At 62.6% G+C, this 56,180-nt stretch carries 48 protein-coding genes and 2 pseudogenes (1 of these 50 running past the window's edge); 22 read left to right on the top strand and 28 right to left on the bottom strand.

Going from position 1 to position 56,180, the window contains the following annotated elements; all coding sequences use genetic code 11:
- The 4 genes from AC2LD7_RS14985 to AC2LD7_RS14970 all read right to left on the bottom strand — a co-directional run.
- Positions 1 to 62, bottom strand: the 5' end (the start) of a protein-coding gene (locus tag AC2LD7_RS14985) for an N-acetyltransferase family protein (RefSeq protein WP_484598527.1). 448 nt of this gene lie to the left of the window's left edge; the window shows 62 of its 510 coding nt (coding positions 1-62); it begins with the start codon at positions 60 to 62; its stop codon lies off the left edge, out of view.
- 65 nt (positions 63 to 127) lie between these two features.
- Positions 128 to 430: an urease subunit gamma gene (gene ureA, locus AC2LD7_RS14980; protein WP_038656573.1), complete on the bottom strand. Its 303-nt coding sequence runs from the start codon at positions 428 to 430 to the stop codon at positions 128 to 130.
- A gap of 138 nt (positions 431 to 568) precedes the next feature.
- A complete protein-coding gene (locus tag AC2LD7_RS14975; RefSeq protein WP_484598526.1) occupies positions 569 to 1,402 on the bottom strand; it encodes an urease accessory protein UreD in 834 nt (277 codons plus the stop codon).
- 326 nt (positions 1,403 to 1,728) lie between these two features.
- Positions 1,729 to 3,972, bottom strand: coding sequence for a DUF6351 family protein (locus tag AC2LD7_RS14970; RefSeq protein WP_484598525.1), 2,244 nt, complete (start codon positions 3,970 to 3,972; stop codon positions 1,729 to 1,731).
- A gap of 428 nt (positions 3,973 to 4,400) precedes the next feature.
- Here AC2LD7_RS14970 and AC2LD7_RS14965 point away from each other — a divergent pair, with 428 nt between their 5' ends.
- The 5 genes from AC2LD7_RS14965 to AC2LD7_RS14945 are packed head-to-tail and all read left to right on the top strand — an operon-like array spanning position 4,401 to position 8,919.
- A complete protein-coding gene (locus AC2LD7_RS14965) occupies positions 4,401 to 5,264 on the top strand; it encodes a branched-chain amino acid ABC transporter permease (protein WP_484598524.1) in 864 nt (287 codons plus the stop codon).
- A complete protein-coding gene (locus tag AC2LD7_RS14960) occupies positions 5,264 to 6,292 on the top strand; it encodes a branched-chain amino acid ABC transporter permease (RefSeq protein WP_484598523.1) in 1,029 nt (342 codons plus the stop codon). The genes AC2LD7_RS14965 and AC2LD7_RS14960 overlap by 1 nt, the downstream gene beginning before the upstream one ends.
- Entirely contained in the window at positions 6,285 to 7,052 is a 768-nt protein-coding gene (locus AC2LD7_RS14955) for an ABC transporter ATP-binding protein (RefSeq protein ID WP_484598522.1), read from the top strand. The genes AC2LD7_RS14960 and AC2LD7_RS14955 overlap by 8 nt, the downstream gene beginning before the upstream one ends.
- Positions 7,039 to 7,746 (top strand): ABC transporter ATP-binding protein, encoded by a 708-nt coding sequence (locus AC2LD7_RS14950; protein ID WP_484598521.1) that lies wholly within the window; start codon positions 7,039 to 7,041, stop codon positions 7,744 to 7,746. Before AC2LD7_RS14955 ends, AC2LD7_RS14950 begins: the two co-directional genes overlap by 14 nt.
- A 24-nt stretch (positions 7,747 to 7,770) precedes the next feature.
- Positions 7,771 to 8,919: an ABC transporter substrate-binding protein gene (locus AC2LD7_RS14945; RefSeq protein WP_484598520.1), complete on the top strand. Its 1,149-nt coding sequence runs from the start codon at positions 7,771 to 7,773 to the stop codon at positions 8,917 to 8,919.
- Positions 8,920 to 9,220: 301 nt separating this feature from the next.
- Here the strand turns inward: AC2LD7_RS14945 and urtE are convergent, their stop codons facing one another.
- The 5 genes from urtE to urtA form a co-directional block, all read right to left on the bottom strand.
- A complete protein-coding gene (urtE, locus tag AC2LD7_RS14940) occupies positions 9,221 to 9,919 on the bottom strand; it encodes an urea ABC transporter ATP-binding subunit UrtE (RefSeq protein ID WP_484598519.1) in 699 nt (232 codons plus the stop codon).
- 132 nt (positions 9,920 to 10,051) lie between these two features.
- Positions 10,052 to 10,897 (bottom strand): urea ABC transporter ATP-binding protein UrtD, encoded by an 846-nt coding sequence (urtD, locus tag AC2LD7_RS14935; RefSeq protein WP_484598518.1) that lies wholly within the window; start codon positions 10,895 to 10,897, stop codon positions 10,052 to 10,054.
- Positions 10,894 to 11,973, bottom strand: a complete 1,080-nt coding sequence (gene urtC / locus AC2LD7_RS14930) for an urea ABC transporter permease subunit UrtC (protein WP_484598517.1) — start codon at positions 11,971 to 11,973, stop codon at positions 10,894 to 10,896. The genes urtD and urtC overlap by 4 nt, the downstream gene beginning before the upstream one ends.
- Before the next feature lie 154 nt (positions 11,974 to 12,127).
- The gene (gene urtB / locus AC2LD7_RS14925; RefSeq protein ID WP_484598516.1) at positions 12,128 to 13,699 is read right to left on the bottom strand and encodes an urea ABC transporter permease subunit UrtB; all 1,572 of its coding nucleotides are present in this window, start codon (positions 13,697 to 13,699) and stop codon (positions 12,128 to 12,130) included.
- A 332-nt stretch (positions 13,700 to 14,031) separates the two neighbouring features.
- The gene (urtA, locus tag AC2LD7_RS14920) at positions 14,032 to 15,300 is read right to left on the bottom strand and encodes an urea ABC transporter substrate-binding protein (RefSeq protein WP_484598515.1); all 1,269 of its coding nucleotides are present in this window, start codon (positions 15,298 to 15,300) and stop codon (positions 14,032 to 14,034) included.
- 336 nt (positions 15,301 to 15,636) lie between these two features.
- On the opposite strand from urtA, the gene AC2LD7_RS14915 reads away from it, so the two are divergent.
- On the top strand, positions 15,637 to 16,266 hold the full coding sequence (locus AC2LD7_RS14915) for a pseudouridine synthase (protein ID WP_484598514.1): 630 nt from the start codon (positions 15,637 to 15,639) through the stop codon (positions 16,264 to 16,266).
- 22 nt (positions 16,267 to 16,288) lie between these two features.
- Here AC2LD7_RS14915 and AC2LD7_RS14910 read toward each other — a convergent pair whose 3' ends face one another.
- The 4 genes from AC2LD7_RS14910 to AC2LD7_RS14895 form a co-directional block, all read right to left on the bottom strand.
- A complete protein-coding gene (locus AC2LD7_RS14910) occupies positions 16,289 to 16,507 on the bottom strand; it encodes a DUF2788 domain-containing protein (RefSeq protein WP_484598513.1) in 219 nt (72 codons plus the stop codon).
- Positions 16,508 to 16,662: 155 nt separating this feature from the next.
- Positions 16,663 to 17,142, bottom strand: a complete 480-nt coding sequence (locus tag AC2LD7_RS14905) for an Lrp/AsnC family transcriptional regulator (protein WP_484598512.1) — start codon at positions 17,140 to 17,142, stop codon at positions 16,663 to 16,665.
- Positions 17,143 to 17,644: 502 nt separating this feature from the next.
- A complete protein-coding gene (locus AC2LD7_RS14900) occupies positions 17,645 to 18,565 on the bottom strand; it encodes a cation diffusion facilitator family transporter (RefSeq protein WP_484598511.1) in 921 nt (306 codons plus the stop codon).
- On the bottom strand, positions 18,565 to 18,981 hold the full coding sequence (locus AC2LD7_RS14895) for a polyribonucleotide nucleotidyltransferase (RefSeq protein WP_484598510.1): 417 nt from the start codon (positions 18,979 to 18,981) through the stop codon (positions 18,565 to 18,567). Before AC2LD7_RS14895 ends, AC2LD7_RS14900 begins: the two co-directional genes overlap by 1 nt.
- Before the next feature lie 305 nt (positions 18,982 to 19,286).
- Here AC2LD7_RS14895 and hrpB point away from each other — a divergent pair, with 305 nt between their 5' ends.
- Positions 19,287 to 21,803, top strand: a complete 2,517-nt coding sequence (gene hrpB / locus AC2LD7_RS14890; RefSeq protein ID WP_484598509.1) for an ATP-dependent helicase HrpB — start codon at positions 19,287 to 19,289, stop codon at positions 21,801 to 21,803.
- A 58-nt stretch (positions 21,804 to 21,861) separates the two neighbouring features.
- Here hrpB and AC2LD7_RS14885 read toward each other — a convergent pair whose 3' ends face one another.
- Positions 21,862 to 22,608: a substrate-binding periplasmic protein gene (locus AC2LD7_RS14885; RefSeq protein ID WP_484598508.1), complete on the bottom strand. Its 747-nt coding sequence runs from the start codon at positions 22,606 to 22,608 to the stop codon at positions 21,862 to 21,864.
- 184 nt (positions 22,609 to 22,792) lie between these two features.
- Between AC2LD7_RS14885 and AC2LD7_RS14880 the strand changes: the two genes are divergently transcribed.
- Complete coding sequence (locus AC2LD7_RS14880) at positions 22,793 to 23,635, top strand: SDR family oxidoreductase (protein WP_484598507.1); 843 nt, start codon at positions 22,793 to 22,795, stop codon at positions 23,633 to 23,635.
- A 2-nt stretch (positions 23,636 to 23,637) separates the two neighbouring features.
- Here the strand turns inward: AC2LD7_RS14880 and AC2LD7_RS14875 are convergent.
- Together AC2LD7_RS14875 and AC2LD7_RS14870 are read right to left on the bottom strand one after the other, a co-directional pair.
- Positions 23,638 to 23,744: pseudogene (locus AC2LD7_RS14875) on the bottom strand (neutral zinc metallopeptidase); the annotation flags it as partial.
- A gap of 123 nt (positions 23,745 to 23,867) precedes the next feature.
- A complete protein-coding gene (locus AC2LD7_RS14870; protein ID WP_484598506.1) occupies positions 23,868 to 24,302 on the bottom strand; it encodes a DUF411 domain-containing protein in 435 nt (144 codons plus the stop codon).
- Positions 24,303 to 24,484: 182 nt separating this feature from the next.
- Here AC2LD7_RS14870 and AC2LD7_RS14865 point away from each other — a divergent pair, with 182 nt between their 5' ends.
- Positions 24,485 to 25,051: a DUF4345 domain-containing protein gene (locus AC2LD7_RS14865; RefSeq protein ID WP_484598505.1), complete on the top strand. Its 567-nt coding sequence runs from the start codon at positions 24,485 to 24,487 to the stop codon at positions 25,049 to 25,051.
- A gap of 209 nt (positions 25,052 to 25,260) precedes the next feature.
- Here the strand turns inward: AC2LD7_RS14865 and AC2LD7_RS14860 are convergent, their stop codons facing one another.
- Complete coding sequence (locus AC2LD7_RS14860) at positions 25,261 to 25,596, bottom strand: YkvA family protein (protein ID WP_484598546.1); 336 nt, start codon at positions 25,594 to 25,596, stop codon at positions 25,261 to 25,263.
- Between the two features lie 126 nt (positions 25,597 to 25,722).
- Between AC2LD7_RS14860 and AC2LD7_RS14855 the strand changes: the two genes are divergently transcribed.
- Both AC2LD7_RS14855 and AC2LD7_RS14850 read left to right on the top strand, forming a co-directional pair.
- Positions 25,723 to 26,673, top strand: coding sequence for an SdiA-regulated domain-containing protein (locus tag AC2LD7_RS14855; protein WP_484598545.1), 951 nt, complete (start codon positions 25,723 to 25,725; stop codon positions 26,671 to 26,673).
- A 206-nt stretch (positions 26,674 to 26,879) separates the two neighbouring features.
- Entirely contained in the window at positions 26,880 to 27,236 is a 357-nt protein-coding gene (locus AC2LD7_RS14850; protein ID WP_484598544.1) for a hypothetical protein, read from the top strand.
- 5 nt (positions 27,237 to 27,241) lie between these two features.
- Here AC2LD7_RS14850 and AC2LD7_RS14845 read toward each other — a convergent pair whose 3' ends face one another.
- Positions 27,242 to 27,985, bottom strand: coding sequence for a phosphatase PAP2 family protein (locus AC2LD7_RS14845; protein WP_484598504.1), 744 nt, complete (start codon positions 27,983 to 27,985; stop codon positions 27,242 to 27,244).
- Between the two features lie 44 nt (positions 27,986 to 28,029).
- The gene (locus AC2LD7_RS14840; protein WP_484598503.1) at positions 28,030 to 29,988 is read right to left on the bottom strand and encodes an LTA synthase family protein; all 1,959 of its coding nucleotides are present in this window, start codon (positions 29,986 to 29,988) and stop codon (positions 28,030 to 28,032) included.
- A 108-nt stretch (positions 29,989 to 30,096) separates the two neighbouring features.
- Here AC2LD7_RS14840 and AC2LD7_RS14835 point away from each other — a divergent pair, with 108 nt between their 5' ends.
- The 6 genes from AC2LD7_RS14835 (at position 30,097) to AC2LD7_RS14810 (ending at position 36,142) form a co-directional block, all read left to right on the top strand.
- Positions 30,097 to 30,780 carry a response regulator transcription factor gene (locus tag AC2LD7_RS14835; protein ID WP_484598502.1) on the top strand — a complete coding sequence of 228 codons (684 nt, stop codon included), beginning with the start codon at positions 30,097 to 30,099 and terminating at the stop codon, positions 30,778 to 30,780.
- The gene (locus AC2LD7_RS14830; protein ID WP_484598501.1) at positions 30,770 to 32,041 is read left to right on the top strand and encodes a sensor histidine kinase; all 1,272 of its coding nucleotides are present in this window, start codon (positions 30,770 to 30,772) and stop codon (positions 32,039 to 32,041) included. The genes AC2LD7_RS14835 and AC2LD7_RS14830 overlap by 11 nt, the downstream gene beginning before the upstream one ends.
- An 81-nt stretch (positions 32,042 to 32,122) precedes the next feature.
- The gene (locus tag AC2LD7_RS14825) at positions 32,123 to 32,800 is read left to right on the top strand and encodes a class I SAM-dependent methyltransferase (protein ID WP_484598500.1); all 678 of its coding nucleotides are present in this window, start codon (positions 32,123 to 32,125) and stop codon (positions 32,798 to 32,800) included.
- Positions 32,801 to 32,802: 2 nt separating this feature from the next.
- The gene (locus AC2LD7_RS14820) at positions 32,803 to 33,525 is read left to right on the top strand and encodes a lipopolysaccharide kinase InaA family protein (RefSeq protein ID WP_484598499.1); all 723 of its coding nucleotides are present in this window, start codon (positions 32,803 to 32,805) and stop codon (positions 33,523 to 33,525) included.
- Positions 33,515 to 33,913, top strand: coding sequence for a diacylglycerol kinase (locus AC2LD7_RS14815; protein ID WP_484598498.1), 399 nt, complete (start codon positions 33,515 to 33,517; stop codon positions 33,911 to 33,913). The genes AC2LD7_RS14820 and AC2LD7_RS14815 overlap by 11 nt, the downstream gene beginning before the upstream one ends.
- Positions 33,914 to 33,940: 27 nt before the next feature.
- The gene (locus tag AC2LD7_RS14810) at positions 33,941 to 36,142 is read left to right on the top strand and encodes an LTA synthase family protein (protein ID WP_484598497.1); all 2,202 of its coding nucleotides are present in this window, start codon (positions 33,941 to 33,943) and stop codon (positions 36,140 to 36,142) included.
- On the opposite strand, the gene AC2LD7_RS14805 is transcribed toward AC2LD7_RS14810, so the two are convergent.
- The 3 genes from AC2LD7_RS14805 to AC2LD7_RS14795 all read right to left on the bottom strand — a co-directional run bounded on the left by AC2LD7_RS14805 (position 36,135) and on the right by AC2LD7_RS14795 (position 40,750).
- Positions 36,135 to 37,991 (bottom strand): GAF domain-containing hybrid sensor histidine kinase/response regulator, encoded by a 1,857-nt coding sequence (locus tag AC2LD7_RS14805; protein WP_484598543.1) that lies wholly within the window; start codon positions 37,989 to 37,991, stop codon positions 36,135 to 36,137. The two genes, AC2LD7_RS14810 and AC2LD7_RS14805, sit on opposite strands and share 8 nt — an antisense overlap.
- 116 nt (positions 37,992 to 38,107) lie before the next feature.
- Positions 38,108 to 39,196: a tRNA (uridine(54)-C5)-methyltransferase TrmA gene (gene trmA, locus AC2LD7_RS14800; protein ID WP_484598496.1), complete on the bottom strand. Its 1,089-nt coding sequence runs from the start codon at positions 39,194 to 39,196 to the stop codon at positions 38,108 to 38,110.
- A 258-nt stretch (positions 39,197 to 39,454) separates the two neighbouring features.
- On the bottom strand, positions 39,455 to 40,750 hold the full coding sequence (locus AC2LD7_RS14795) for an NCS2 family permease (RefSeq protein ID WP_484598495.1): 1,296 nt from the start codon (positions 40,748 to 40,750) through the stop codon (positions 39,455 to 39,457).
- Positions 40,751 to 41,223: 473 nt separating this feature from the next.
- Between AC2LD7_RS14795 and AC2LD7_RS14790 the strand changes: the two genes are divergently transcribed.
- From AC2LD7_RS14790 to AC2LD7_RS14780, 3 genes are read left to right on the top strand one after another with little or no spacing between them, the layout of a single operon-like run.
- A complete protein-coding gene (locus AC2LD7_RS14790) occupies positions 41,224 to 41,757 on the top strand; it encodes a (2Fe-2S)-binding protein (RefSeq protein WP_484598494.1) in 534 nt (177 codons plus the stop codon).
- Positions 41,754 to 42,740: an FAD binding domain-containing protein gene (locus AC2LD7_RS14785; protein WP_484598493.1), complete on the top strand. Its 987-nt coding sequence runs from the start codon at positions 41,754 to 41,756 to the stop codon at positions 42,738 to 42,740. The genes AC2LD7_RS14790 and AC2LD7_RS14785 overlap by 4 nt, the downstream gene beginning before the upstream one ends.
- Complete coding sequence (locus AC2LD7_RS14780) at positions 42,737 to 44,941, top strand: xanthine dehydrogenase family protein molybdopterin-binding subunit (RefSeq protein ID WP_484598492.1); 2,205 nt, start codon at positions 42,737 to 42,739, stop codon at positions 44,939 to 44,941. Before AC2LD7_RS14785 ends, AC2LD7_RS14780 begins: the two co-directional genes overlap by 4 nt.
- A gap of 88 nt (positions 44,942 to 45,029) precedes the next feature.
- Here the strand turns inward: AC2LD7_RS14780 and AC2LD7_RS14775 are convergent, their stop codons facing one another.
- From AC2LD7_RS14775 to AC2LD7_RS14760, 4 genes are all read right to left on the bottom strand, one after another.
- Positions 45,030 to 46,256: an MFS transporter gene (locus tag AC2LD7_RS14775; protein WP_484598491.1), complete on the bottom strand. Its 1,227-nt coding sequence runs from the start codon at positions 46,254 to 46,256 to the stop codon at positions 45,030 to 45,032.
- A 148-nt stretch (positions 46,257 to 46,404) separates the two neighbouring features.
- Complete coding sequence (locus AC2LD7_RS14770) at positions 46,405 to 46,794, bottom strand: carboxymuconolactone decarboxylase family protein (RefSeq protein WP_484598490.1); 390 nt, start codon at positions 46,792 to 46,794, stop codon at positions 46,405 to 46,407.
- Positions 46,795 to 46,853: 59 nt separating this feature from the next.
- Positions 46,854 to 47,231, bottom strand: coding sequence for a MerR family transcriptional regulator (locus AC2LD7_RS14765; RefSeq protein WP_484598489.1), 378 nt, complete (start codon positions 47,229 to 47,231; stop codon positions 46,854 to 46,856).
- Entirely contained in the window at positions 47,228 to 48,355 is a 1,128-nt protein-coding gene (locus AC2LD7_RS14760; protein ID WP_484598488.1) for a methyltransferase, read from the bottom strand. The genes AC2LD7_RS14765 and AC2LD7_RS14760 overlap by 4 nt, the downstream gene beginning before the upstream one ends.
- Positions 48,356 to 48,564: 209 nt before the next feature.
- On the opposite strand from AC2LD7_RS14760, the gene AC2LD7_RS14755 reads away from it, so the two are divergent.
- Positions 48,565 to 49,341, top strand: coding sequence for a ferredoxin--NADP reductase (locus AC2LD7_RS14755; RefSeq protein WP_484598487.1), 777 nt, complete (start codon positions 48,565 to 48,567; stop codon positions 49,339 to 49,341).
- Between the two features lie 234 nt (positions 49,342 to 49,575).
- On the opposite strand, the gene gdhA is transcribed toward AC2LD7_RS14755, so the two are convergent.
- Positions 49,576 to 50,913, bottom strand: a complete 1,338-nt coding sequence (gdhA, locus tag AC2LD7_RS14750) for an NADP-specific glutamate dehydrogenase (protein WP_484598486.1) — start codon at positions 50,911 to 50,913, stop codon at positions 49,576 to 49,578.
- Positions 50,914 to 51,217: 304 nt separating this feature from the next.
- Positions 51,218 to 52,885: an energy-dependent translational throttle protein EttA gene (gene ettA, locus AC2LD7_RS14745; protein ID WP_484598542.1), complete on the bottom strand. Its 1,668-nt coding sequence runs from the start codon at positions 52,883 to 52,885 to the stop codon at positions 51,218 to 51,220.
- Positions 52,886 to 53,544: 659 nt separating this feature from the next.
- On the opposite strand from ettA, the pseudogene AC2LD7_RS14740 reads away from it, so the two are divergent.
- Positions 53,545 to 56,100 (top strand): annotated as a pseudogene (locus AC2LD7_RS14740) (sensor domain-containing protein); the annotation flags it as partial.
- Positions 56,101 to 56,180: the final 80 nt, after the last annotated feature.

The raw sequence follows: 56,180 nt of genomic DNA, 5'->3' as shown, positions 1-56,180 counted from the left end.
GCGTCGTTGTAGATTTGCAGGATGCCTTCGAGATCGGCGTCCAGGGCGTCACGTATCTGCACGTTGAAATCCTTCAAAGCGGTTCGGGGTATTGCGGCACGGGCCGCAACAACCATTGACCTGTATCTCAGGCGATTGGTTGATGCACCGTGACCAGCTTGGTGCCGTCGGGGAAGGTTGCTTCAACCTGGATCTCCGGGATCATCTCCGGCACGCCTTCCATGACCTGCTCGCGGCTGAGCAGCGTAGTGCCGAAATGCATCAGCTCGGCCACCGTTTGCCCGTCACGCGCACCTTCGAGCAATGCAGCAGAAATGTAGGCCATGGCTTCCGGGTAGTTGAGCTTCACGCCGCGGGCTAGGCGCCGCTCGGCGACCAGGCCGGCAGTGAAGATCAACAGCTTGTCTTTTTCTCTCGGTGACAAATCCATAACGGCTCCAGTCGTAGGGTGGATGTCGCTTTTCACATCCACCGGCTCGTGGCGGCAACCACGCAGCGATTTCGGGGCGGCGCACATGCAAGCGAGCCGGCGTAGGGTGGGCAACGGCGAAGCCTTGCCCGCCATTGTTCAGGTACTCCAGATTCTCGGAGGCACAGCTTCGCGGCCCAGCAATTCAGGACGCAGCAGACGCCACAGATCGATCAGCCAGGCGCGTGCATGCAGGGCTTCGCTGGCCAGGCAGCGTCCGATGACAAGGCCGGGCAGTTGCGTCAGATCCCCGCGCACCTTGCTCGGAATATCGCGGCAACGTTCCATCAGCTCGGCATCGATCTCGCCGGTCACGATCAGCGTGGCGAACACAGGGTTGCCGTCGAGGCCGATCGGCGAATCGAGCAGCCCATCGCCACCATTCACACGCTGGCGTTCGTGCCAGAGCAACTCACCGTCTCGGCGAATATCCAGCCGCGCCTGGAAATGGCCGGCGTCGAAGCGCTCGCCACTGGCCGGTCGACCCAGCGCAACCATGTCCCAGTAGAACAGCCGTGCATCGCCTTCCAGCTCGATACGCGTGTTCAGTTCAGCCTGCGCGGCGGCGTAGACGATGCTTTCCTGCGGCAGCCATTCGAGGGTGGCACCGGCTTCGACGCGCAATGCCAGGGTCTGGAAGGCCGGGCTGGTTGCGCGATACCACTTGGCCGCACCGGGACTGGTCAGTTGAGCCCAGGCGTTGGCGCCGACGTTGGCGCTGATATCCAGCCGGTCGCCGCCAGCAATACCGCCGGGTGGGTGCACGATGATGTGCTGGCAAACTTCTGGGCCTTCCGCATAGAGGTGTTTCTGTACCCGTAGCGGGCCGCTGTGGCGTCGGAGCACGGGCCGCGTCGCATCGCCCAGGCGGGCATAGCCGAGCTCGAGCTCGGCCTGCCAGTGTGGGGTGAAGACGGGAGTCAGTGCGGTCATCTGGTTGCGCGGGTCTGTGGTTGATAGACCTGCTTGAGCAATTGTCGTGCCTCTTGCGCTATTGCGGTGCGCTGCGGGCATTCCTCGGCTTCCTGCCGGGTCCAGGCGAGCCAACAGACGTTCCCGGTGTGTTTGATCGCTGCACCGTTGCGGTGCGGTTGCGCGGGATAAGCGAGCAAATGGCTTATGTTGGTGCGCCGCCGAATCCCATTTGCGCATGGATGCTGTGCGTGCAAGGCCGGACAACTCGGTAGTCGCGTCGGTGTATTCGGCGGCGTGCTGGGCGACCATGATGGCGGGCCCGAGCGCAGGCCCGCCGAGTCGGCTCAACGGCGGTGGGGCAACCTGTCCCGGTGGTAGCGACCGAGGCCGGTATATTCCAGCCAGGTGCCGAGCAGGCGGGTTTGACCCACGCCAGGAGCGTCCCAGTTGCATACGCCGTTCGGGAAAATGCCGGTCAGCCGCGCGTATTCCTTCCCGCTGAACGCCACCCTGTAGTCCCGGTGGTCGATGGCCTTGAGCTCGCACTTGATAATGTCCGAAGCCAGCGGGCCGCCAGCGACCATGCGCGGCGAGGGGAAGGCCGGGTAGAGATCGTTGCAGGTGGAGGTGCCGGGTCCGCCGAAGCGTTGCGGCTCGGGAATGAAGTCGGGCCTGGACTCACGAGTCCAGCAGCCGTCCTGCAAGTTGGCCGGTTTGTTGCGCACCACCTTTTTAGCCCGAGACCTGTTGCTCCGATCCGCGGCGATGGCGGCCAGCCAGCGATCCATTGCCTCCAGCGCACGGTCCTGTATGTAGGCGACGCGGCCAGGGTAGGCGGCATCGTCCGCAGCGTTGCTGCCACCGCTCCACATCACATGGTTGTCGATGTGTCCGTTGGCCTCGCGCAGCCGTTCCCGCGTGGAGAAATGGTGGAATTTCAAGTGGATGTCGCCGCCGGGCTGCAGGTCAGTGTAGAGCTGGTCGTAATCCAGGATCGGCATCGAAGCCAGCCCGCCGCCACCATTGAGCATGCGCCCGGTCTGGTAGGCCGCGAGCGTGGCGCGCAGATCTGCGGTCATGCGCTGCGGTATGAAGTTGGCGTCGATGTCCATGCCACCGATGTTCTCGTTCAGGTCGAGGAACTGCGCCTTGCTGATCTGCCCGGCATTCAGCGCCTCGAGCCCGTACTGGATGCCGGTGTTATCCAGCGGCCGGCGGGCGAAGCCGGTCTGCCGATCGATACCGTAGCTGTTGACCGCGTGGTCGTAGATGGTCGCCCGAGCACCGCGTGGGTTGTCGGTCGGATGGTAGCGCAGCGAGGGATCGACCGAGGCGTCGAACTCGGCCGAAACTCGATCGGGACGGCCAGGCACCGGGTCCAGACGCGCCGCGCCGTTGTCCAGGTTGGGAATAGTGGCGAACACGCCGAAGCCGGAGGCGGCGCGCAGCTGTTCCTCCGTCCAGGTCACGTCGGCGTTCTGGTAGTAGTGCCAGAGCAGACGCGAATCGGCGAGCGTGTGGGCGGTGCCGAAGGCGACTTCAGGGAAGCTGCATGAGGGGATGATGCCGTCGAGCAGGCCAGGGTAGTTGTCGCCGATCTGATGCTGCTGATACGAGCCGCCCGAACAGCCCCAGCCGATGGTGTAGCGCGGCCGGCCGTAGGTTTCGATGAAGCGCTCCTTGACCATCATCATGGTCTCGGCAGCCAGCAGGTCGTCGCAGTTATTGCCGAACACGTTGAGCGAGGCCGACGCGGTGGCAAAGCCGCGCGATAGCTCGCGGTCGTCCAGCACGCCGCCGGTGCTGTTGCCCTGGCGGTACCAGCCGGAGCGGCAGCCACCGCCGAAGTTGTAGACCAGCCGGCCGTTCCAGGCACCGTCGCGCTGACGGATAGACGGACCTGGCACGCTCGGGTTGTCGAGCACGGCGGTCTGGTAGATGGCGCGGTTGATGGTGCCGGTTTCCAGCCGCACCACGTAGGGCACGGTGACGCCGTCGAGGGTGGTGGTCACGGCGAGGTCGCCGGGTGGCACTGCCGGATTGTACGGACGGAACGCGCCGGAGGTCGTGCGGTACAGATAGTCGACGCGGCGCGGGACCGTGCAGTTTTCATCCAGCGGTGTGCCGAGCGTACCGCCGCCGGAGTAGACCTGAAATTCCGCCGTTTCGCAGACGAAGGGTGCCTGCTTCGGCCCGGCGAAGACGGGGCCGGACAGCGGATGCGATACCAGTACCAATCTGGCCGGGATCGCGCCTCTGGCATGCGCGACGAGCCGGTTGCGTCCATCCCGCATGCCTTCGACGAGGCCGATCAGCGCGCGGCCGTCCGCGCTCGGCCGGAACGCCGCGCTCACGTCGGTATCGTTAAGCGTGACGCGCAGCTTGTTGGCGGCGGCTGGGGTCGGCAAGCCGATGCGGATCAGCACATCGCCGCCACTCAGTTTGTCGGGACGGTTGGACAGGCTTTCCAGGGTCAGGCGAGGAGCGGCCTCTACTTCGCCGGCCAGCATAAGCAGTGAAAGGGAAACCAGCCCACACCGAGCGCCACGGCGCATGCGCCGGGTATGCCCGTTTCTTGTTGTTTTCATCGGAGTCTTCCTCTGTCTTGCCAAGGGATGCTGCGGGCGTCCTTGCACCGAAACAGCCGAATGCACGCGAGGTCTGGCTTGGCTGTCTGCCTGCGCTTCAGCGTAGAAGCTGAAGTAAGCGGCGTCGGACGGGACGACAGCCGGCTGGGTTGGGCGGTCGGTCCGGCGTGGGACGTGGGGAGACAGACCGACCTGTCACGCTTGTGGCCGGACGCCAGTATCACTCTCTTTTATGGGGTTGTATCTGTTCTCGACTGCTCGTTTGACGGGTCCGCCGGTCGATGCCAATGTCAATCCGGCGAATGGTCCGTGCGGCTTTGAGCGGTTGCAGGTGCCGGCCGGATAATCGGTTGTGCTCGTTGCTCCGGGCCGGTCGGCAATCGCTCGGTGGTGGCACCCATAAAAACAAGATCCACGGAGACGCCGCATTGAATCTACTGTTTCAGCAAGTGCTCAACGGCCTGACCCTGGGCAGCATCTACGGTCTGGTCGCCCTCGGCCTGACGCTCGTTTACGGCATCCTGCACATCCCCAACTTCGCCCACGGCGCGCTGTACATGGTCGGAGCGTTCGCGTCCTACTTCTTCATGACCGACATCGGCTTGCATTACTGGATCGCCATGCTGGCCTCCGGGGTGGTGGTGGCCGTGTTGGCGGTGCTGTCCGAGCGGCTGGTGTTTCACCCGTTGCGCAACGCGCCGCCGATTCACGACAAGATCGCCGCCATCGGCATCCTGCTGTTTCTCGAAGCGGTGGTGCAAATACTCTGGGGCTCGGATTTCCGACGCATGGCCTCGCCCTACGGCGGCATCCTCAACTTCGACGGGTTGATCATTCCCGAGCAGCGCCTGCTGATCATCGTCGGCGCCTTTACGCTGATGCTGGCGCTGCACCTGTTCCTGCGAAAGACGATGATCGGCTCAACGATCATCGCCATGGCGCAAAGCCGCGAGGGCGCGTTCCTCGTCGGCATCGACGCCAACCGCGTGGCGATGCTGACCTTCGCCATCTCCGGCATGCTCGCTGCCTTCGCCGCGACGCTCTATGCGCCGATCAACCTGGTGTACCCGGCGATGGGCCATCTGGTGATCATGAAAGCCTTCGTGATCATTGTGCTCGGCGGCATGGGCAGCATTCCCGGCGCGATTCTCGGCGCGATGATTCTGGGTTTCGCCGAGAGCCTCGGTGGCTTCTACCTGTCCTCGGATTACAAGGACATCATAGCCTTCACGCTGCTGGTGGTGATTCTTTCCTTCCGCCCGACCGGGCTGTTCGCCAAGGGGGCTCACTGATGCATCGCTTCGCATCCCTGCTGACTGGGCGCGGCAGCAAGCTGTTCCTGCTGGCCTGCGCACTGGCTTTTCCGTTGTTCGCCAATAGCGAGTACCAGGTCTACGTGATGGCCAGCGCCTTCATCTGGGCGATTGCGGTCTACGGCCTGAACATCATCACTGGCTATTGCGGTCAGCTGAACCTGGCCCACGGCGGCTTCTTCGCCATTGGTGCCTATGCGTTGGCGATCCTTACCGCCGATCACGGCTGGAACTTCTGGCCGGCATTCGTCGCCGCTGCGCTGGTTTCAGCTGTCGTCGGCGCGCTGGTCGGCATTGTCTCGCTGCGTTTGAAGGAGCACTTCTTCGCCATCTTCACGCTCTGCGTGGGCTTCATCATTTATTTGCTGATCGACAAGTGGGAGGAGCTGACCCACGGCGCCATCGGCGTTCGCGGCATCGCTGCGCCGGACGGCTTCGGGCTGGTGGATTTCAGTCAGACGGTGCCTTTCTATTACTTGGCGTTGGTGTTCCTGGTGCTGGCGATCTGGTTCGCCGGGCGGCTGGCATCCTCGCTGCTGGGGCGGACCTTCATGGCCATCCGCAACGGCGATGCCCTGGCGCAATCGCTGGGCATCGACCTGATGCGCAACAAGCTGCTGGCCTTCGTCCTGTCGACCACCTATGCCGGCATCGCCGGAGCGCTCTATGCCTCGATGATTCGCTTCATCGGCCCTGAGGAAGCCAACCCCAACCACACGTTCGACATGATCACCTACCTGCTGGTCGGCGGCTTCGGCGCCCTGTTCGGTCCGCTGGTCGGAACCGTGGGGGTGGTCTGGATCACCCAGTCGCTGCAGTTCCTCGAGGACTACCGGATGATCATCTTCGGCCCGCTGATCGTGGTGCTGGTGATCTTTATGCCGCGCGGGGTGGTCGGCACTTTCCTGAGCTGGAAGCTGCGCAAGGACACCGAGGCGGCGCGGGCCAAGGAGCCGCGAGCGCCCGCCAAGGTCACGTCAGGCAAAGAGGTGAACACCAATGCTTAAGGTCGAAAACCTGACCAAGATGTTCGGCGGGCTGGCAGCGGTACACGACGTCAGCGTCGAGTTCGAAGCGCGCAAGATCAACGCCATCATCGGCCCTAATGGCGCTGGCAAAAGCACCTTCTTCAACCTGATCTCCGGCATGCACAAGCCCACCTCGGGGCGCATCCTGATCGATGGTCACGACGTTTCGCGCATGCGCTGCGACCGCGTGGCCCGGCTCGGCGTCGGCCGAACCTTTCAGACCACTCACCTGTTCGAACAGGCCACCGTGCTCGACAACCTCATCGTCGGTCATCGGCTGCGCACTCGTTCCGGCCTATGGGATGTGCTGATCAATTCCAGCCGCTTGCAGCGCGAGGAACGTGAGTGCCGCGAAAAGGCGCGGGGTGCTTTGGATTTCGTTGGTTTATCGCACCTGGAAAATCGCGTAGTGCTGGATATCTCCCAGGAAGAGCGCAAGCGCGTGGCCTTTGCCCTGGCGCTGGCCACCGAGCCTAAGCTGGTGCTGCTCGATGAACCCGCCGCGGGCGTCAACCCGGAAGAGACCGAAGGCCTCGCCCAACTGATCCGCAAGATGGCCGAGCACGGCCTGACCGTGTGCCTGATCGAACACAAGATGGACATGATCATGGGCCTGGCGGACAAGATCATGGTGCTCAACTACGGCGAGAAGATTGCCGAAGGAACGCCCGCCGAGATCAAGGCGAACCCGGCTGTAATCGAGGCCTACCTGGGGAGTGATTACGATGCTGCAGCTTGAGCGGGTCGATGTCTGCTACGGCAGTTTCAAGGCATTGAGCGATGTCTCGATGAGCGTCGCGGCGGGAGAATTAGTGGTGCTGCTCGGCGCCAACGGTGCGGGCAAGACGACGCTGTTCAACACCATCAGCGGGCTGCTCAAGCCGACCGCAGGCAACATCACGCTGGAGAGCCGGCGCATCGACGGGCTCAAGCCTTCGGCCTTGGTCGCCGCGGGCGTGGTGCACTGCCCTGAGGGGCGGAAGCTGTTCCCGCAGATGTCGGTCTCGCAGAACCTCGCGCTCGGCGCTTACCTGCATCGACGTGACGGCGAGGGCAACAAGCGCAACCTTAAGGAAGTGCTCGACCTGTTTCCCATTCTTCACGACAAGCGGCACCAGCCGGCAGGATCGCTGAGCGGTGGCCAGCAGCAGATGGTGGCGATCGGTCGGGCAATGATGAGCCGGCCGCGCCTGCTGATGCTCGACGAACCCTCGCTCGGGCTGGCGCCATTGGTGGTCAATCAGATGTTCGAGGTGATCACCCGCATCAATCAGTCGGGCACCAGCGTGCTGCTGGCCGAACAGAACGCGTTCGCGGCATTGAAAATCGCCCACCGCGCCTACGTCATCGAGGGCGGCCATCTTGTGATGGAAGGCGACCAGCAGGCCATGCTGGGTAACGAAGCCGTGCGCAAGGCATACATCGGCGCCTGATCAGTCGTAACCAAGGAGAGAACAATGAAAATGCTCAAAGCGCTCGGAATGGCGATTGCCACCCTGTCTGCGGCCCAGGCCAGCGGTGTATATGCCGAGCAGACGCTCAATATCGGCTTTACCGGCCCGCTCAGCGGCGGCGCTGCGCTCTATGGGGAAAACACCCTGTCGGGTTTGCGCATGGCGGTTGACGATACCAACGAGGCGGGCGGTATCAAGATTGGCGGCGAAACCTACAAGATCAATCTCATCAGCCTGGACGACAAGTATTCGCCGAGCCAGGCGGCCACCAACGCCAAGCGTCTGGTCAAGGAGTCAAACGCGGCGGCGGTGTTCGTCCCGCATACCGGGGGTGTTTTCGCGCTGCAGGATTTCAACGTTGCCGACGATTTCCTGATCATGGCCTACACCAGCGTGCCCTCGGTGACCCAGCAGGGTAATCCCTTGACCGTGCGCATCCCGCCCGAATTCACCGGCTACGTCGACGCCTTCTCCGACTATGCGCTCAAGCACTACGGCAAGAAGCTCGGCATCGCTGGGGCGACCCACGAATACGCCAAGATCTGGACGGACATGATGACCGAGGCCTGGGAGCAGAAGGGCGGCGAGATCGTCGCCAACAATCCCATGGACTACAACAAGTCGACCGACTTCTATACCGGCGTTAGCCGGGTGATCGCCGCCAACCCGGACGTGATGTTCGTCGGCGGCGCCTCGGAGCCGACCGGTCTGGTGATGCAGCAGGCGCGCCAGTTGGGCTTTCAGGGCGGGTTCATCGTCATGGATCAGGCCAAGCTGGACGAGATCGCCGTGGTAACCGGCGGCCTGGAGCTGCTGGAAGGCTCCATTGGCGTGGTGCCGCTGTCGGAATACGACAGCGAGGTCGCGAAGGTCTTCGTGGAACGTTACAAGGAAGAACATGGCAAGGTGCCGGGCTCGGAGGCCGCTTACAACTACCTGGCCTTCCACGCGCTGGCCAAAGCCATGGAACTGGCCGGCAGCACCGAACCGCAGCAGGTCAGGGCAAAGATGGCCGAGGCAATCGCGGCCATGGATCCGAACTTCAACCTCTACTCCATCAAGGGCATTACCGACGAGGGCGGTTTCATCACACCGACCACCATGGCCGCCGTGGAGAACGGCAAAATCGTCAGTAAAGAGATCGGAAACTAAGCTTTCCTGCCGCAGGGATGGCGCGGTCTGAAAGACGACAATAGCGCTGGAAAGCGGGAAGCCGGACGAAAAAAAGCGACCGTTGCTCTTTCGTTCGGCCTTTTAGCCTTTTAGCCGTAATCGGCTTTTCGCTTCTCTGATCGTTTCGCTCCGGTAGGGATGCGTCCATGACGCAGAGCTTGGGAACCCTCAGGCTAAAGCGGGCTGTGGTGTTGTGGTTGGCGTTGCGACCACGACACAAGTGGAGGCAGCAGAACTAAGGCGTCTGGCCTTTCGCCTCCCGCGGCTCCTCCGCCTTCGCTCATATCGCCACCAGCCCTCGCACCCCTTCGGCTTCCATGGTGTCTCCGCGGCCTTGCTGGATGATTTCGCCACGGCTCATCACCAGGTACTGGTCGGCCAGTTCAGCGGCGAAGTCGTAGAACTGCTCGACCAGCAGGATCGCCATGTCGCCGCGCGCGGCGAGTTTCTTGATCACCATCCCGATTTCCTTGATGACGGAGGGCTGGATGCCTTCGGTGGGCTCATCGAGGATCAGCAAGCGCGGCTTGCTCGCCAGGGCGCGGCCGATGGCCAGCTGTTGCTGCTGGCCGCCGGAAAGATCGCCGCCGCGGCGATGCTTCATTTCCTTGAGCACCGGGAACAGTTCATAGATGAACTCCGGTACTTCCTTGGCTTCCTTGGCGCTGAAGCGGGAAAGCCCCATCAGTAGATTTTCCTCAACGGTTAGCCGACCGAAAATCTCGCGCCCCTGCGGCACGTAGGCGATGCCGGACTGCACGCGCTGGTGCGGCTTGAAACCGGTGATCGGCTTGCCTTCCCAATTCACCGCGCCTTCTTTTGCCGGGATCAATCCCATCAGGCATTTGAGCAGGGTGGTCTTGCCGACGCCGTTGCGCCCGAGCAGGCAGGTGACTTCGCCGATGTTCACGTCAAACGACAGGCCGCGAAGGATGTGGCTGCCGCCGTAGTATTGATGGAGTTTTTCGACTTGGAGCATGTTTTGAATCCTATTTTTGGGGCTGCAGGCCTCAGGCTGCAAGCTGCAGGCAAAGCTCTGTTGCCTGTTGCCTGTTGCCTGTTGCCTGTTGCCTGTTGCCTGAAGCCTGAAGCCTGAAGCCGGGCCGCCGCGTCAGCGCCCCAAATAAACCTCAATCACCCGCTCATCCGCCTGCACCTGTTGCAGCGACCCTTCGGCCAGTACCTGGCCCTGGTGCAGCACGGTGACGTGGTCGGCGATGGTGTCGACGAAGCCCATGTCGTGCTCGACCACCATCAGCGAGTGCTGGCGCGCCAGGCTTTTGAACAGCTCGGCGGTGAACTCGGTTTCGGCGTCGGTCATGCCGGCCACCGGCTCGTCGAGCAGCAGCAGTTGTGGGTCCTGCATCAACAGCATGCCGATTTCCAGAAACTGCTTCTGGCCGTGCGACAGCAGGCCGGCCGGGCGGTAACGCGAGTTGTTCAGGCGAATGGTCGCGAGCACCTCGTCGATGCGGTCCTTTTGCTCGCCGTTGAGCTTGGCCTTCAGGCTGGTCCACACGGACTTGTCGGTTTTCTGCGCCAGCTCCAGATTCTCAAACACGCTGAGTGCCTCGAACACCGTGGGCTTCTGGAACTTGCGACCGATGCCGGACTGGGCAATTTCCACTTCGCTCATGCGCGTCAGATCGAGCGTCTCGCCGAAGTAAGCGGTGCCGCTGTCCGGGCGCGTCTTGCCGGTGATCACGTCCATCATCGTTGTCTTGCCAGCGCCGTTGGGGCCGATGATGCAGCGCAGCTCGCCCACGCCGATATAGAGGCTGAGGTTGGTCAGCGCCTTGAAGCCGTCGAAGCTGACGTTGATGTCTTCCAGGCTGAGGATGGTCCCGTGGCGGACATCCAGCCCGTCGCCCTTCGCGCGGCCGAGACCGATGGCGTCGCGGCCGCTGCCTTGAGAATCTACCGGTGAGATGAGTTCGGGTACGGCTACCGTTTTCATTGTTCGCCCCTCCTACGAAGTAACCCAATCACGCCCTTGGGTAGATACAGCGTGACGACGATGAACAGCGCGCCGAGTGCGAACAGCCAGTACTCCGGGAAGGCCACGGTGAACCAGCTCTTCATGCCGTTGACGATGCCGGCCCCGAGCAGCGGCCCGATCAGCGTGCCGCGCCCGCCCAAGGCGACCCATACGGCGGCCTCGATGGATTGCGTCGGCGCCATCTCGCTGGGATTGATGATGCCAACCTGCGGCACGTAGAGCGCACCGGCCAAGCCGCAGAGCACCGCCGACAGCGTCCAGATGAACAGCTTGTAGCCGCGTGGATCGTAGCCGCAGAACATCAGGCGGTTTTCCGCATCACGCAGCGCGGTGAGTACGCGGCCGAACTTGCTGCGCGCCAGGCGCCAGCCGAGCAACAGGCTGCCCGCGAGCAGCACTACGGTGGCGAAGAACAGCGTGGCGCGAGTCGCCGGGGCCGAGATCGAAAAGCCGAGAATCGTCTTGAAGTCGGTAAAGCCGTTGTTGCCGCCGAAACCGGTTTCATTGCGGAAGAACAAGAGCATCCCGGCGAAGGTCAGCGCCTGGGTCATGATCGAGAAGTACACACCCTTGATCCGCGAGCGGAAGGCGAAAAAACCGAAGACGAAGGCCAACAGGCCGGGCGCCAGCACCACCAGGCACATCGACCATAGAAAGCTGGAGGTGCCGTACCAGTACCAGGGCAGATCGGTCCAGGCGAGGAAACTCATAAATGCGGGCAGCCCGTCGCCGGCGCTTTCACGCATCAGGTACATACCCATGGCGTAGCCACCGAGGGCGAAGAACAGGCCGTGGCCGAGCGACAGCAATCCCGCGTAGCCCCAGACGAGGTCCAGTGCCAATGCGACGATGGCGTAGCAGAGAATCTTGCCCACCAGCGTCAGGGTGTAGGCGGTGACGTGGAAGGCGTTGTCCGCCGGCAGCAGGTGCAGCAGCGGCATGGCCAGAAGGATGGCGAGCGCCACGCCGAGGACGGCGGCGGTGAGTTTCGGACCGGCTTTTTGCGCAGCCGTAAGCGTGAGTGGCTGGTTCATACGAGGCCGTCCTGCCGAGGGTTGATGGCGTATCCGCCGATTCCTGCGGTTGCTGCCTTTTGTAGGAGCCAGCTTGCTGGCGATCCTGCGCGGTTGTTGGCTGGGGCGTTGATCGCGAGCAAGCTCGCTCCTACACGGAGGGGGAGGTAAGACTTCAATCGATCACCCTCCCTTTCAACGCGAACAGGCCCTGCGGGCGCTTCTGGATGAACAGAATGATCAGCGTGAGGATGAGGATCTTGCCCAGCACGGCGCCGATCTGCGGCTCGAGGATCTTGTTGGCGATGCCGAGGCCAAAGGCGGCGAAGATGCTACCGGCCAGCTGGCCGACGCCACCGAGCACCACGACGAGGAAGGAGTCGATGATATAGCCCTGACCCAAATCCGGGCCGACGTTACCGATCTGCGACAGCGCCACGCCGCCTAGTCCGGCAATGCCGGAGCCGAGCCCGAAGGCCATCATGTCGATGCGCCCGGTGGGCACGCCGCAGCAGGCGGCCATGTTGCGGTTCTGGGTCACGGCGCGCACGTTCAAGCCCAGGCGGGTCTTGTTCAGCAACAGCCAGGTCAAAAGCACCACGAACAACGCGAAGCCGATGATCACCATGCGGTTGTATGGCAACACAAGGTTGGGCAGCACCTGCAGCCCGCCGGACAGCCAGCCGGGGTTGGCGACTTCGACGTTCTGTGCGCCGAACAGCACGCGCACCAGCTGGATCAGGATCAGGCTGATGCCCCAGGTCGCCAGCAGCGTTTCCAGCGGGCGGCCGTAAAGATGACGGATCACCGTGCGCTCAAGAGCCATGCCGATCGCGGCGGTGACGAAGAAGGCTACCGGCAACGCCACCAGCGGATAGAAAGCCAGTGCCTCCGGCGCGAGCCGTGCCATCAGCACCTGCACCATGTAGGTGGAATAGGCGCCAAGCATGAGCATCTCGCCGTGGGCCATGTTGATCACACCCAAAAGGCCGAAGGTGATGGCCAGTCCCAGCGCGGCGAGCAAGAGGATCGAGCCCAGCGACAGTCCGCTGAAGGCCTGGCCGAGCAGTTCGCCGATCAGCAGCTTGCGTTTGACTTGCGTCAGGCTGGTTTCCGCGGCCTTGCGCACCGTGACGTCAGTTTCGGCTTCATCGGCGAGCAGGTTTTCCAGGCGGACCCGCGCTAGTGGCGCGCCGGTTTCGCCCAGCAGACGCACGGCAGCCAGGCGCACCGCTGGGTCTTCAGCGCTCAACTGCAGGTTGGCGAGCGTCAGGGTCAGGGCTTCGCGCACGGCCGGGTCGTCTTCTGCTTCGAGGCGTTGCTGGAGCAGCCCGAGCTGTTCCGGTTTGCCGCTGCGCTGCAGGCGCTTGGCCGCCGTGAGGCGTTGCGACGGGTCGTCGGAGAACAGTTGATGGCTGGCCAGTGCAGTATTGAGCAGGCCGCGCAGACGGTTGTTCAGGCGCAGCTTTTTCGGCGTGCCGACCGGTTCGGCGTCGCCTTCGAGGGCACGATAGCTGTCGTTTTCCTCGATGAAGGGCGTCTTGTTCTTGTCGATGGCCACGCGGCTGGCGCGTAGCGCTTCGATCAGAGGCAACCGCTCCGGAACCGGCGCGATGGCCCATTCCTCCAGCAGCTTGGCCTGTTTGGCCGGACTCGCCTTGGCGTAGTCGGCTGCGTCTCCGGCGTGGGCTGCCCAGGGCAGGGCGAGCAGGAGCAGCAGCAATAATCGGTGCAGGGCAGTGTTCATTTAGGTATTCCCTAGGGACCCCGGTGCTCTCTTGGGGGAGCTTTTGGTGGTCGGCAGGTGGATGAAAAAAAGCGTCGACTCCGCGTCCCGATCCACCCTACGAAAGCCGAGCGAATGTAGGGTGGATGGCGCTTCATCCATCCACCGTTACACCATCGTAGGGTGGGCCGGGCGGCGTTCCGCTTCAGCTCACCGATGACATTACTGGTTGGGCTGAAGCCCACCTACGGGTTGTGCGCTGGTGGGCCGAAGCGGCCCCCTACGCATTGGCATGGCCGTCACGAATAAGGATGGCGCGTTCGCTCAGCCTCCAGCCTTCAGCGCTTTTTTCGTCAATTGCTCTTAACGGCGTAATCCGGCTTCTTGTCGTTGCCCGGAATGTAAGGACTCCACGGCTGTGCGCGGAGCGGGCTTTCGGTTTCCCAGACCACCGAGAACTGACCGTCATCCTGCACTTCGCCGATCATCACTGGCTTGTGCAGGTGATGGTTCTTTTCGTCCATGGTCAGGGTGTAGCCACTCGGCGCTTCGAAGGTCTGGCCGGCCAGCGCGTCGCGCACCTTGCCGACGTCGGTGGTGCCGGCCTTCTCGACCGCCTGCGCCCACATGTGGATGCCCACGTAGGTGGCTTCCATCGGGTCGTTGGTTACGGCCTTGTCAGCGCCCGGCAGGCCCTTGTCCTTGGCGTAGGTCTTCCACTTGCTGACGAACGCTTCGTTGACCGGGTTTTCCACCGACTGGAAGTAGTTCCAGGCGGCCAGGTGACCGACCAGCGGCTTGGTGTCGATGCCGCGCAGTTCTTCTTCACCTACGGAGAAAGCCACGACCGGAACGTCGGTGGCTTCCAGGCCCTGGTTGGCCAGTTCCTTGTAGAACGGCACGTTGGAGTCACCGTTGATGGTCGAGACCACGGCGGTCTTGCCACCCGCGGAGAACTTCTTGATGTTGGCGACGATGGTTTGGTAATCGCTGTGACCGAAGGGCGTGTAGACCTCTTCAATCGAAGATTCCGGCACGCCCTTGCTGATCAGGAACGCGCGCAGGATCTTGTTGGTGGTGCGCGGGTAGACGTAGTCGGTGCCCAGCAGGAAGAAACGCTCGGCGCTACCGCCGTCTTCGCTCATCAGGTATTCGACGGCCGGGATGGCCTGTTGGTTTGGCGCCGCACCGGTGTAGAAGACGTTGGGCGACAGCTCTTCACCTTCGTACTGAACGGGGTAGAACAGCAGGCCGTCGAGTTCTTCATAGACTGGCAGCACGGATTTGCGCGAGACCGACGTCCAGCAACCGAAGGTCACCGCGACCTTGTCCTGGGTCAGCAGCTGGCGCCCTTTTTCGGCGAACAGCGGCCAGTTGGACGCAGGGTCGACCACCACCGGCTCGAGCTGCTTGCCGAGCACGCCGCCCTTGGCGTTGATCTCGTCGATGGTCATCAGCGCCATGTCTTTCAGCGAGGTTTCCGAGATGGCCATGGTGCCGGAGAGCGAATGCAGGATACCGACCTTGATGGTCTCGGCAGCCTGCAGGGTGAACGGGAACAGACCGCTGAGCATCAGGGCGCTGGCGGCGAGGGTGGACTTGATCAGAGGACGGCGTTTCATGGTGGGCGGCTCCTTGGCTGTCCGTGCGCAACTGTGGGGTTGGTCCTTGGGACTGAATGCGCTATCGCAGCATCCGTGCCAATTCACTTGTAAGCCTTCTGTTCCGGTGCTTTGCGGCCAATCTGGAAATGCGCCTTAACGGGGCATGGGCGGGGCGTTGTCCGATAACGGTGCGCTTGGCGAGGACATGGCGCATGCCATGCGCCTTTGTGGTGCCGATCGGCCGCAGGGGTGATCCGGTCGGGTTGATGCGTATCTATTCGCTCAAACACGCTGGCCCTTGCTGGTCCGCCATGCCCGTCCTAGCATGGCCGGCCAGTTACCAAAGGCTCCGCCATGCCTCGCACCTCTCGCCCCCATCCACCGCGCGCCGCCGCGGCTCGACCGCAGCCCCGTCGGGTCGCCAAGGCGCCGCCTGCCGAGCCACGCCTGCTGTTATTGAACAAGCCCTTCGACGTGCTCACCCAGTTCAACGATGCCGATGGCCGCGCCACCCTCAAGGACTACGTGCAGGTGCCGGGCGTCTATCCCGCCGGGCGCCTGGACCGGGACAGCGAAGGCCTGTTGCTGCTGACCAATGACGGACAATTGCAGGCGCGCATCGCCGACCCCAAGCACAAGCTGGCGAAAACCTACTGGGTGCAGGTGGAAGGCGAGGTGAGCGCGGAGCACTTGCAGCGTCTGCGCGAGGGCGTCGAGCTCAATGACGGAATGACGCTGCCTGCCGAAGCACGGTTGCTGGACGAACCGGCGCTATGGCTGCGCAACCCACCGGTACGCTTTCGCAAGAGCGTGCCGACCAGTTGGCTGGAGCTGGTGATCCGTGAAGGGCGTAACCGTCAGGTCCGCCGGATGACTGCCGCAGTTGGGCTACCGACCCTGAGGTTAGTGCGAGTGCGAATTGGGCCTTGGGCGTTGGATGGGCTGCAGCCCGGGGAGTGGCGGGAAGCGCCGGCGCGCTTGTAGGCGCCAGCCCCCGAGGCGATGGTCAGTGCGGAATGCCCTGAGAGACTTCGATGATGTAGCCAATGATGGGTTTGGCGAGGAAGGCGAACAGGCACAAACCCAATCCCAAAAAGAGAATGGCCGTGCCGAGCCGGCCGGCCTTCGATTTCTTGGCGAGGTCCCAGATGATGAACGCCATGAAGACCATCAGGCCACCGACGAGGACGATCATCATCCATTTTTCAAAAACAGCAGGGTCCATCGAGCGCTCCGCTTGGCTAAGTCTGATTACAGACGACGACAGCTATGACAACGGGCGGGCAGTGAGCGAGGCTCTTCAAATCGGGCGCGCGGGGCATAGCAAGGCGGCGGCGATTATACGCCAAGTTCCAGCGATGCCCGCCGCGGCAACGGGTCTCAGCTACGCAGGTGCTCCAGCGGCAGTTCGGTACTCGACGACACCTGACGCAGGACGAAGCTTGAACGCACGCTGGACACTCCTTCGATGCGAGTCAGGGTGCCGAGCAGAAAAGCCTGGTAATGCTCCATATCCGGCACGACGACCTTGAGTTGGTAATCCGCGTCCATGCCGGTGACCAAGCTGCACTCCAGCACTTCGGCGCACTTGCCGATCACCCCTTCGAAATGTTCGAAGCGGTCCGGCGTGTGCCGGTCCATGCCGATCAGCACGTAAGCGGTAAGCGTCAGGCCGAGTTTCTTGCGATCCAGCAGGGCGACCTGACGGGCGATGTAACCGTCGTCCTCGAGTTGCTTGACCCGGCGCGAGCAGGGCGAAGGTGACAGCCCGATGCGCTCGGCCAGGTCTTGATTGGAGATACGCGCGTCGCGTTGTAATTCAGCAAGAATGCGCAGGTCGTAGCGGTCAAGTTTGCTCATTTTGAATGGCTCGCGTTGTTTGGTTGCGCAGAACTATGCTCTGTTACGGTTTGATTGCGCAACATGCCCGTATTTGAGCAATCTTCGCAACCATCTGCTGCTGGGCGGGGCGTAAGCTTTATTCAACTTCAGCCTCCGGCAGAACTGACGCGGTACTTACCCCGCCGCGCCAACCGCCGACCTTATCGAGGTCATCGGTCCGGGCCAGCACCGCCCACAAAGCGCTGCCGAAGAGTCCGCCACAAGCGGCCAGGGAATTCAGAGCAGTATTGAAAAAAGACCACGTCTCGCCACGTGGTCTTTTTTTATGGCTGATCAATTGGCTCGGCAACGGCGTAATGCTGTTCGCTTGAGTAGATTCGCCCCGAGTCGGGCCTCCCACAAAGACGGCAAGTGCACATCGGGCCCGTGGGAGGCGCGCCCTCGCGGCGAATGCGAGCTGCGGGTCGGCCCGAAAGTCACGGAAGCGCTCCGAGCCGTCATTGTTCTAAGGGAGAGAGGTTTACAGCGAGTGGCGTGGCTTCAGTACTTCCAACGGGTCGGCATGTACCAACACCTCGGCACGCGGGTAGCGCTTGTGAATTGCTGCTTCGACTTCATCACACAAGGCATGAGCCTTGATCAATGGCAGCTCGCCAGGCAGCTCCAGATGCAGCTGCACGAACCAGCGTGTGCCGGAGACGCGGGTACGCAGGTCATGGCAGCCGACCACGCCTGGTACGTCACAGGCCAGCTGGTGCATGTGCTCGCTGACTTCCGGCGGCAGCTCGGTATCCATCAGGACCGCGCCGGCTTCGCGAACGATGCTCAGCGCACTCCAGAAGATGTACACCGCGATAACGATGCCGAAGATGGCGTCCAGGCGATCCCAGCCGTAGCCGGCGAGCACCAGCGCTACGAGGATGCTGCTGTTGAGCAGCAGGTCGGACCGATAATGCAGCGAATCCGCGCGGATTGCCGTCGAGCCGGTTTCGCGCACTACACGGCGCTGATACATCAACAGCGCCACGGTCAGGGCCAGCGACAACAGCATCACCGCGATGCCCAGAATTGGCGCACCCAGCGGCTGGGGATGCAGCATGCGGTCGACGCCCTGGACGCAGACGAGGATCGCACTGACCGAGATGAAAGCGCCCTGGCCGAGGCCGGCCAGAGCTTCGGCCTTGCCGTGACCGTAGCGATGATCATCATCGGCAGGGCGTAGCGAGTAGTGCACCGCCAACAGATTGAGCAGCGAGGCGGCGCCATCCAGTAGCGAGTCGGTGAGGCCGGCCAGCAGGCTGACCGAACCGCTCAGCCACCAGGCCAAGGCCTTGCTGGCCGCGAGCGTCAGCGCGACGGCCAGCGCGAGCCGCGTAGCACGGCGCATCAGCCGCGCATGTTCGGCGCTGACGCCCTTGCCTCGCTCGCTCGGCCTCTGCATCAGGCGGCCGGGCGCAGTCCGAACGCGGCGAGCTGCTCGATGTTGCCGCTGTGCTGGATCAGACGTGGATCATTCAGCGGCAGGCTGCGGCCGGTTTCCTGTTCGATGATCGCCTTGAGTTTGGCCTGGTCGATCACGCCGTCGGCACCGATGGCTTCCTGAAGCTTTTCCGGGGCCATGGAGTATTCATCGTCGGGCAGATAGATGGCGCCGGTGGCAAAGTCGATGCCGAAGGCGATCAGACCGGGAATTACGTAGAACAGCAGGCCGACGGCATTGGCGACCGCGATGGCCGGGTCGATCCTGCCGTCGATCTGGCCGCGGCGATCAGGGTAGAACAGCGTGCCGCAGGCAGCCAGTTGAGTGAACAGGGAAACGGCCAGCACGCCGCCGATGACACGGGAACGAGTACGCATAACGACCTCCAGGGAAAATGGCGCAACTATACAAGGGCTGCGTTGCTAATTGCCTGATATCAGACAGGTCGGATGCCCTGCTGTTCGGGCATATGACCGCTTGAGGCTGTAAGGCTCGAGGCTGGACGAAAAAGCAGCTCCATGTTGCTTGCCGTTCAGTTCGTAGGGTGAAGGTGCTTCATCCATCCACCATGTGGGGCTCCGGTGGATGAAAAAAGCGTCATCCACCCTACGATCTCTTCGTCCAGCCTCCAGCGTTTTGTCGACTTTCCCTATAATGCCGCGCTCAAACCCGGAGGCCCCAGTTGCTCCTACCCATCGACGAAGCCCTGCCGGCCTTGTGCCAGGTTCTGCGTGAGCGTGACGAAGCGGTGCTCGAAGCCCCACCTGGTGCCGGCAAGACCACTCGCGTTCCGTTGGTTTTGCTGGGTGAACCGTGGCTGGACGGGCAAGTCATTCTGATGCTCGAACCGCGGCGTCTGGCGGCACGCGCGGCGGCCGAGCGCCTGGCCAGCGAGTTGGGTGAGAAGGTCGGCGAAACTGTCGGCTACCGCATCCGCCTGGACAGCAAGGTTGGGCCGAACACCCGTATCGAGGTGGTCACCGAGGGCATTCTCGCGCGCCGCTTGCAGGACGATCCGGCGCTGGAAGGCGTTGGGCTGGTGATCTTCGATGAATTCCACGAGCGCAGCCTGGATGCCGATCTGGCCCTGGCGCTGACGCTCAACGCCCGCGTGTTACTGCGCGATGAGCCGCTCAAGCTGCTGCTGATGTCCGCCACGCTGGAGGGCGCACGGCTGTCCAGCCTGCTAGACGACGCACCGGTGGTGCGCAGCGAGGGGCGCATGTATCCGGTCGCCCAGCGTTGGGGGCGGCCGTTCCAGTCCGCCGAGCGCATCGAGCCGAGAGTGGTGCAAGCGGTCTTGCAGGCGCTGGATGAAGAATCCGGCAGTGTGTTGGTCTTCCTACCGGGGCAGGCCGAAATTCGCCGCGTGAACGACGCGTTGGCCGAACAGCTGGCGGATCGAAGCGAGGTGATGCTGTGCCCGTTGCATGGCGAACTGGAGCTGGCTGCCCAGCGTGCCGCCATCGAACCGGCGCCTGCCGGTAAGCGCAAAGTGGTGCTGGCAACCAACATCGCCGAGACCAGCCTGACCATCGAAGGCGTGCGGGTGGTGGTCGATGCCGGATTGGCGCGGGTGCCTCGTTTCGATCCCGGCAGTGGCATGACCCGCCTGGATACTCGCCGTATCTCGCGCGCCTCGGCAACTCAGCGGGCGGGTCGTGCCGGACGTCTGGAGCCAGGTGCCTGCTACCGGTTGTGGTCGGAGGATCAGCATGCGCAGCTGGCCGCTTATGGCGAAGCGGAAATCCTCCAGGCCGATCTTGCCGGTGTGGCGCTGCAGCTGGCGCGCTGGGGCGTCGAGCCGGATGAACTCGCCTGGCTGGATGCACCACCTGCTGCTGCTTATGGGCAGGCGCAGGACCTCCTGCAGCGTCTCGGGGCACTCAGCCGTAACACCCGTGGCGGTTGGCAGCTGACCGCTCATGGCCAGGCCATGGCCGAGCTGCCGGCGCATCCGCGGATTGCTCATCTTCTACTGCGTGGGCAAGCGCTGGGCCTCGCACCGCTGGCGGCCGATCTCGCCGCATTGCTGGTGGAGCGCGATATCCAGCGCGGCGGGGGCACTGATATCTCCACCCGCCTCGGGCTGCTCGACGGCAGCGCCGGGCGACATGCCGGTGCTCAGCGGGTGCGTCAGCTGGCGAGGCAGTTTCGTGGTCTGCTGCGCGGCCCGACGATTGCCGCACCGGCCAATGCTTCGGATCATCGTTGGCACGGCGCGCTGCTGGCGTTCGCCTATCCTGATCGGATCGCTCGACAGCGGCGTGAGGGCGGTGGCGAGTACCGCCTGTCCAATGGCCGGGCGGCCGTGTTCGGTGAACCGGATGCATTGATGAAGGAGTCTTGGCTGGTGATCGCCGAACTGGGCAGTCGCCAGGGCCAGCGCGAGGAGCGCATCTACCGCGCCGCGGCGCTGGATCCAACATTGTTCGACGACGTGCTGGCCGAGCAGATCAGCCAACGCGACGAGCTGGAGTGGGACGAGCGCGAAGGCGTGCTGCGTGCCGAACGGCAGCGGCGCGTCGGTGAACTGGTGCTCAGCCGCGAGCCCTTGCCGGGGCTGGATGACGAAGCGCGTGGCCGCGCCCTGCTTGGATTGGTCCGTCGCAAGGGGCTGGAACTCCTGCCCTGGACACCCGAGCTGCGTCAATGGCAGGCGCGCATCGCCTTGCTTCGGCAGATCGATCTGGATACCAGCACTGCCAGCCAATGGCCGGACGTCAGCGACGCCGCGTTGCTCGAGCGTCTGGAAGATTGGCTGCTGCCCTATCTGGGCAAGGTTTCACGGCTGGCCCACTTCGCGCAGCTGGACTTGAAAAGCATGCTGGCGACGCTGCTGCCTTGGCCGTTGCCGCAGCGGCTCGACGAGCTGGCGCCGGTCGCCATCGCCGTGCCTTCGGGCTCGCGGGTTCGGCTCGATTACAGCGAGTCGCCGCCGGTTTTGGCGGTGCGTTTGCAAGAGCTGTTCGGGCTGGCCGACACGCCGCGCATCGCCGGTGGTCGGCAGGCGGTGAAGCTGCACCTGCTTTCACCGGCACGCCGCCCGGTACAGGTGACCCAGGACTTGGCGAGCTTCTGGGCCAACACCTACAGTGACGTGAAGAAAGATCTGAAAGGCCGCTACCCCAAACATTACTGGCCGGATGATCCGTTGGTCGCCGAGCCCACCGCACGGGCCAAGCCGCGCGGTACCTGAAAAGCAGCCATAAGCGGCAAGCCAGCCCGGCGCCTACATTGATTAGCTTGCAGCCGCTTTATTCCCCCGGCAGGCTCAGGTCTTCGCCTGCCGCGGCCATTTCGGCGTAGGCGCGGTCCAGCGCGTCAAGCACGGTCTGGCTGTCGGTCAACCGCCGCGACGCGATGAAGCGAATCGGCAGGTGATGGATAGTCACGTGGGGAAGCGCCTGCATGCCGAGGCGCTGTATCGCCTGGCTCACCGGAATTTGATAATCGAGCAAATAGTCAGCGCGACGGTGCTGCAGCATTTCCAGCGCGGAGGCGTGGCTGCTGGTGCGGTGCAGGCGAATGCCCAGCTTCGGATCTCGCAGCATTTGATTCACCTCCGGCCAGTAGTTGTAGCCGCCAATGATGATGACGCCGCGTCCAGCGAGGCTGTTCGGCACCTGAGGCGGTGGGGTGTCAGATCGGTGGTAGAGATTGAGGCTGATCTGCGCGAGGGTTTCGTGACCTTCGAGCGTATCGGCAAGCAGCTCCGGTTTCCCTGGTGCACCGGGCCATACATCGACGGAGCCGTCCTTCAGGGCTGCATACAGGCGTGCGCTCGGTAATCCACGAAACCGCGCCTGATAGCCGGCATGTTCGAGTACGCGACGGGTGAGGTCCACGACCGGCCCCTGCGGTCGGCCCTGTGCATCGCTATAGATGGCCGGCGGGAAGTCGTAGTAGCCAACGGTCAGGGTTCGCGACGGTTCAGTCTCGGACGCGGCGAAGCAAGGTCCGGCCAGAACCGCCGCAAACGACATCCAGAGTAAAGGCTTCAAGGTAATTCACTGCCCCTTGTGGTTTGCGCGTCGGCAAGCATGGTCGCCGGGCGCTTTGCTGTCTAGAACGAAGGGTCGCCCAAACGCGGCCGCGGATCAACGCCAGCCGACTATGCTTGAACCATGAGCGGCACCACGACCGACAGGCTGTGGGTGTCTCGAGCAGCCTCGGATGGAGTGGTTCATGTATCGCAAGGTATTCACCAACAAGGTGTTCGATCGCAAGGTCGTGCTGATCACAGGTGGCTGCGCTGGGATCGGCCGCGCCCTGGCCGAGCGGATGGCTCAGGGTGGCGCGCGGCTGGTGATCTTCGATCTCGATCAGAACGCACTGGATGGCTTGGTGCAGCATCTGACCGACCACCATAACGCCGACGCGCTGGGGCTGCGTTGCGATGTGTCGGACGTGACCGCCGTGCAGCAGGCGGTGGCGTTGGTGGTCGAGCGCTTCGGTGGCATCGACGTGCTGATCAACAATGCGGGTATCACGCACCGCAGCCGTGTTGCCGACACCCAATTGGCTGTGTTCGAGCGGATCATGGCGGTGAATTTCTACGGCGCCCTGCATTGCACCCAGGCCGCGCTGCCAAGCCTGCTGGCGCGGCGTGGGCAAATCATCGTGCTCAGTTCGCTTTCACAATACGCGCCGGTACCCGACCGCAGCGCCTACAACGCCAGCAAGCACGCCCTGCATGGCCTATTCGAAACCCTGCGTACCGAGCTGACGGATACCGGCGTGAACGTGATGCTGGTCTGTCCGGGTTACACCGCTACCGATCTGCGCAAGAACGTGCTGATCGGTGACGGTTCCACTTCGCCGCAACCGGCATTGGCGCTGGGCCGCGTGGCGTCGCCGCAGGATGTCGCCGAGGCTATCTATCAAGGCGCGCTGAAGAGGCGCCGGCTGCTTGTGTTATCCAATATCGGCTGGCGCGCGCGGTTGGTGGCGCGCTGGTTTCCACGATTGTTCGAACATCTGCTGCTGCCGCGCCTGGCCGGTGCGAGGGCCTCCCAGGGCGCCAGTTAGTTTTTCGAGGCAAAGAGCACCAGCGTAGGGTCGCGATACTGCTCGCCTGACTGCTGGAACAGCGCGCGTCCCAAGTGTCCTCGGTATCACCCAGAATCGCCTGGACGAAGGCCTCCCGAGAATCTGCATCGGGTCCTGTCCCGATATCAGCCCGATCATCACCGCATGTTCGGGAGCTTCTGCCAGCCATTGCTCAATGGTTAAGACCCGTCCTGCGTTCAGCTCATCTTGCTCAGTTCGCCGGGTAATCGGCCAGTATCGATTCCTCGCCCTGTTTGTTCAGCCCGATCACCTTGTAGGCATCTTTCCGATCGCCCATTTCCATACCCGGTGAGCCCATGGGCATACCCGGCACTGCCGCGCCGATCAGGTCCGGTTGTGCGCGCAGCTTGAGAATGTCGGCCGCGGGTACGTGCCCTTCGACGAACTTTCCATCGATCACGCCGGTGTGGCAGGAGCCCAGCCGGTGCGGTACACCGAGACGACTCTTGACCGCCGCCATGTCGGCCTCGACGTGATCGGTCACGGCAAAACCGTTTTCTTCCAAGTGTTTGATCCACGAGGTGCAGCAGCCACAGTTGGCGTCACGATGAACATCGATGGCGATCGGTTCGGCAGCTTGGGCGAGGCTGGCAAAAAGGGTGGCGGCGAGCAGTAAGTGGCGCATGGGAAGTCCTCCGACGAAACAGTGCGCAGAGTACCGCCAGGTCCGGGTGCAGCCCAAGCATCAGATGTGAGTGAATGTCTCAGCCGACGATGGGTGCGGCTGCGGTGTGTTTGGCGAACCAACGCGAGCTGTTTCGGTCGGATAACCATCGTGTTGCGGAGCCGCTATCAGGAGAGTTTTCGATGCGTTTTGCCCGTTTCGTTCTGATTGTTCAAGCCGTGATCATGATCGGTTTCAGCCTCGCCTACTGGCTGCGCCCTTATGAGATGGCCAATCTGAACGGGATGCTGCTGATGGAGACCGCCTCGGTCAGCCATATGCGCGTCTATTACGGTGGGTTGCAGCTGGGCTTGGCGCTGTTTCTGCTTTGGGCGATGCAGCTCCCGGAGCGTGCCAAAGCGGCCCTGGTGATGCTGGTGATCACCATGCTCGCACTGGTTGCCGGGCGGCTCGGGTCGTTGTGGCTCGATGGCGGTGAGCTGATCGGTTTCGATCTTGCCTCGTTGGTCTACCGAGTGTTCGCCGCGCTGCTGGCGGCGGCTGCGCTGGTCATGCTTCGCGAGCGTCCGACGGCCGAGCCAGAAGCTGAGCCTCAACCCAAACGGACCCGCATGGACGATGACCCGCCCAGGCCATTTCGTGTGGGCGATGGGGCTACGGAGCTATCGACTCCTGAAGCCGATCAGGGGCCGGAGCCCTTCCGCCGCGGTGATCCGCTCCATACGGCCACCGAGACGCGCGGGACATGACATCGCGATAACAATGACGGCAAGCCGGGCAGATTTCTTCAGTCCGCAGCGCCATTGCCCGTCGTGAATTCCAGCCCCGGCTAGACCCGATTCCCCTCCATGTCGGTTGGGCTTCAGCCTCAAGGCAGACTTAAGCCTGGCCGTCGCCGGCAACTCAGCGTTGACGCAACATTTTTTTCACATCTGCTTGGTTATGTTCCCCACGTTCATCAGCGCCCGCTCAGCCAATAGGCGACCGAGGCGGCACCCAGCACCCAGACCAGCATTACCGCTGCTGCCCCGGCCGGGCTGGCCGGGCGGGCGTCGTGCCGCTGCTCCCAGGCGAGCGCCTGGGCGCGGCAAGCGGTGAGGATGTCGGCGGGCATCAGGCGCACGGCCAGCCAAATTCCGAGTGGCAACAGGATCAGGTCGTCGAGATAGCCCAATAGCGGGATGAAGTCCGGGATCAGATCGATCGGGCTCAACGCGTAGGCCACGATGGTGAGCACAAGCACTCGTAGCCACCAGGGCGTATCCGGGTGGCGGGTACAGAACCAGAGCGTCATGACGTCACGTTTAAGCGTGCGTGCCCAGCCTTGCAGGCGGGACTTGAAGCGGGACAGACCTGACACCGGATGATCCTTGAGATGAAAGCCACTGGCCGCGCCAGCGATAAGGAAAGCACCGCGATGATGCAGATAAACCCTCACCCCACGCAACGCATGACCACGTTGCGCAATGGCCGCTATCGACTATTCGGTCTGGCTGCATTGTTGGCCGCTGGTCTGGCGACCACTGTGGCGCTGCACTGGAACGAGCGCCTTTATTTTTATCTGACCAGCGAGGTGAATGGCAGCGGCGATAACGCAGCGAATCGCTGGTTGCCCGATTACGGTGTGATGATCGACGCCAAGCCGATCGAGGGCATTCGCAAAAACCTTTCGGCAATCACCTATGACGCCGATCTCGACCGCCTGCTGGCCGTGGTCAACGGCGGGCCTACTGAGCTGGTGACGCTGAGCAAGACCGGCGAGCTGCTCGAGCGCTACCCATTGCAGGGCTTCGGCGATGTCGAGGGCTTGGCCTACATGGGCAACGGCCGAGTCGCGGTGTCGGACGAGCGTGCGCAACAGGTGAGCATCTTTCAGTTACCGGCGTTGCCGCGGTCGATTGATATATCCGAGGCGCAGTTCTTTTCTCTGGGGATCAATCTCAACGGCAACAAGGGCTTCGAGGGCTTGACGTATGACGCGGCTGGGGACCGTCTGTTCATTGTCAAAGAGCGCGACCCGCGTCAGCTCTACGAGGTCCGTGGCGTCGCAGCGAGCCTGGAGGGACGACTGCAATTGGTGATTCACGACCGCAGCGCCTGGATCGCCGATCAGGTGTTCGCCACTGATTTATCGGATATCAATTTCGATGCTGAAACCGGTCATCTGATCCTCCTCAGTGACGAGTCGAAGTTGCTGATGGAACTCAGCGACACGGGCCGCATGCTTAGCTATCGCAACCTCAACGGCTTCTTTAGCGATCTGCGCCGAACCGCGCCGCAACCCGAGGGCGTGGCCGTCGACAACGACGGGACGCTCTACGTGGTCAGCGAGCCCAACCTGTTCTACAGCTTTCGCCGTCAGGGCAGCTAACCGCACCCTTTGGCGTTTCACGTTTCATTCACATCGGTTTGACGAAACCCCGACAGCAGCCTGTACAGACTTGATGGTACCGCCGCAGCAGCCCTTGCGTCGCTGCGGGTCCGTCTCCTCTGTGTTCAGGTGAACCGATGATTGCGCACGTCCTGCTTCCTGCCCAAGCCACCAGTCGGCGCAGCAAACTGCCGCATCGTCGCTCGATGTTGCTGGTGGTGCTGCTCGCTGGCCTGTCCCTGGCCGGCTGCCAGAGTTCCGGCCAACGGCTGCTCGCCGAAGGCTACCCGCCGGAGTATGCCGATGGTTTCGAGGCTGGCTGTGGCAGCGGTCGCCAGGCCGCAGGTGCGCTGGCTGAGTTTCGCAAGGATGTGCCGCGCTACCTGAGCCAGCCGCTGTATGCCGAGGGCTGGAACGACGGCTATCGCCAATGCCAGGCGACGCAGGAAGCCAGTGGCGGGCTCTCTGCCTGGCGCTCCAACGCGCTGGAGCGCCAGCGTGATCGTGAATGGCGGCATCACGTCGACCAGGCCAAGGCCCAAGCGTTCCGCCGGAAACCTTGAGGCGGCTATAGCGCCGGGTCGATTGCGCTCAGGTCGTTTGCAACGGCTTCGCTGGGCAGGCGATAGAGCACAAGGCGGTAGCAAAATAGGCAGATCATCCAGTCGAACAGCATCGTCCAGATGTTGTGCGACAGAAAGTGCGCGCCCTGCATCACTCGGCTGACGGAAAACAGCAGGCCCAATCCCAGCGCAAGACCCAATCCGTACCGCGCCGCACGGGGATGCCGGTCCCGCAGAAAGAAAAACAGCGCGAACAGCGAAAAGCCTGCCGAGGCATGACCGCCAGGCCAGCAGCGGCCTGGTTTGAGCGTCGGTGCACGTGGGCTCAACAGCGGCGTATAGGTTTCGTTGCCGCCGAACTCGGTGAGGCTCCAGGGGCAATGCACACCGGTCAGCGCTTTTAGCGGTGTGACGATGGCAGTCGACAACCCGAGCGCCAGCACCAGATAGCCCAGCCGCCGTCGCCAAGCGGCAAGACGGGTCGGCAGCAGGCTGAGCATGAAGCCGGCAATCGCCAGTAGGCCAATGGCGATCACCGCCTGTTTCGCTCGGTCGTGTAACACGTCTTCGAGGAGCCAGCTGTGTTTGCCCGCGAAGCCGTCCTGCGCGCTGTAGAACCAGTTGGAAATGGCGAAATCGAGGCCGCTCGGGTCAGTGACCAGCAGCAGGGCCATGATCAGCACCGGAAGGCCGAACCAGAGACTGAAGCTGAAGGGTCGGGACGTCGTTGTGTACGTGGCTGGGGTCATGTTGGGCTCAATCGATGGCCCCGTTTACACGGGGCGGAAGGGTCTCAGCGCTGGCTGAGGCGGGTGCCGGAAGGCGATGTGGGCAGCCAGCTCAGCAGCGCATGGACATAGTCATGGCTGGCACCCTGGTAATAGGCGATATCGCGCGCGACCAGGCTATCGTCCGGCGTCGTCTGGGATTCTCGGCTGATTTGAAGTGCATCGTCGTGGCGACGCACCACCCGGCGAGGGCTGAGAATCGCCAAGTCTTTGCCGTCGAAAAGCCCCAGGTGTTGGTAGTTGCCAATCAGAGCCCGGCCTGGCTGGGCATCGTCGCGCAGGATGTTGCGACCGAAGAAGGTCGAGACGTAGTCCAGGTTGAGCAGGCCGAGCAGCGTCGGTGCGATGTCGATTTGGCTGGCGACCGTCGATACTTCGCGCGGTGCGATGAGCTTCGGCGCATAGACGAACAGTGGAATGTGATAGTTGGCCACCGGCAGATCCTGCGAGCCTGCGCTGCCGGCGGTGTGGTCGGCGACGAAGATGAAAAGTGTCTCGTCGAACCAGGGTTTGCCGCGGGCGTCGCGCAGGAACTCGCCGATCGCATGATCGGTGTACTTCACCGCGCCTTCCCGGCCATCACCCGATGGAATATCGATGCGGTCCTCGGGGTAGGTATACGGCCGATGGTTGGATGTAGTCATCAGCTGCAGGAAGAAGGGTTTGCCGGCCGCATGGTCGGCATCCGCCTCCTTGATCGCCAGGCGATAAAGATCTTCGTCGGCCATGCCCCAGGCGTTCTTGAAATGAATGTCCGCTTCGTCAGCGCTGCTCTGGTCGACGACGCGATAGCCGTTGCCACTGAAAAAAGCGCTCATGTTGTCGAAGTAGCCCCGTCCGCCATACAGGAACGCGCTATCGTAGCCTTGTGCCGTGAGCTGCTGGCCGAGGCTGGCGAAGCCGCTTTCACGGCCGATTCGCTTGACGATCGAGCGCCCTGGAGTGGGTGGCACGGACAATGTGATGGCTTCCAGGCCGCGGTCGGTGCGTGTCCCGGTGGCGTAGAAGTTGTTGAAGAACAGGCTCTGACGGCGTAACGCGTCGAGGTTCGGCGTCAACCCGCGCGTGTCACCGAAGCTGCCCAGGTATTTGGCGCTAAGGCTTTCGATGGTGACGAGCACCACGTTGAGTGTCTTCGGTTGTCCCGGGTTATCGATTACACGGCGAATATCCAATGGATCGCTGCCGATGAACCGTGCGTTGGGTTCGCTGATTTCACGACGCAGCTGCTCGGCCACTTCGATCTCCGGCAGGGTGGCATAGAACTGTTGGTAGTCGAGTTCATTGTTGCGAAAGGCCGCGAAGAACTGGAACGGACCATTGCTCGCCAGTTCACGCTGATAGGCATTGCCGCCGGAGCTGCGAGGAAAGTCTTGACCGACAGTCAGCGCTACGCCAAATGCCAGGCCCGTCAGGCTGGCAATTGCAGCCATGCGCCCGCGCCATGGCAGCAGGGGCGCGTCGAGGGCGTGGCGCAGGGGGCGCTGCAGCGCGGCGACGACGAGCAGTGTCAGAAGCGCCAACAACGCCAGCAATGGATAGATCGGATAGGACTCGAGAATGTTGTTAACGACCTCATCGGAATAGACCAGGTAATCCACGGCGATGAAGTTGAAGCGCACCCCGAACTCGTCCCAGAACAACCATTCGGCCACCGCGGTGAACAGCATGGCGTAGAGGCTGATAGCCAATAACAGCTGCAGCCAGGCCCGATGCCAAGGTTTATTCCAGAGGCGCTCGGGACAGAGCAGGAGGTACATGCCAAGTGGTACGGCGGCAAACGCCAGGTAGGCAAGATCGTAGAGCAGCCCCACGCCATAAACGGTCAATAGCCCGCTGGCGCTGGTTCCGGCTTCCTGCCAATGATTGACCAGCAATGCCGTGCGGGTGAGCAGAAAGGCCACCAGCCAGAGGCCGAGTAGCAATGAGAGGTAACGGAGCTGAGCATGGCGGAGCGTTGGCATCGTATGATTCCGAAAGGGGAAAACGTGCCGAAGTCTGTCGACGTACCCGTGAGCCCTTCGTCAAGAAGCTGTGAAAAAAACGTCATTTGTTCCTGCGAGCGAGCCGCCATGCGCATTCTGGTCATCGAAGACAACCGAGACATCCTTGCCAACGTGCTGGATTACCTCGAACTCAAGGGCTACGTGGTCGACTGCGCCCAGGACGGGCTGAGTGGGCTGCACCTGGCCGCGACCAGTCACTACGATCTGATCGTGCTGGACATCATGCTGCCGGGCATCGACGGTTTGCAGGTGTGCAAGCGCCTTCGTGAAGACGCCCGGCGCGATACGCCAATCATCATGCTGACGGCGCGCGACGCGCTCGATGATCGCTTGCAGGGGCTCGGCGTCGGCGCCGACGATTATCTGGTCAAGCCGTTCGCGCTGTCTGAGCTGGTCGCGCGCATCGAAGCCGTGCTGCGGCGCAGCCAGGGCTCACGCAAAAATGAACTACAGGTCGGCGATCTGCATTACAACCTCGATACGTTGCAGGCCACTCGCGGCGGCCAGCCGTTGCGGCTGAACCCCATCGGCCACAAGCTGTTGAAGATCATGATGCAAAAGAGCCCAGCGGTGGTACGCCGCGAGCAGCTGGAAGAAGCGCTATGGGGCGACGATATCCCCGACAGTGACAGCCTGCGCAGTCATATTCACCAGTTGCGCCAAGTGCTCGACAAACCCTTCGCCGCGCCGCTGCTGCACACCGTGCATGGCGTCGGCTTCCGCCTGGCGGAGATGACCCATGCTGGCTAAACAGCCCTTCGCGCGGCGCATCGTCATTGCCTTTACATTGATGGCTCTTGCGGTGAGCGGCATGTTCTCCCTCGGCATCGTCGCCGTGGTGCATTCCATCGAGGAGCACTTGGTAATCGAGGAGTTGGACCGCGAGCTGGATATCGTACTTTACGAGGACCTTCGCCAGGGCATTACGCCGCGTCTGGATTCAAGTACTACGTTCTATGCCTCGAACATGCCTCAGTACGCTGTGCCTGAAGAACTGGCGAAGTTGGCTGAAGGTTTCACCGAGCTGGTCAGGGGCGATGAGGCGTATTACGTGTATGTCCGCGAAATCGCTGGCGAGCGCTATCTATTGGTGCGGGAGCAGCATGCGTTCGAGGCCCGTGAAAATGCACTGTTCAATGTGGTGCTCGCAGGTTTTCTGCTCAGCGTTGCCGGCGCCTGGGTGCTTGGCCGGCTGATGGCTCGCACGGTGATGGCGCCGGTAACGCGACTGGCCCAACAGGTGCGCCATCGCGATCAATTGCATCCGTTGGCGCCACCGCTGGCGCTGCAGTATCCCGACGACGAGGTGGGCCATCTGGCTGCGGCCTTCGACAGCACCCTTGGTCAGCTGCGTCAAACCCTGGAGCGCGAGCGGCTGTTCACCGCCGATGTCAGCCACGAGCTGCGCACACCGCTGATGGTCATTCTCGGTGCTTGCGAATTGCTCGATCAGGCCGAGCTGCCGGACAAGTCCGGCACCCAGGCGCAGCGCATCGAACGTGCTGCAAAGGAGATGCACGAGTTGGTGCAGACCTTTCTGATGCTCGCGCGCGCCCGGCCGGAACAGACAGCGCTGGGCGGCAGCGCCAGCCTGGCCAGCGTCGCTGAGGAGCAGGCCGAACGCTGGGGACCGCTGATGCGCGACAAAGGGCTGAGTTTCGAGGTGATCGCGGAAGGCGAAAGCGCGGGCGAATACAACCACACGCTGTTGAGCACGGTGATGTCCAACCTGTTGCGCAATGCCCTGCACTACACCGAAAGCGGCACGGTATGCCTGATTCTCGAACGCACCGGGTTTCGCGTCGAAGACACCGGCGTCGGCATCCCGCTGGATCAGCAACAACTCATGTTTCAACCATTCGTGCGCGGCGCCGAGGTACGCGGTGAGGGGCTCGGACTGGGCCTGTCACTGGTCAAGCGGATCTGCGTGCATCAGAGCTGGGAAGTCGGCGTGCGGCAACGCGAACCCCAGGGCAGTTGCTTCCGGGTACGGCTGAATGGCGATCCTTGACGTTTTTTTCACATCCTTTTGACAGAGCCTTGATCCCGGCCTCGCTAATTTGGCGTTCTGCTTCTAATCGGAACGCCCGCCATGACGAGATCGAGCCCCATCGAACTGGAGTTCTCGCGCAAATACGACCGCGAGCACGCCCATCAATACCTGCAAAAACACCAGGACGGTCTCGCGCGACGCCTGTCGCACTGGCGTGACGAGCAACTGGCGCGGCGCGCGCTGAAACTTGCCGGCGACCCCGATCTGGTGCTCGACCTGCCTTGCGGCGCCGGGCGTTTCTGGCCGCTGCTGGCCGAACACCCGAGCCGGATGATCTTCGCTGCGGACAATTCCGCCGACATGCTGGCGATCGCCCAGGCCGCGCAGCCGCTGGACGTGGTCAATCGGGTGGAAACCTTCCAGACCTCGGCGTTCGCCATCGACATGGGCAATAACGCTGTCGACAGCATCTTCTGTATGCGTCTGCTGCATCACATTGCCGATCCGGTCCATCGTCTGGCCATGCTGCGTGAGTTTCATCGGGTCAGCCGCGACACGGTGATTCTGTCGCTGTGGGTGGACGGTAACTACAAGGCCTGGAAACGCAAGCGCCTGGAGCGTCGTCGCCCGGCCAAGGTCAATCAGAACCGCTTCGTCGTGCAGCGCTCGGTGGTCGAGGCCGAGTTTCGTCAGGCCGGCTTCGACATCGTCGGACACAGCGACTTCCTTCCCGGCTACGCGATGTGGCGGGTCTATGTGTTGCGCAAAAGGGGCTGAGCATGGCCGGACAGATCGTTCTATCGAGCCACAGCCAAGTCAGCGACACGTTTCAGCGTTGGTGGAACACTCAGGGCGAATGGGTCGAGCCGCCCAATCTTCGCCGCGACGGTGAAAGTGGCGTGCAGCTTCTGCGGCCCCGCGACCGTTCGAAGCCTGTGCTCTATTGCAAGCGTCAGGTCGGACATCTGTATCGCTCGTTTCGGCATCCCTTCGGCCGGCCCACGGTGTTACGTGAGCAGGGCGCGCTGAGCGCATTCGAGCGCCTCGGGGTGCGCGTGCCGGAGCTGGTCTACTGCGGCGCCAGCCGAGAAGGCGGCCGCTGGCAGGCGCTGCTGGTCACCAAAGCCTTGCAGGGCTTCGTCAGTCTCGATGCATGGTATCGAGACGGCGCACAGCGGCAATACGGCGATGCCGTGCACGGGCAAATGCTGCAGCAGCTCGCTCTTACCCTTAGCCGCGTGCACCGCGACCGTTGGCAGCACGGTTGCTGCTACCCCAAGCACATCTTCATTCGGGTGAGCGATGACGGCGCCAGCGTCGAGATCGCATTGCTGGATCTGGAAAAGAGCCGACGTCGCTTGCTCCGTAGCGCGGCCTCTGCGCATGACCTGCGCCAGCTGCACCGTCACCGCGACGAGATGCCGCTTAGCGATCTTCAGCTGTTCAGGGAAGCCTATGACGCTGCCTTCGCCGATGGCGGGGAGCGCGGAAATGGACGCTGAAAATCTGGTGCCGGTCGTCGCTGATGCGCAGGCGCTGAAAGGCCGCCGGGGAATGCGGCGGATCATGCTTGCCGGCGGCTATTCGCTGGCCGGCCTGAAAGCTGCCTACGCGGGCGAAGCTGCCTTCCGCCAAGTGGCGCTGCTCGCGGTGCTGCTGATCCCGCTGGCTTTCGTCGTCGATGTCAGCCGGGCCGAGCGGGCGATTCTGATCGCCGTCGCGTTGCTGGCGCCAATCATCGAACTGATCAACTCGGCCATCGAGGCCACTGTCGATCGCATCTCCCTCGAGTTGCACCCGCTATCCAAGCGAGCCAAGGACATGGGCAGCGCCGCGCAATTGCTGGCGCTGAGCCTGATCGCCGTGGTCTGGGCGGTAATCCTTCTGTAACCCTCCCGGCCGACAAGGACCTTTTGCATGAACACCAACACGCGCGCCTTCGGCCGCAAACTCGGGGCGGGCGGGCTGGCCGAACACCTCTATTTCACCCTCGCCAGCGCCCTGACGCTGCTATTGATGTTTACCCTGCTGCGTCTGGGCCTGCTGCTGTTCAACCATGAATTGATCGGAACGGCGTCGGTCGCCAACCTCGCCGAGGCCTTCGTGAATGGCGTGCGCTTCGATTCGCGCGTCGTGGTGTGCATCCTCGTGCCGCTGCTGCTAGCGCCGTTCAGTCTGCGTGCAATGGCGGCACGGCGGCTGCTGCGCTACTGGCTTACGGTTTGCGCTAGCGTGGCGATCCTGGCTGGGCTGATCGAGCTGAACTTCTATCAGGAGTTTCATCAACGGCTGAACGGCCTGGTGTTCCAGTATCTGCAGGAAGATCCGATCACCGTGCTGAGCATGCTTTGGCACGGTTTTCCGGTGCTGCGATTGCTGGCGGCCTGGGGCGTGCTGAGTATCTTGATGTTCGCGCTGTTCGGCCGTTTGGAGCGCCTGACTCGGCGCGCTGGGACGTCACCGAACGGTGGTTCACGCCAGCCCGCCGGCTCCGGCTGGGCTGCACGTGGGGCGGTGGTCTTCGTGCTGGTGCTGGTGTCCGTGGTGGCGGCGCGCGGTACGCTGCGTCAGGGTCCGCCGCTGCGCTGGGGCGATGCCTTCACGACCGACTCGATGTTCGCCAACCAGCTCGGTCTGAATGGCAGCCTGACGCTCTACAACGCGGCCAAGAGTCGGCTGTCCAGCCATCGCGACAACGTCTGGAAGCCGACCCTGGCGGCCGGGCAGGCTAGAGACATCACTCGTCAGCTGCTGCTGACCGACTACGATCGGCTGGTGGACACCGAGACCGCCGCGGTGCGGCGCGATTATCGGCCACCGGCGACTGGCACCCTGCCGGTGCGCAACGTGGTGGTGATCCTGATGGAAAGCTTTGCCGGCCGTTTCGTAGGTGCCCTTGGCAGCCAGGACGGCATCACGCCGAACTTCGATCGGCTGGCGGAACAGGGCTTATTGTTCAGCCGCTTCTTCTCCAATGGCACCCACACCCATCAGGGCATGTTTGCCAGCATGGCGTGCTTCCCCAATCTGCCGGGCTTCGAGTACCTGATGCAGACGCCCGAAGGCGGGCAGCGTTTCTCCGGGCTGCCGCAGTTGCTCAGTGCGCGGGCGTTCAATGATGTCTACGTCTACAACGGCGATTTCGCCTGGGACAACCAATCCGGATTCTTCGGCAACCAGGGCATGACCCGCTTCATCGGCCGCAACGATTACGTCGACCCGGTGGTGGATGATCCGACCTGGGGCGTCTCCGATCAGGACATGTTCGACCGGGCCGTCGATGAACTGAATCAACTGAACCATGGCGAGCCGTTCTATGCGCTGTTGCAGACCTTGTCCAATCACACGCCCTATGCGCTTCCCGACCCGCTGCCGGTCGAGCCGGTCCAGGGTCACGGTTCGCTGGACGCCCATCTGACCGCGATGCGCTATTCGGACTGGGCGCTGGGGCAGTTCTTCGACAAGGCGCGGCAAATGCCTTGGTTCGACGAGACATTGTTCGTGGTGGTCGGCGACCATGGTTTCGGCGCCAACGAACAGCTGACTGAGATGGACCTGTACCGCTTCCATGTGCCGATGCTGATTATCGCGCCCGGCATCGCGAAGACGTTCGGCAGCCGCCGCGATGTGGTTGGCACCCAGGTGGATATCGTGCCGACCATCATGGGACGGCTGGGTGGTGAGGTCCGCCACCAATGCTGGGGCCGCGACCTGCTGGCGCTAGAGGCGAATGATCCGGGCTTCGGCATCATCAAGCCATCGGGCAACGACCAGACCGTGGCGATGGTGCGGGGCGACCGCATTCTGGTGCAGCCAAAGGATCTGGAGCCGCGGCTGTATCGCTACCGGTTCGGTGAACATCCACAGGCGCAAAGGCTGGGGAAGGCGGAGATCGACCCGCTGATGACGCAGCAGCTGCAGGCTTATCTGCAAACCGCAACCGAAAGTCTGCTGGCCAACAGCAGCGGCGATCGCGAGCAAAGCAACGTGGCACCGCGTCCGGTGGCTGCCGCGACGCCAGCGGCCCGGCCGCGGAACGCCGCGGCTAACGGCGCGGCGGCTGGAAGAGCTGATGCATCAAAATTGAATGGCGCCGCGCTCGATACCGTGCTCAGGTAGCGGCGCGAATACGGATCTCGCGATTGACCAGCGCGGCCACCTGGCGGGCCAGGGCTTCGATGGAGAACGGCTTGGTGATCAGCTCCAGACCTTCGCCGATGAAGTTGCCGTTCATCAGCGCGTGCTCGGCGTAGCCGGTCATGAACAACACCTTCAGCTCGGGCTGACGGGTCCGGGCGAGATCCGCCAGCTGCCTGCCGTTCAGCCCAGGCAGGCCGACGTCGGTGACCAGTAGCTCCAACTGCACGCCGGTTTCCAGAACCGCCAGCCCGGTCGGGCCGTCGTGGGCCTGCAAAACCTTGTAGCCCATATCCTGCAGCACGTTCGCCACGACTGAACGTACGGTCGGCTCGTCCTCCACCAGCAGTACGCTACCGCCCCGCAGCGGATGCGGCACCTGTTGTGGCAGCTCGACGACACCCTCAGGCAGCTGCATCGCATGCTGGCGCGGGAGAAATACCGCCACTGAGGTGCCAACGTCGGGCGCGCTCTTGATTTCCGTGTGCCCTTCGGATTGGCGGGCGAAACCGTAAACCATGGACAGCCCAAGACCGGTGCCCTGGCCGATGGGTTTGGTAGTGAAGAAGGGGTCGAACGCACGCGCGATCACGTCCGGCGGCATGCCGCAGCCGGTATCGGTGACGGTCAGGCAGACGTAGTCACCGCCAGCGACCTGCATCTCGTCGGCCGCTTCCTGCGCGCCGAACTGCACGTTGCCGGTCTCGATGGTCAAGGTTCCGCCGTCGGGCATGGCGTCGCGGGCATTGATCGCCAGGTTGAGGATCGAGCTTTCGATCTGGTGCAGATCGCACTGGGTCAGCCAAAGGTCATCGGCCAGCACCTTACGGATACGGATGGTTTCGCCGAGGGTGCGCTGCAGCAGATCGTCTAGCGAATCCACCAGCCGGTTGAGGTCAATGGTTTTCGGGGCGAGCGGTTGTCGGCGCGAGTAGGCCAAAAGCCGATGCGTCAGGCTGGCCGCGCGTTGAGCCGAGTCGATAGCGGCATCGACATGGCGCGGCAGCTCGGTCGTGCGGCCTTGCCCAAGTCGCCGCCTGGCCATTTCCAGCGAGCCCACGATGCCTTGCAGCAGGTTATTGAAATCATGGGCGATGCCACCTGTCAGCTGGCCGATAGCCTCCATCTTTTGCGCCTGGCGCAATACCTCATGAACGTGTTCGAGTTCTGCGGTACGCGCTTCGACACGGGCTTCCAAGGTCTCGTTGAACTGGCGCAGGGCCTCTTCTGCGCGCCGACGCTCGGTGATCTCGCGCTGCGCCGATTCAAGCAGCCGTGCGTTATCGAAGGCGACTGCTGCATGCCCGGCCACACCGACCATCAGCCATTCATGGCGGGCGGTGAAAACAGCGGATTTTTCGTGCCCGAAAAGCAGCGCCCCGAGCACCTCGCCCGTACGCGACACCACTGGAACCGCAAGGTAACTGGTGACAGGCAAATGGCCGTGCGGCATGCCGAAGTGCGGCCCGCTCTTGCCGTAGCGCGGATCCTTAGTGATGTCATCGGAGCGGATGATTTCCGTGCCGGCGAAACTCGGTGCAAAGATTGCCGTCGCGCGTGGCTGGGGGAAACGTGAGAACGCCTCGCGAGGCACGCCGGCTAGCGCATAGAGGGTGTGGGTAACGCCTTCTTCGTTCTGTACGTTGTAAAAGAAGGCGCCGAACTGAGCGCCGGTCAACTCGACCCCGGCGTCGGTCACCATCTGCACCATGGTTTCGAGGTTGAGTTCCGCCGCGAGCCGGCTGCCGATACGGTTGAGGATTTCCAGGGCTTGCCGATCCGCAATCAATTCTTCACGGCTATCCGGCGACGGCGGTACTTCGATTTGCATAGGCAACCAACGCTCGCAGTAGATGACAGTGGCTTATATCTGTTCGGACAACGTCCGACGTGGAGCCGCTCCCTTCATATGTGCGTTGATGCGACGAAACGTCGCCTGAGTCGCAGTTAGCGGCGTACCAGCAGCACACCGGATTCCATGTGATGGGTATAAGGAAACTGGTCGAACAGCGCGCAACGCTCGATGCGATGGGTGTCGTGCAGCTGGGCGATATTCGCGGCCAGCGTTTCCGGGTTGCAGGAAATGTAGAGAATGCGCTCGAAGCGGCGGGTCAGCTCGCAGGTATCCGGATCCATGCCGGCGCGGGGCGGATCGACGAAGACGCTGCCGAAGGCGTAGCTTTTCAAGTCGATTCCGGCCAGGCGGCGGAACGGGCGCACTTCGTTGAGCGCCTGGGTCAGTTCTTCGGCGGACAGACGCACCAGGGTCACGTTGTCGATACCGTTATCGTCGAGGTTGGCCAGCGCTGCATTCACGGAGGATTTGCTGATCTCGGTGGCCAGCACCTTGGGTACGCGGGTCGCGAGCGGCAAGGTGAAGTTGCCGTTGCCACAGTAGAGTTCGAGCAGATCGTCGTTGCGCTCGCCGAGCACGTCATGTGCCCAGTTCAACATCTTCTGGCAAACCTCGCCGTTGGGCTGGGTAAAGGCGCCCTCCGGTTGACGATAGCTGAACTGCCGGCCGGCGACGGTCAACTGCTCGGTGACGAAATCTCGGCCGATAACGATGCGCTTGCCCTTCGAGCGTCCGACGATGCTGACGCCCAAGGTCGCGGCCAGCTGCTCGGCTTCGGCCTGCCAAGCGTCGTTCAGCGGCCGATGATAGGCGAGGGTGATCAGCGCATCGCCAGAAAGCGTGGTCAGGAACTCGACCTGGAACAGTTTGAAACTCAGGGTCTCGCTGGCTTGCCAGGCAGCCTTCAGCTGCGGCATCAGCTCATTGATGCGCCGGCTGGCGATGGGGAACTCGTCGATGAGGATCGGCGTGTGCTTGTCGCCGGGCTCGAACATCGCGTAATGGCGCTGGCCGTCCTCGCGCCACAGGCGAAATTCGGTGCGCAGCCGGTAATACTCGCGCGGCGAGTCGAACACCTCTGGAGCCGGTGCGTCGAAGGGCGCCAGCAGCTCGACCAGCCGGGCGGCTTTCTCGGCGAGTTGGGCGTCGTAAGTGGCGGGGTCGAATTGCGGACGGCTCATTGGTGACTCTTTGAGTTGGTATAAATATTCGTAGGGTGGATGACGCGTTTTCATCCACCTTATGCAGGTCCCGGTGGATGGATGAAGCGGCATCCACCCTACAGGCAACGGTGCCTGATGATATTGGCCGTACGGCCGCACCGGTTTTATCGGGGCGCCGCCGGCCTGCTTCGAGCGGTATTGGTGGGCTGAAGCCCACCCTACGGTACTCAGGATAATTTGTAGGGTGGGCTTCAGCCCACCAATACCGCAGGTACCTTAGCCCGCGAACCAGCCCAGCTTGATCACGAACAGGATCGAGAGGATCCACATCGCCGGACTCAGGTCACGCCAGCGGCCGGCGAGCAGCTTGATGGCGGTCCAGGCGATGAAGCCGAAGGCGATACCGTTGGCGATGGAGAAGGTCAGCGGCATCGCCAGCGCGGCGATGACTACGGGTGCGGCGACGGTGAGGTCATCCCAGTCGATATTGGCCAGGCTGCTCATCATCAGCACCGCGACGAACAACAGTGCCGGCGCGGTCGCAAAAGCCGGTACGGCTCCGGCCAATGGTGCGAAGAACAGGCTGAGCAGGAACAGCAGGGCGACCACGCAGGCGGTCAGGCCGGTGCGCCCGCCGGCACTGATGCCAGCTGCGGATTCGATATAGCTGGTGGTGGTCGAGGTACCCAGCGCAGCGCCAGCCATGGTCGCGGTGCTGTCGGCCAACAGCGCGCGGCCCAGGCGCGGCATCTTGCCGTCCTTGTCCAGCAAATTGGCCTTCTGCGCCACGCCGATCAAGGTGCCGGAGGTGTCGAACAGATCGACGAAGAGGAAGGCGAAGATGACGCTGAGCAGGCCGATATCCAGCGCGCCGGCAATGTCGAGCTGAAGCAGCGTCGGCATAAGCGACGGCGGCATCGAGACCACGCCGTTAAGCTCGGACAGACCGAGCAATATCGACAGGCCGGTAACGACCAGAATGCCAATCATCACCGCGCCGGTGACCTGGCGGTAGGCCAGCGCGGCGATCAGGAAAAAGCCCAGGCAGGCCAGCAGCGGCCCGCCCGCAGTCAGGTCGCCGAGGCCCACGAGCGTCGCGGGATTATCGACAACGATGCCCGCATTCTTCAACGCGATGATCGCCAGGAACAGGCCGATACCGGCGGCGATGCCTGAACGCAGTGCCAGCGGAATGCTGTGGATGATCCACTCGCGAATCTTGAAAATCGACAGCAGGAAGAAGATCGCACCCGACAGGAACACCGCACCCAGCGCGGTCTGCCAGGTGTAGCCCATGGTCAACACCACGGTGTAGGTAAAGAAGGCGTTCAGGCCCATGCCCGGCGCCAGCGCGATCGGGTAGTTGGCCAGCAGGCCCATGATGGCCGAGCCGATGGCGGCCGCCAGACAGGTCGCGACGAACACCGCGCCGTGGTCCATTCCGGTTTCGGCGAGGATGCTCGGGTTGACGAAGAGGATGTAGGCCATCGTCAGGAAAGTGGTGAGGCCGGCAAGGATCTCGGTGCGCAGCGTGGTGTTATGCGCCTTGAGTTGGAACAGCTTCTCCAGCATGGTCAATCCTCTTGTTGCCGGTCGTTGATTTGGCGGTTGGGTTTGCTGCTTCTGAGAGCAGCTTGTTCGCTACAGCAAAGCCTATCCGGGCGTTGCCCGCAAAAGCCGCGCATCTTACACCGGCGCTGCGCCGGGATGAATTGCGCCACAGGTCCGTTGTCGCTTCGCCGCGTTCTACAGGCAGGCTGTCATCGTCTCGTAGGGTGGATGAAGCAGCGTTGCAATTTCCGTCAGAAAGATCACCTGACCGGACGCTGCGTAACCCATCAGCGCCGCCTCGCGAATCAAAGATCGGCATATCGCGCTCGCCTGCAACCTCTCGCCGCACGGCGCTCCACACGCCACCCGGCTGAACGATTTTTTCGCCTTGGCAGTCGTACCCCTAGACGCAGGGACAGCGCACCAAATGCCTGAGGCTTCCGGCGAATCTGCATAGAACAGATGCCAGGCGCCCTTCAAACCGTGAGGCTGTCATGAGCGAAAACGCTTCCAACGCAGGGGGCATCGCCGCCTGCTCGATCACCCTTCAACTCAATGGGCAGAGTCGTCAGGTCGAGGTCTATCCGTGGACCACGCTGCTTGACCTGCTGCGTGAACAGCTGGCCCTGACCGGCACCAAAAAAGGCTGCGACCACGGTCAATGCGGCGCTTGCACGGTGCTGCTCAATGGCAAGCGGATCAACAGCTGTCTGACCCTGGCGGTGATGCACGACGGCGCCGAGTTGACCACCATCGAAGGGTTGGCGCAGGGCGAGGCGCTGCATCCGATGCAGGCCGCTTTCGTCAAACACGATGCCTTCCAGTGCGGCTATTGCACGCCGGGACAGATCTGTTCTGCGGTGGGCCTGGTCGCCGAGGGCCGTGCGCAGACCCGCGACGAGGTGCGCGAACAGATGAGCGGCAATATCTGCCGTTGCGGCGCCTATCCGAACATCCTCGCGGCCATTGAAGAGGCGACACCCGAGACGCGCGAGCGGCTGGGCGGAGCGCAGGAGGTGATGCCATGAATCCGTTCAGCTACGCCCGCCCAGGCAGTGTCGACGAAGCCATCGGCCAGTTCCGCCCGGACAGTCGCTATATCGCTGGCGGCACCAACCTGCTCGATTTGATGAAGGAAAACGTCACGCGTCCGAGTCAACTGATCGACATCACCCGCCTGCCATTGGCCGACATCGAGGAAACCGCCGACGGCGGTTTGCGTATCGGTGCACTGGTGAGCAATGCCGATCTGGCCTGGCATCCGCTGGTGGAGCAGCGCTATCCGTTACTGTCCCAGGCGATACTCGCCGGTGCCTCGCCGCAGCTGCGCAACATGGCCACCACCGGCGGCAACCTGCTGCAGCGCACCCGTTGCTATTACTTCTACGACAGCACCACGCCATGCAATAAGCGCGAGCCGGGCAGTGGTTGCTCGGCACGCAACGGCCTCAACCGCATCCACGCGATTCTTGGCCACAGCGACGCCTGCATCGCGGTGCATCCGTCCGACATGTGTGTGGCGATGGCCGCGCTGGAGGCGGTGGTGCATGTGCAGGGGCCGCAGGGCGAACGGCGTATCGCCTTCGCCGATTTCCACCGCTTGCCCGGTGACGAGCCGGAGCGTGACAACACCTTGGTCGATGGCGAGTTGATCACGGCCGTCGAGTTGCCACCGCAGGGTTTTGCCGCCAACAGTCACTATCTCAAGCTGCGCGACCGCGCTTCCTACGCCTTCGCCCTGGTCTCGGTAGCCGCGGCGCTGGACATGGACGCTGCTGGCATTCGCGGCGCACGCATCGCCCTCGGCGGGGTGGCACACAAACCTTGGCGCAAAGCAGAAGCAGAAGCGGCATTGATGGGCAAGCCGGCAGACGAAGCCGCGTTCACCGCCGCCGCCGACCTTCTGCTCGAAGGCGCCAGCGGCTTCGAGCACAACGCCTTCAAGATCGAACTGGCCCGGCGCGCCATCGTTCGTGCCCTGACCGTCGCCGCCAAAGGAGCCGCCCGATGAAACCAGCCAATTCCCCTTTCGGCCAACCCATCGACCGCGTCGACGGCCCGCTCAAGGTCACCGGACGGGCGCGCTACGCCAGCGAATTCCATGTGCCCGGCCTGCTTTATGGCAGCGTGGTCAACAGCAGCATCGCCCGCGGAAGAATCGCCAGTATTGATGCCAGCGCGGCCGAGGCGGTGCCCGGCGTGGCGCTGGTGCTGACTCATCAGAATCGTCCGCCGATCGCCAGTTACGACAAGCCCTACGAGGACGATGACGCGGCCGATGGCTCGCCGTTTCGCCCGTTGTTCAACGATCGCATTCTCTACAGTGGCCAGCCGATCGCCTTGGTGGTCGCGGAAAACCTCGAGCTGGCGCGTTACGCCGGCAGTTTGGTGCGCGTGGAATACGTCCCAGAGCCGCATCGCACCGATCTGCTGAGCGAGTTGGAAACCATGCACAAGGCGCCCGCCGATTTGCCACCGCCGCGCGGCGATGTCGATAGTGCGTTGCGGGGTGCCATGCTCAAGCTCGATCGGGAGTACAGCACGCCGGTCGAACACCACAACCCGATGGAGCCGCATGCGTCCACCGTGCACTACCTGCCAGACGGCAAGCTGGAAATCCATGACAAAACCCAGGGCGTGCAAAATTGCATGCGCTATCTGGAAGGCGTGTTCGGCATGGAAGGCAAGATTCGCATCCTTTCGCCTTTCGTCGGCGGCGCCTTCGGTTCCGGCCTGCGCCCGCAGTATCAGTTGCCGCTGGCGGTGATGGCGGCGCTGAAACTCAAGCGCTCGGTGCGGGTTACTTTGAAGCGCCAGCAGATGTTCACCTTCGGCTACCGTCCGCGGAGCATCCAGCGCCTTTCCATCGGCGCGGCGCCCAATGGGCAGCTGGAAGCGATGTCCCACCAGGCCATCGGCCAGACATCCTCCTTCGAAGACTTCACCGAACACGAGGTCGAGTGGTCGGGCATGCTTTACCAATGCCCCAATGTGAAGCTGGACTACCAGTTGGTGCCGCTGGACGTCTATACGCCGCTGGATATGCGTGCGCCGGGCGCAACCATCGGCGTATACGCACTGGAATGCGCCATGGACGAGCTGGCCTATGCGGCGACCATCGACCCGCTGGCGCTGCGCCTGAAGAACTACGCCGAGCGCAACGGTAACGAAGACAAGCCTTACTCAAGCAAGGAGTTGCGCCAATGCTACGAGCAGGGCGCCGAACGGTTCGGCTGGTCGCGCCGCTCGATGGAGCCACGCAGCATGCGCGACGGCCATCAGCTGATCGGCTGGGGCATGGCCACTGGCGTCTGGGAAGCCATGCAAATGCCGGCGAGCGCCAAAGCCTGCATAGAGCCGGGCGGGCGGCTGGTAGTCAGCAGCGCCACGGCGGATATCGGCACCGGAACCTACACCGTCATGACGCAGATCGCGGCGGCTGCGATGGGCTTGCCGCTGGAGCAGGTGGAGTTTCGGTTGGGTGACTCAAACCTGTCCAAGGCGCCGCTGGAGGGCGGTTCGGCCACCGTGTCGTCGGTTGGTAGCGCGGTGCAGAAAGCCTGCGAAGAGCTCCGTCAAAAACTCCTGGATGCGGCACAGCAGTCACCGGTTTCGATATTCACCGGGGCGAAACTCGATGACGTTGAGTTCGTCGATGGGCAGATGCGCCTGAAGGCTGCGCCAGAAACGAGTGTCGAGGTCGGCCAGATCGTTGCGGTGAGCGGCATGCTGGAAGCCGAGGCGAGTGTCGAGCCGGGCGAGAAACGCAACGAGTACGCCACGGCCACACACTCGGCGGTATTCGTCGAGGTGCGCGTGGACGAGTCGCTGGGCACGGTCAAGGTCAATCGTGTGGTCAGCGCGGTGGCGGCCGGGCGGATAGTCAATCCGAAGACGGCTGGCAACCAGATCGTGGGCGGGGTGGTGTGGGGCATCGGCATGGCGCTGCACGAAGAGACCATGATCGATCACACGCTCGGTCGCTACATGAACCACAACCTGGCCGAATACCACGTGCCGGTGAATGCCGACATCGGCGAGATCGATGTGATCTTCGTCGAGGAAAAAGACGAGATCGTCAACGCGCTCGGCTCCAAAGGCGTCGGCGAGATCGGCATCGTCGGCGTTGCGGCGGCTGTGGCCAACGCGATCTATCACGCCACTGGAAAACGCGTGCGCGACCTGCCAATCACGATGGATAAGCTGCTCTAAAGCGGCTGCAAGCTGCAGGCTATAGGCGGCAGGAAAGAGCGCAAGAGCGGAAAGGCTTTGCAGTACTCAAGCGCCCACGCCTGCCGCCTTAATCAAGATCGCGATGCAACTGGTCGCGGTTGGTCAGGGTCGGGAACAGCTTCATCCAGGTACCGGCGATGAGTAGCGTACCGACTCCGCCGATCACCACCGCGGGTACGGTGCCGAACCAGTGCGCGGTGAGGCCGGATTCGAATTCGCCGAGCTGGTTCGATGCGCCGATAAACAGCCCATTCACCGCACTCACCCGGCCACGCATTTCGTCCGGGGTTTCCAGCTGCACGAAGGCGCCACGGATCACCATGCTGATCATGTCCGCCGCGCCCAGCACAACCAGCACGCCAAGCGACAACCAGAACGATGTCGACAGGCCGAAGGCGATGGTGGCAACACCGAACACACCGACAGCCGCGAACATCACTCGCCCGACCCGACGGTTGATCGGATAGCGCGCCAGCCAGAGCGACATCAGCAGCGCACCCACCGCCGGCGCCGAGCGTAGCAGTCCGAGGCCCCAGGAACCGGTGAGCAGAATATCCTTGGCGAACACCGGCAGCAGCGCTGTGGCGCCACCCAGCAGCACGGCGAACATATCCAGCGAGATGGCACCGAAGATATCCGGACGGCTGCGGATGAAGCGCATCCCGGCTAGCAGATTATCCATCGCTGGGCCGGTCTGTTTCGGCGGTGCCGGACGCTTCGGAAGGCTCAGCATAAGGCTGCAGGCAGTGGCGAACAGCAACGCCACCGGCCCATAGACCCACAACGGGCCGATGGCGAACAGTAAGCCCCCGAGTGCCGGCGCGACGATGGTCGCGGTCTGCATCGCTGAAGACGAGGCGGCCACTGCGGCTGGGAATAGCGGGGTCGGCACCAGGCTCGGCAGTAGCGCCTGGGTGGCCGGCCCCTCGAAGGCCCGCGCGCTGCCGAGCAGGAACGCGAGCACGAAAATCATCTCGCGCGTCACACCCAGGCCGCCGGCCCCAAGCACTAGCGCCAAGGCGATCAGCCCTTGCAGGGCCTGACACAACGCCGCCACTCGACGACGGTCGAAGCGATCGGCGACGTGCCCGGTCCAAAGGATGAACAGCGCGCGCGGCAAGAATTCGGCAAGCCCGACCAGGCCCAGGTCCAGCACGTTGCCGGTCAGCTCGTACATGTGCCAGCCGATGGCCACGGCGAGCATCTGAAAACCGCTGGCGGTGAATACGCGGGCGAACCAGAACTTGATGAAGGGACGTTGATGGCGCAACAGCAATTTAGCGTGAGTGGACATCAGGCGGGTGCGCAGGCGGGGCAGGGCCGGAAAGAGTAACACGCAGCACCGCTGGCACTGCGCCGCTCCGAACCGCCAGCTAAATAATCATTTAGTGGTTCTGGTGGGCTGAAGCCCACCCTACGGTGCTGCGTTCTGCGCGCACGGATCAGCCCGGCAGCACGCCGCGCTCGGTGAACACCGTCTTGGCTGTACTCATGCCATTGAGCGCTGCGGGAAAGCCGGCGTATACGGCCATCTGAATGATCACTTCGACGATCTGCTCCGCTGTGCAACCGACATTCAGTGCGCCGTGAATGTGCACGGCCAGTTGCGGCTGGCAGTGGCCCAAGGCGGTGAGCGCCGCCACGGTGGCCAGTTCACGTTGTGGCAGATCCAGTCCGGGTCGTTGGTAAATGTCGCCAAAGGGAAATTCGATGACGTAGCGGGCGAGGTCAGGTGCGATGGCTTGCAGGCTATCGATAACCTTGCGTCCGGCGTCGCCGTCGATCTGTTCGAGCATGGCCAAGCCATTGGTATAGCGGGTCGATGCAGGCATGGAAGCGTTCCTCACGAATGACTGGAGGAAACAGCCTGCGGCTTGGAGTCAACTCTAAGTCAAGGGCCGACTTGCTGTCGGTAGAGCTCGATCTTCGCCTGCAGCGCGTCGAGGTGGGCGCGATCACGCTCCAGGCGTTCCTGCAGCTTCAACGCGTGCGCTTCGAGCAGCGCCAGACGCGCCGCCAATGTCGGCTCGCCACGCTCGCGCATATCGGCGTAGGTCATGATGTCCTCCAGCGCCATGCCGGTATCTTTCAGGCGCAGGATGAAGGCAATCCACTCCAGATCGCGCGGGCTGTAGACACGAAAGCCGCTGACATCTCGAGCGATATGGCGCAGCAGGCCAATCTTCTCGTAATAGCGAAGGGTATGTGCGGACAGACCAGTGTGCGCGGCGAATTGCTGGATGCTCATCGTCACGCGCGTGTCGCTCATGCCTTGATCGCCCGGAGGATGACGAACTTGGGCGTCGCCGCGACCTGCTCGACTTTGCCGAACAGCCGCTTGAGCTTGAGGTGATAACCAAGGTGGCGGTTGCCGACGATCCATAGCTCGCCGCCCTTGCCCAGCGCGGCCTTGGCCTGGGTGAACATGCGCCAGGCAAGAAAATCGCCGACCACCTGTTGCTGGTGGAACGGCGGATTGCACAGCACCAGATCCAGCGACGCCGGCGGCTGTTCGGCTAGCCCATCACCGGCGCGAATATCGGCTAGGCGTTCGCCGAGGATCGCTTGCCAGTTCTCTTGCGCTGATTGCACTGCCATATAACTCTCGTCCACCAGCGTCAGCTGCGCCTGCGGATTACTCAGCGCGTAGACGATGCCTAGCACGCCATTGCCGCAGCCCAGGTCCGCCACGCGTAGGTCGCCGAGTGCTTTGGGCAAATGCGGGAGGAAGGCGCGCGTGCCGATGTCCAGATCGTCCCGGCAGAACAGGTTGGCATGGTTGAGCAATTCGATGCCGGGCTGATCGAGGCGATATCGGGTCGGATACGGCGACGCTGACGCCGGCTTGCTGCTGGGTATAGCGGTCAGCAGGCGCGCCTTCTTCACCGCCAGGGAAGCCTGCACCGGGCCTATGTATTTCTCCAGCAAATCGCCCGCAGCGCGCGGTAGATGCTTGATCATCGCGGCGGCGATCACTTGCGCGCCCGGCGCCAGCTGGCTCTGCAGGCGGATCAATTGTTCTTCCAGCAATGCCAGCGTCTTGGGGACGCGAATCAACACGCGGTCGAACGGGCCCTGCACGACTTCGCTGGCCGGTACGAAGGTCACGCTGTCCGGAGCCAGCGCGTTGCGTTGCAGATTTTTCTGCAGCGCCAGGTACGCCAAGTGCGAGTCGCCGCTGCTGGTCACCTGCGCCTGTTGAGCCAACGAACAGCCCAGGGCACCGAAATTGTCGTTGAGGATCAGTATCCGGGTGCCGGTCGGCAAGGCCTGCTCGTGCAACTGCGCCAGCAGATACTCGTCGGCTGCATCGAAAGCCTGCAGCGGTTCGTTCGGTTGTTCGGGTTGGCGGATCAGGTCGAGGCTGGCGTACGGGGTTTCGAGAATAGGCATAAGAACTGACGGTGTTTGTTGGCGTCGGAAAGGAGTATCAAAGGATCAAGCCGATGAAAAACTATCTGTGTTGGCAATGCCGCGTTAGAAACAGCTCAGCAAGCTCATTTAGGAAAACGGCTGTTTCAGCAGGCGCGCCTTCCTCGCTAACGTTTTTCAGCGGTCTGATAACCCCTCGAACCCGCAGATGTCCGCGAAGGGAGAGAAGTATGACCGTCAGCGAAGAGAAGTTCACCCGCCAGCGCCTGCTCGAGGTGCAGACGCTGACGCCGAGTCTGTTCACCCTGCGCACTACCCGCGATCCCGGTTTCCGTTTCACCGCTGGCCAGTTCGCCCGGCTTGGCGTGCGTAAATCCAGCGGCAGCATCGTCTGGCGCGCCTATTCCATGGTCTCGGCGCCGCACGATGAGTTTCTCGATTTCTTCTCGATCGTGGTCCCGGACGGCGAATTCACCAGCGAGCTGAGCCGCCTGAGCCCCGGCGACGAGTTGCTGGTAGATAAGCAGGCATTCGGTTTTCTAACCCTAGATCGCTTCATCGATGGCCGCGATCTCTGGCTGTTGGGCACCGGCACCGGCCTCGCGCCGTTTCTTTCGATCCTGCAGGACTTCGAGGTCTGGCAACGCTTCGAGCGGATCATCCTCGTCTACAGCGCGCGCAGCGCATCCGAACTGGCGTATCAGAACCTGATTCACGAGCTGCCGCAGCGTGACTATTTGGAAGGGCTCGGATCGAAACTGACTTATCTACCGGTCGTTACCCGCGAAGACGTGCCGGGGACGCTAAACGGTCGTATCACCAGCCTGATCGAAAGCGGCGAGCTGGAACGCGCCGCGGGACTCCGGCTCGAACCCGAGCATTCGCGGATCATGCTCTGTGGTAATCCGCAGATGATCGAAGACACGCGCGCTATCCTCAAGACCCGCAATCTCAACCTCGCACTGACCCGCAGGCCAGGACAGGTGGCGGTAGAGAATTATTGGTAGGGGCTGAAAGCCGATAAAAGCGCTGGAGGCTGGACGATGAAGCAGCTTGAAACTTGAAGTTGGTAGAAAAACTTGACATGAGGTTTGAAGATCCGCAGCGCTCCAGTAGCGTGGGCCGGGCGGCGTTCCGCTTCAGCCCGCCAGTGTTCCAGGGCTCGGTGTTTGCCGCGGTGGGCTAAAGCGGAACGCCGCCCGGCCCACCCTACGGTCTTGTGGCTCGCAACTGCCGCTACGTTAAACAACACCCTGCGCCAGCATGGCGTCGGCAACCTTGACGAAGCCGGCGATGTTGGCGCCTTTCACGTAGTTGATACGGCCATTTTCTTCGCCGTAGGAAACGCAGGCATGGTGGATCGACTGCATGATGCCGTGCAGCTTGGTGTCCACCTCACCGGCGCTCCAGTGCAGGCGCATGGCGTTCTGGCTCATTTCCAGACCGCTACAGGCGACACCACCGGCGTTCGACGCCTTGCCTGGGGCGTAGAGAATGCCGGCCTCGAGGAACAGATCAACCGCATCCAGCGTCGACGGCATGTTGGCGCCTTCGGCCACGCAGATACAGCCGTTCTTGAGCAAGGTGCGTGCATCTTCACCATCGAGTTCGTTCTGGGTTGCGCAGGGCAGGGCGATCTCGCATGGCAGGCTCCAGGGCCGCTGATCGGCTAGATAGGTCACGCCGAAATGCGCGCCCATTTCCTCCAGCCGACCGCGACGGACGTTTTTCAAGTCCATCAGATAGCCCCATTGTTCCGCGGTCAGGCCGTCCGGGAAGTGCAGCGTGCCCCCCGAATCAGACAGGGAAACGACCCGGCCGCCCAGCTCCATGACTTTCTGCGCGGCGTATTGCGCAACGTTGCCGGAACCAGAGATGGCAACGCGTTTGCCTTCGAAGCTGCTGTGGGTGTTCTTGAGCATTTCTTCGGCGAAATAAACGCAGCCATAACCGGTGGCTTCCGGACGGATCAGGCTGCCGCCGTAGGACAAGCTCTTGCCGGTCAATACCGAGGTGAACTGGTTGGACAGACGCTTGTACTGGCCGAAGAGGAAGCCGATTTCGCGACCACCGACGCCGATGTCGCCTGCCGGTATGTCGAGATCAGCACCGATGTGGCGATACAGCTCAGTCATGAAGGACTGGCAGAAGCGCATGACTTCGTTATCGCTCTTACCCTTGGGGTTGAAGTCCGAGCCGCCTTTGCCGCCCCCCATGGGCAGCGAGGTGAGGGAGTTCTTGAAGACTTGTTCGAAGGCGAGAAACTTCAATACGCCGATATTGACCGAAGGGTGGAAGCGCAGGCCGCCTTTGTAGGGGCCGATGGCGCTGTTCATCTGAATGCGGAAGCCGCGATTGACCTGTACGCGTGCCTGATCGTCGACCCACGGCACTCGGAAGATGATTGACCGCTCCGGCTCGACCATTCGCTCAATGATGCCAGCCTGCATATACCGTGGATTGGCTTCGAGGAATGGCCAGAGGCTGCGAACGACTTCCTCTACGGCCTGATGAAACTCGGGTTGGTGGGGGTCGCGTTGTTTTAGCCGGGCAAGAAAAGCGTCAACGGTTTCGTACATATGTGAGCCCTCGGCGACCGCTGTGGCAGCCATTTAGAATTTTTGGCCGGCGACTCTAACAAACAACTTTTGCACCGTGAAGGTGCGATATGGAACGAAAAATGTCACGTTCTGGTGCGTGATTGGCGCGGGCGGGTGTCTTTCTCTTGACGGAAAAGCGACTTATCGTCCGGTCTGCCTGTTGCTGATGCGAGACGTTCATTCATACATAGCGCATGGGAATTCCAGCCGGAATCGACGGTGCGCCTCAATCTGCTTATAGCCCATACGAAAACGGAGCCTTTCGGCTCCGTCATCGGTCGTGTTACTGGGCCAACTTCTTGTATTTGACCCGGTGCGGCTGGGACGCCGCGTCGCCTAGGCGCTTCTTGCGATCGGCTTCGTACTCGGTGTAGTTGCCTTCGAAGAATATGATTTCGCCGTTATCTTCATAAGACAGGATGTGGGTAGCGACCCGGTCGAGGAACCAGCGATCGTGAGAGATCACGATGGCCGCGCCGGGGAAATCCAGCAGCGCTTCTTCCAGCGAACGCAGGGTTTCCACGTCGAGGTCGTTGGACGGTTCGTCGAGCAACAGCACGTTGGCGCCTTCTTTCAGCGTCAGCGCCAAATGCAAGCGGCCACGCTCACCGCCGGACAGGTCCTTGACGAACTTCTGTTGGTCGCCGCCCTTGAAGTTGAAACGCCCCACATAGGTGCGCGACGGCACTTCATAGTTGCCGATGCGGATCATGTCGGCGCCGCCGGACACCGCTTCCCAGACGGATTTGCTGCCGTCCAGGTCATCGCGGCTCTGGTCGACGCACGCGACCTGCACGGTTTCGCCGATTTCGATGCTGCCCGAGTCCGGCTGCTCCGTACCCATGATCATGCGGAACAGCGTCGACTTGCCCGCGCCATTGCCGCCGATCACACCGACGATCGCGCCCTTGGGCATGCTGAACGACAGATCTTCGATCAGTACGCGGTCGCCGTAACCCTTGGTCACGTTTTTGAAATCGATGACTTTGTCGCCCAGGCGCTGGCCAGCAGGGATGTAGATTTCATTGGTCTCGCTGCGCTTCTGGAATTCCTGCGATTGCAGTTCCTCGAAGCGCTGCAGACGTGCCTTGGACTTGGCCTGACGCGCCTTGGCGCCTTTGCGCACCCACTCCAGCTCTTCCTTCATGGCCTTTTCATGGGCCGACTGCTGTTTGGATTCCTGCGCCAGGCGGTTGGATTTGGCTTCCAGCCAACCGGAGTAGTTGCCCTCGTAGGGAATGCCCGCGCCGCGGTCGAGTTCGAGAATCCAGCCGGCGACGTTGTCGAGGAAGTAACGGTCGTGGGTGATCGCCACCACGGTGCCGGAGAAGTCATGGAGGAAATGCTCCAGCCAAGCCACTGAGTCGGCGTCCAGGTGGTTGGTCGGTTCGTCCAGCAGCAGCATGTCGGGCGCTGATAGCAACAGGCGGCACAACGCGACGCGGCGCTTTTCGCCACCGGACAGATGCTCGACCTTGGCATCCCACGGCGGCAGACGCAGGGCGTCGGCGGCGACTTCCAGTTGACGCTCCAGGTTGTGTCCGTCGCTGGCTTGCAGAATGGCTTCGAGCTTGGCCTGCTCGGCGGCCAGCTTGTCGAAGTCGGCGTCGGGCTCGGCGTAGGCCGCGTAGACCTCATCCAGGCGAGCCTGCGCATCTTTGATGACGCTGACGGCCTCTTCAACGACTTCGCGAACGGATTTGCTCGGGTCGAGTTCGGGTTCCTGTGGCAAATAGCCGACATTCAGCTCGGGCATCGCTCGGGCTTCGCCGTCGAACTCTTGGTCGACGCCGGCCATGATTTTCAAGAGGGTGGACTTGCCCGAGCCGTTGAGGCCGAGCACGCCGATCTTGGCGCCAGGGAAGAATGACAGGGAAATGTTCTTGAGGATTTCACGCTTCGGCGGAACGACTTTGCTCAGCCGGTGCATGGTGTAGACGTATTGAGCCATGGAGACGAATGCCCGTGACGAAGAAAAAGAAAAGGAGGCGAATCCCGCCGCGGCCGGCAGGTCAAACAGTTCGGCAAAGCTACCGGAATGCTCCAGACAGGGCAAACCACCGGCATGGGATTTCGATGCTGGCACTTTGCCGTTTAGCGAGGCATTCTTGAGTCATTCAAGTGTCAGCTTATGGCTACTCTCGTCTCAGACAAGGTCCGATCCGCTTGGCCGAAATCGATCCTCCACACTCGTTGGCGTCCCGCCCTGAAAGGCTCGCTTCTTTAGCTCGGTTCGTTGCGCGGGCTTGCGCCCGCGTCCCGTTGCCGCGTCGCATGGCGATCTATTGGCAGACGCTGCGCTATTCGGCCACCGCGCTCGGCGCCATCGAGGAGCGGATCCTCATCAGTGATTTCTCCGGACGGCTGCAGTTTCTCAATAGTCGCGCGGAGGCGATGTTCGGCTTGAATAAGCGCGATGCCTCGCGTTATCGATTGCAGGAGTTGTTGCCGGGCTTGGATCCGCTGGCGTTCGACGCCTCCAATTCCAGTGTCGATTTGTGCCTCGACGCCTTGCGGCTTATACAAGATGGCGAGGCTCGCCTGTTTTCCGTGACCCGCCGGGCGCTGCGCCTGGATGGCGAGACGCAGCCAACCGGTTTCGTCTGGGTCATGCGCGATATAACGGTTGAACAATCGGCGCAGACCGCACTGGCCGAGCGCGAGCGTTTCTGGTCCGAAGTGCTCCGAGCAATTCCCGATACGCTTTACGTTCAGGATCTGTCGATCGGCAAGTTGCTGTTCAGTAATAGCAACTTGGCCACTCGTCTGGGTTACGGCGAAGAAGAGCGCGGGCCGGACCCGAACGCGTTCTGGCTGCGTATCAGTCACCCAGACGATCAGGAATATATCTGGCGTCTATTGGCGCTGCGCGGCTCGATAGCCGACGGAGTGGAGCAGGAAGCTCTGCTGCGCTGGTGCCACCGCGACGGTAGCTGGCGCTGGTTCAGTATCTGCGAGCAGGTGCTGTCGCGCGATGATCAGGGCCGGGTCCGGCGCCTCATCGGAGTCGCGCGCGACGTCACGGCGAACATCGAGCACAGCCACTCCCTGCGCGCCAGCGAGCGCCGCTATCGCATGCTGGCCGGCAGCCTGCAGGATGTGATCTTCACTACCGACAGCACCGTGCGCATCAATTACATCAGCCCATCGGTGCAAACCGTGCTCGGCTATAGCCCGGAATGGGCGGCGGAGCACGGTCTCGATCAAGTGGTGATCAAATCGCGCCAGGCCGCTCGCTTTTATGACCTGATGCGCCAGGTGCGCAAAGCCTCGGCCAACCCGGTGACGCTCGCCGAACTCGGGCAAAGCCTGCAGAGCCAGACGCTGTATTTCGACTGCCTCGCGGCGGATGGCCGAGCGGTGGCGATCGAGCTGCGGATCATGCTGATCTGGAACGAGAACAACCGCTTCGACGGGGCCTTGTGTATTGGCCGGGATATCAGCCAACAGCGCCAGGCGGAAAAGGAGCTGCGCCGCGCCGCCACGGTCTTCGACCATTCCACTGCTGCCATTGTGGTCACCGACCCGGCGGGCGGCATCGTGCAGGTCAACGCCGCGTTCACGCGCATCACCGGCTACGGCACCGACGAGGTGCTGGGCCAGCTGCCGACGGTGCTCACCGCGGATCGCCAGCAGGCCATTCAGATGGGTTACGTGCGCAACCAGATCATCCAGACCGGTACCTGGGAGGGCGAATTCTGGCTCAAACGCAAGGATGGCGAGACCTATCCCTGCTGGATCGGCATTACTGCCGTCCATGACGCCGAAAACGATCTGGTCAGCTACGTCTGTTTTTTCAGCGACATGAGCGAACGCAAGGCCAGCGAAAAACGTATCCATCGCCTGGCCTACTACGACGGTCTGACCCAGTTGCCCAACCGCACGCTGTTTCAGGACCGACTCCACAGTAGCCTGCAGCTCGCCGCGCGACGCGGTGGCTGGGTGGTGCTGATGTTTCTCGATCTGGACCGCTTCAAGCCGATCAACGACTCGCTCGGCCACGCGGCCGGCGACCGTATGCTCAAGGAAGTTGCCGTGCGCCTGGCCTCGTGTGTCGATGAAGACGACACAGTGGCGCGCATGGGCGGCGATGAGTTCACTTTTCTCCTGCACCCCGGCGGCGATCGCGACGAGGCACTGACCCGCGCGATTCACGTTGCCGAACGCATCCTCGCCCGCCTGACCGAGCCCTTTGTACTGTCCGGTCGCGAATTCTTTGTTACTGCCAGTATCGGCATTGCGCTAAGTCCGCAGGACGGCGACGACATCAGCCAACTGATGAAAAACGCCGACACGGCGATGTATCACGCCAAGGAACGCGGCAAGAACAACTTCCAGTTCTACCAGGCGGAGATGAATGCCAGCGCGCTCGAGCGCCTGGAGTTGGAAAGCGACCTGCGCCATGCACTCGAACAGCGCCAGTTCGTGCTGCATTATCAGCCGCAGTTCCTTGCCGACGGCCGGACGCTGACCGGCGTCGAGGCGCTGTTGCGCTGGCAGCATCCGGTCCGCGGACTGGTACCGCCGTGTGATTTTATTCCGGCACTGGAGGAGCTGGGCCTCGTGGTGGATGTCGGTGACTGGGTGCTCGGCGAGGCCTGTCGGCAGATTGCCGCTTGGCATCGGGACGGCGTGGCGGTGCCGAAGGTCTCGGTGAATCTTTCCGCACGACAATTCGCCGACGGTAGGCTGGGCCAGCGCATCGCGGCAACCTTGCAGGCCAGCGGGATATCGCCGTCCTGTCTGGAGTTGGAGCTGACCGAAAGCATCCTGATGCAGGACGTCGGCGAGGCGATGCGCATCCTTGAATCGCTCAAGCGCTTGGGGCCGTCGATCGCCATCGATGATTTCGGCACCGGCTATTCTTCGCTGAACTACCTCAAGGCGTTCCCCATCGATGTGCTGAAGATCGACCGCAGCTTCGTCGACGGCCTGCCCGAAGGCGAGCAGGACGCGCAGATCGCTCGGGCAATCATCGCCATGGCGCACAGCCTGAGCATGTCGGTGATCGCCGAAGGCGTGGAAACCCAGGCGCAACTGGATTTTCTGCGTGAGCATGGTTGCGATGAGGCGCAGGGTTTCTACCTCGGCCGGCCGATGCCCGCGGAGAAACTTCAGGACGGCTTCAGGCTGCAGGCGGCAGGCAAAAGCGGCGGCAAGGCTTGACAGCAGTCCGCCGTGCCCCACTCTCGAAGCCTGAAGCCTGAAGCCTGAAGCCTGAAGCCTGAAGCCTGAAGCCTGAAGCC

The organism is Stutzerimonas sp. (assembly GCF_982611455.1).
Note: the sequence above shows the minus strand (reverse complement) of the source record. Positions and strands in the feature narration are given on the sequence as shown.

Bases quoted from the DNA above. Each gene is read 5' to 3' on its own strand.
- ureA (WP_038656573.1), bottom strand. From the start codon at position 430: ATGGATTTGTCACCGAGAGAAAAAGACAAGCTGTTGATCTTCACTGCC.
- AC2LD7_RS14975 (WP_484598526.1), bottom strand. From the start codon at position 1,402: ATGACCGCACTGACTCCCGTCTTCACCCCACACTGGCAGGCCGAGCTC.
- AC2LD7_RS14970 (WP_484598525.1), bottom strand. From the start codon at position 3,972: ATGAAAACAACAAGAAACGGGCATACCCGGCGCATGCGCCGTGGCGCT.
- AC2LD7_RS14960 (WP_484598523.1), top strand. From the start codon at position 5,264: ATGCATCGCTTCGCATCCCTGCTGACTGGGCGCGGCAGCAAGCTGTTC.
- AC2LD7_RS14955 (WP_484598522.1), top strand. From the start codon at position 6,285: ATGCTTAAGGTCGAAAACCTGACCAAGATGTTCGGCGGGCTGGCAGCG.
- AC2LD7_RS14950 (WP_484598521.1), top strand. From the start codon at position 7,039: ATGCTGCAGCTTGAGCGGGTCGATGTCTGCTACGGCAGTTTCAAGGCA.
- AC2LD7_RS14945 (WP_484598520.1), top strand. From the start codon at position 7,771: ATGAAAATGCTCAAAGCGCTCGGAATGGCGATTGCCACCCTGTCTGCG.
- urtE (WP_484598519.1), bottom strand. From the start codon at position 9,919: ATGCTCCAAGTCGAAAAACTCCATCAATACTACGGCGGCAGCCACATC.
- urtD (WP_484598518.1), bottom strand. From the start codon at position 10,897: ATGAAAACGGTAGCCGTACCCGAACTCATCTCACCGGTAGATTCTCAA.
- urtC (WP_484598517.1), bottom strand. From the start codon at position 11,973: ATGAACCAGCCACTCACGCTTACGGCTGCGCAAAAAGCCGGTCCGAAA.
- urtB (WP_484598516.1), bottom strand. From the start codon at position 13,699: ATGAACACTGCCCTGCACCGATTATTGCTGCTGCTCCTGCTCGCCCTG.
- urtA (WP_484598515.1), bottom strand. From the start codon at position 15,300: ATGAAACGCCGTCCTCTGATCAAGTCCACCCTCGCCGCCAGCGCCCTG.
- AC2LD7_RS14915 (WP_484598514.1), top strand. From the start codon at position 15,637: ATGCCTCGCACCTCTCGCCCCCATCCACCGCGCGCCGCCGCGGCTCGA.
- AC2LD7_RS14910 (WP_484598513.1), bottom strand. From the start codon at position 16,507: ATGGACCCTGCTGTTTTTGAAAAATGGATGATGATCGTCCTCGTCGGT.
- AC2LD7_RS14905 (WP_484598512.1), bottom strand. From the start codon at position 17,142: ATGAGCAAACTTGACCGCTACGACCTGCGCATTCTTGCTGAATTACAA.
- AC2LD7_RS14900 (WP_484598511.1), bottom strand. From the start codon at position 18,565: ATGCAGAGGCCGAGCGAGCGAGGCAAGGGCGTCAGCGCCGAACATGCG.
- AC2LD7_RS14895 (WP_484598510.1), bottom strand. From the start codon at position 18,981: ATGCGTACTCGTTCCCGTGTCATCGGCGGCGTGCTGGCCGTTTCCCTG.
- AC2LD7_RS14880 (WP_484598507.1), top strand. From the start codon at position 22,793: ATGTATCGCAAGGTATTCACCAACAAGGTGTTCGATCGCAAGGTCGTG.
- AC2LD7_RS14870 (WP_484598506.1), bottom strand. From the start codon at position 24,302: ATGCGCCACTTACTGCTCGCCGCCACCCTTTTTGCCAGCCTCGCCCAA.
- AC2LD7_RS14865 (WP_484598505.1), top strand. From the start codon at position 24,485: ATGCGTTTTGCCCGTTTCGTTCTGATTGTTCAAGCCGTGATCATGATC.
- AC2LD7_RS14860 (WP_484598546.1), bottom strand. From the start codon at position 25,596: ATGACGCTCTGGTTCTGTACCCGCCACCCGGATACGCCCTGGTGGCTA.
- AC2LD7_RS14855 (WP_484598545.1), top strand. From the start codon at position 25,723: ATGCAGATAAACCCTCACCCCACGCAACGCATGACCACGTTGCGCAAT.
- AC2LD7_RS14850 (WP_484598544.1), top strand. From the start codon at position 26,880: ATGTTGCTGGTGGTGCTGCTCGCTGGCCTGTCCCTGGCCGGCTGCCAG.
- AC2LD7_RS14845 (WP_484598504.1), bottom strand. From the start codon at position 27,985: ATGACCCCAGCCACGTACACAACGACGTCCCGACCCTTCAGCTTCAGT.
- AC2LD7_RS14840 (WP_484598503.1), bottom strand. From the start codon at position 29,988: ATGCCAACGCTCCGCCATGCTCAGCTCCGTTACCTCTCATTGCTACTC.
- AC2LD7_RS14835 (WP_484598502.1), top strand. From the start codon at position 30,097: ATGCGCATTCTGGTCATCGAAGACAACCGAGACATCCTTGCCAACGTG.
- AC2LD7_RS14830 (WP_484598501.1), top strand. From the start codon at position 30,770: ATGCTGGCTAAACAGCCCTTCGCGCGGCGCATCGTCATTGCCTTTACA.
- AC2LD7_RS14825 (WP_484598500.1), top strand. From the start codon at position 32,123: ATGACGAGATCGAGCCCCATCGAACTGGAGTTCTCGCGCAAATACGAC.
- AC2LD7_RS14820 (WP_484598499.1), top strand. From the start codon at position 32,803: ATGGCCGGACAGATCGTTCTATCGAGCCACAGCCAAGTCAGCGACACG.
- AC2LD7_RS14815 (WP_484598498.1), top strand. From the start codon at position 33,515: ATGGACGCTGAAAATCTGGTGCCGGTCGTCGCTGATGCGCAGGCGCTG.
- AC2LD7_RS14810 (WP_484598497.1), top strand. From the start codon at position 33,941: ATGAACACCAACACGCGCGCCTTCGGCCGCAAACTCGGGGCGGGCGGG.
- AC2LD7_RS14805 (WP_484598543.1), bottom strand. From the start codon at position 37,991: ATGCAAATCGAAGTACCGCCGTCGCCGGATAGCCGTGAAGAATTGATT.
- trmA (WP_484598496.1), bottom strand. From the start codon at position 39,196: ATGAGCCGTCCGCAATTCGACCCCGCCACTTACGACGCCCAACTCGCC.
- AC2LD7_RS14795 (WP_484598495.1), bottom strand. From the start codon at position 40,750: ATGCTGGAGAAGCTGTTCCAACTCAAGGCGCATAACACCACGCTGCGC.
- AC2LD7_RS14790 (WP_484598494.1), top strand. From the start codon at position 41,224: ATGAGCGAAAACGCTTCCAACGCAGGGGGCATCGCCGCCTGCTCGATC.
- AC2LD7_RS14785 (WP_484598493.1), top strand. From the start codon at position 41,754: ATGAATCCGTTCAGCTACGCCCGCCCAGGCAGTGTCGACGAAGCCATC.
- AC2LD7_RS14780 (WP_484598492.1), top strand. From the start codon at position 42,737: ATGAAACCAGCCAATTCCCCTTTCGGCCAACCCATCGACCGCGTCGAC.
- AC2LD7_RS14775 (WP_484598491.1), bottom strand. From the start codon at position 46,256: ATGTCCACTCACGCTAAATTGCTGTTGCGCCATCAACGTCCCTTCATC.
- AC2LD7_RS14770 (WP_484598490.1), bottom strand. From the start codon at position 46,794: ATGCCTGCATCGACCCGCTATACCAATGGCTTGGCCATGCTCGAACAG.
- AC2LD7_RS14765 (WP_484598489.1), bottom strand. From the start codon at position 47,231: ATGAGCGACACGCGCGTGACGATGAGCATCCAGCAATTCGCCGCGCAC.
- AC2LD7_RS14760 (WP_484598488.1), bottom strand. From the start codon at position 48,355: ATGCCTATTCTCGAAACCCCGTACGCCAGCCTCGACCTGATCCGCCAA.
- AC2LD7_RS14755 (WP_484598487.1), top strand. From the start codon at position 48,565: ATGACCGTCAGCGAAGAGAAGTTCACCCGCCAGCGCCTGCTCGAGGTG.
- gdhA (WP_484598486.1), bottom strand. From the start codon at position 50,913: ATGTACGAAACCGTTGACGCTTTTCTTGCCCGGCTAAAACAACGCGAC.
- ettA (WP_484598542.1), bottom strand. From the start codon at position 52,885: ATGGCTCAATACGTCTACACCATGCACCGGCTGAGCAAAGTCGTTCCG.